52 protein-coding genes and 3 tRNA genes (1 of these 55 only partly in view) are annotated in these 56,586 nt (G+C 70.1%); 44 read left to right on the plus strand and 11 right to left on the minus strand.

Translation table 11 applies throughout. The features are described from left to right. Window positions 1-228: 228 nt before the first annotated feature. The 4 genes from ACFVN5_RS05515 (at window position 229) to ACFVN5_RS05530 (ending at window position 3,213) form a co-directional block, all read left to right on the plus strand. Window positions 229-1,059 (plus strand): DUF4397 domain-containing protein, encoded by an 831-nt coding sequence (locus ACFVN5_RS05515; RefSeq protein ID WP_376953797.1) that lies wholly within the window; start codon window positions 229-231, stop codon window positions 1,057-1,059. A 74-nt stretch (window positions 1,060-1,133) separates the two neighbouring features. Beyond that, window positions 1,134-1,760, plus strand: coding sequence for a class F sortase (locus tag ACFVN5_RS05520; RefSeq protein ID WP_376953798.1), 627 nt, complete (start codon window positions 1,134-1,136; stop codon window positions 1,758-1,760). 111 nt (window positions 1,761-1,871) lie between these two features. After that, window positions 1,872-2,441: an RNA polymerase sigma factor gene (locus ACFVN5_RS05525; RefSeq protein ID WP_376953799.1), complete on the plus strand. Its 570-nt coding sequence runs from the start codon at window positions 1,872-1,874 to the stop codon at window positions 2,439-2,441. After that, the gene (locus ACFVN5_RS05530) at window positions 2,422-3,213 is read left to right on the plus strand and encodes an anti-sigma factor domain-containing protein (protein WP_376953800.1); all 792 of its coding nucleotides are present in this window, start codon (window positions 2,422-2,424) and stop codon (window positions 3,211-3,213) included. Before ACFVN5_RS05525 ends, ACFVN5_RS05530 begins: the two co-directional genes overlap by 20 nt. 62 nt (window positions 3,214-3,275) lie before the next feature. On the opposite strand, the gene ACFVN5_RS05535 is transcribed toward ACFVN5_RS05530, so the two are convergent. Next, window positions 3,276-3,494: a hypothetical protein gene (locus ACFVN5_RS05535; protein WP_376953801.1), complete on the minus strand. Its 219-nt coding sequence runs from the start codon at window positions 3,492-3,494 to the stop codon at window positions 3,276-3,278. Window positions 3,495-3,611: 117 nt separating this feature from the next. On the opposite strand from ACFVN5_RS05535, the gene ACFVN5_RS05540 reads away from it, so the two are divergent. Then, window positions 3,612-4,022, plus strand: coding sequence for a hypothetical protein (locus ACFVN5_RS05540; protein WP_376953802.1), 411 nt, complete (start codon window positions 3,612-3,614; stop codon window positions 4,020-4,022). 58 nt (window positions 4,023-4,080) lie between these two features. On the opposite strand, the gene ACFVN5_RS05545 is transcribed toward ACFVN5_RS05540, so the two are convergent. Together ACFVN5_RS05545 and ACFVN5_RS05550 are read right to left on the minus strand one after the other, a co-directional pair. Further along, a complete protein-coding gene (locus ACFVN5_RS05545; RefSeq protein ID WP_376953803.1) occupies window positions 4,081-4,488 on the minus strand; it encodes a hypothetical protein in 408 nt (135 codons plus the stop codon). 123 nt (window positions 4,489-4,611) lie between these two features. Next, window positions 4,612-5,046 carry an Hsp20/alpha crystallin family protein gene (locus tag ACFVN5_RS05550; protein WP_376953804.1) on the minus strand — a complete coding sequence of 145 codons (435 nt, stop codon included), beginning with the start codon at window positions 5,044-5,046 and terminating at the stop codon, window positions 4,612-4,614. A 298-nt stretch (window positions 5,047-5,344) separates the two neighbouring features. Between ACFVN5_RS05550 and ACFVN5_RS05555 the strand changes: the two genes are divergently transcribed. From ACFVN5_RS05555 to ACFVN5_RS05575, 5 genes are all read left to right on the plus strand, one after another. Beyond that, the gene (locus tag ACFVN5_RS05555) at window positions 5,345-6,178 is read left to right on the plus strand and encodes an alpha/beta fold hydrolase (RefSeq protein ID WP_376954323.1); all 834 of its coding nucleotides are present in this window, start codon (window positions 5,345-5,347) and stop codon (window positions 6,176-6,178) included. Between the two features lie 84 nt (window positions 6,179-6,262). Further along, the gene (locus ACFVN5_RS05560; protein WP_376953806.1) at window positions 6,263-6,613 is read left to right on the plus strand and encodes a cupin domain-containing protein; all 351 of its coding nucleotides are present in this window, start codon (window positions 6,263-6,265) and stop codon (window positions 6,611-6,613) included. A 657-nt stretch (window positions 6,614-7,270) separates the two neighbouring features. Further along, window positions 7,271-9,427, plus strand: coding sequence for a glycosyltransferase (locus ACFVN5_RS05565; RefSeq protein WP_376953808.1), 2,157 nt, complete (start codon window positions 7,271-7,273; stop codon window positions 9,425-9,427). Between the two features lie 86 nt (window positions 9,428-9,513). After that, window positions 9,514-10,719, plus strand: coding sequence for a glycosyltransferase (locus ACFVN5_RS05570; RefSeq protein ID WP_376953809.1), 1,206 nt, complete (start codon window positions 9,514-9,516; stop codon window positions 10,717-10,719). 9 nt (window positions 10,720-10,728) lie between these two features. After that, window positions 10,729-11,448 (plus strand): hypothetical protein, encoded by a 720-nt coding sequence (locus ACFVN5_RS05575; RefSeq protein WP_376953810.1) that lies wholly within the window; start codon window positions 10,729-10,731, stop codon window positions 11,446-11,448. 185 nt (window positions 11,449-11,633) lie between these two features. Here the strand turns inward: ACFVN5_RS05575 and ACFVN5_RS05580 are convergent, their stop codons facing one another. After that, window positions 11,634-12,932 carry a cyanophycinase gene (locus ACFVN5_RS05580; RefSeq protein WP_376953811.1) on the minus strand — a complete coding sequence of 433 codons (1,299 nt, stop codon included), beginning with the start codon at window positions 12,930-12,932 and terminating at the stop codon, window positions 11,634-11,636. A 256-nt stretch (window positions 12,933-13,188) separates the two neighbouring features. On the opposite strand from ACFVN5_RS05580, the gene ACFVN5_RS05585 reads away from it, so the two are divergent. Genes ACFVN5_RS05585 through ACFVN5_RS05605 form a run of 5 tightly spaced genes read left to right on the plus strand, consistent with a single transcriptional unit; the run spans window position 13,189 to window position 18,082 of the window. Then, window positions 13,189-14,127: an ABC transporter substrate-binding protein gene (locus tag ACFVN5_RS05585; protein ID WP_376953812.1), complete on the plus strand. Its 939-nt coding sequence runs from the start codon at window positions 13,189-13,191 to the stop codon at window positions 14,125-14,127. 37 nt (window positions 14,128-14,164) lie between these two features. Beyond that, window positions 14,165-15,157: an amino acid ABC transporter permease gene (locus ACFVN5_RS05590; RefSeq protein ID WP_376953813.1), complete on the plus strand. Its 993-nt coding sequence runs from the start codon at window positions 14,165-14,167 to the stop codon at window positions 15,155-15,157. Further along, entirely contained in the window at window positions 15,154-15,960 is an 807-nt protein-coding gene (locus ACFVN5_RS05595) for an amino acid ABC transporter ATP-binding protein (RefSeq protein ID WP_376953814.1), read from the plus strand. The genes ACFVN5_RS05590 and ACFVN5_RS05595 overlap by 4 nt, the downstream gene beginning before the upstream one ends. Next, window positions 15,960-17,186, plus strand: coding sequence for a M20/M25/M40 family metallo-hydrolase (locus ACFVN5_RS05600; RefSeq protein ID WP_376953815.1), 1,227 nt, complete (start codon window positions 15,960-15,962; stop codon window positions 17,184-17,186). Before ACFVN5_RS05595 ends, ACFVN5_RS05600 begins: the two co-directional genes overlap by 1 nt. Before the next feature lie 20 nt (window positions 17,187-17,206). Next, window positions 17,207-18,082, plus strand: a complete 876-nt coding sequence (locus ACFVN5_RS05605; RefSeq protein WP_376953816.1) for a MurR/RpiR family transcriptional regulator — start codon at window positions 17,207-17,209, stop codon at window positions 18,080-18,082. 102 nt (window positions 18,083-18,184) lie between these two features. Here ACFVN5_RS05605 and ACFVN5_RS05610 read toward each other — a convergent pair whose 3' ends face one another. Then, on the minus strand, window positions 18,185-18,766 hold the full coding sequence (locus ACFVN5_RS05610; protein ID WP_376953817.1) for a TetR/AcrR family transcriptional regulator: 582 nt from the start codon (window positions 18,764-18,766) through the stop codon (window positions 18,185-18,187). 55 nt (window positions 18,767-18,821) lie between these two features. Here ACFVN5_RS05610 and ACFVN5_RS05615 point away from each other — a divergent pair, with 55 nt between their 5' ends. Further along, window positions 18,822-19,787 carry an SDR family NAD(P)-dependent oxidoreductase gene (locus ACFVN5_RS05615; RefSeq protein ID WP_376953818.1) on the plus strand — a complete coding sequence of 322 codons (966 nt, stop codon included), beginning with the start codon at window positions 18,822-18,824 and terminating at the stop codon, window positions 19,785-19,787. 474 nt (window positions 19,788-20,261) lie between these two features. Here ACFVN5_RS05615 and ACFVN5_RS05620 read toward each other — a convergent pair whose 3' ends face one another. Further along, complete coding sequence (locus ACFVN5_RS05620; protein WP_376953820.1) at window positions 20,262-21,269, minus strand: LacI family DNA-binding transcriptional regulator; 1,008 nt, start codon at window positions 21,267-21,269, stop codon at window positions 20,262-20,264. Between the two features lie 143 nt (window positions 21,270-21,412). On the opposite strand from ACFVN5_RS05620, the gene ACFVN5_RS05625 reads away from it, so the two are divergent. The 4 genes from ACFVN5_RS05625 (at window position 21,413) to ACFVN5_RS05640 (ending at window position 30,252) form a co-directional block, all read left to right on the plus strand. Further along, window positions 21,413-22,756, plus strand: coding sequence for an MFS transporter (locus ACFVN5_RS05625; RefSeq protein ID WP_376953821.1), 1,344 nt, complete (start codon window positions 21,413-21,415; stop codon window positions 22,754-22,756). A gap of 49 nt (window positions 22,757-22,805) precedes the next feature. Then, window positions 22,806-27,950 (plus strand): family 78 glycoside hydrolase catalytic domain, encoded by a 5,145-nt coding sequence (locus ACFVN5_RS05630; RefSeq protein WP_376953822.1) that lies wholly within the window; start codon window positions 22,806-22,808, stop codon window positions 27,948-27,950. Next, window positions 27,947-29,194 carry an NAD-dependent epimerase/dehydratase family protein gene (locus tag ACFVN5_RS05635; RefSeq protein ID WP_376953824.1) on the plus strand — a complete coding sequence of 416 codons (1,248 nt, stop codon included), beginning with the start codon at window positions 27,947-27,949 and terminating at the stop codon, window positions 29,192-29,194. Before ACFVN5_RS05630 ends, ACFVN5_RS05635 begins: the two co-directional genes overlap by 4 nt. Before the next feature lie 329 nt (window positions 29,195-29,523). Then, complete coding sequence (locus tag ACFVN5_RS05640) at window positions 29,524-30,252, plus strand: alpha/beta hydrolase (protein ID WP_376953825.1); 729 nt, start codon at window positions 29,524-29,526, stop codon at window positions 30,250-30,252. Window positions 30,253-30,270: 18 nt separating this feature from the next. Here the strand turns inward: ACFVN5_RS05640 and ACFVN5_RS05645 are convergent, their stop codons facing one another. Beyond that, window positions 30,271-31,104 (minus strand): oxidoreductase, encoded by an 834-nt coding sequence (locus ACFVN5_RS05645; RefSeq protein ID WP_376953826.1) that lies wholly within the window; start codon window positions 31,102-31,104, stop codon window positions 30,271-30,273. A gap of 102 nt (window positions 31,105-31,206) precedes the next feature. Here ACFVN5_RS05645 and ACFVN5_RS05650 point away from each other — a divergent pair, with 102 nt between their 5' ends. Continuing rightward, entirely contained in the window at window positions 31,207-31,845 is a 639-nt protein-coding gene (locus ACFVN5_RS05650) for a TetR/AcrR family transcriptional regulator (protein WP_376953827.1), read from the plus strand. A gap of 381 nt (window positions 31,846-32,226) precedes the next feature. Here the strand turns inward: ACFVN5_RS05650 and ACFVN5_RS05655 are convergent. The 3 genes from ACFVN5_RS05655 to ACFVN5_RS05665 form a co-directional block, all read right to left on the minus strand. Next, a tRNA-Phe gene (locus ACFVN5_RS05655) sits at window positions 32,227-32,299 on the minus strand. A gap of 87 nt (window positions 32,300-32,386) precedes the next feature. Beyond that, window positions 32,387-32,460: transfer RNA gene (locus ACFVN5_RS05660), tRNA-Asp, on the minus strand. 33 nt (window positions 32,461-32,493) lie between these two features. Beyond that, window positions 32,494-32,569: transfer RNA gene (locus ACFVN5_RS05665), tRNA-Glu, on the minus strand. A gap of 280 nt (window positions 32,570-32,849) precedes the next feature. On the opposite strand from ACFVN5_RS05665, the gene ACFVN5_RS05670 reads away from it, so the two are divergent. Continuing rightward, window positions 32,850-34,247: a M23 family metallopeptidase gene (locus tag ACFVN5_RS05670; RefSeq protein WP_376953828.1), complete on the plus strand. Its 1,398-nt coding sequence runs from the start codon at window positions 32,850-32,852 to the stop codon at window positions 34,245-34,247. After that, window positions 34,240-35,517, plus strand: a complete 1,278-nt coding sequence (locus ACFVN5_RS05675; RefSeq protein WP_376953829.1) for an NlpC/P60 family protein — start codon at window positions 34,240-34,242, stop codon at window positions 35,515-35,517. The genes ACFVN5_RS05670 and ACFVN5_RS05675 overlap by 8 nt, the downstream gene beginning before the upstream one ends. 197 nt (window positions 35,518-35,714) lie before the next feature. Here the strand turns inward: ACFVN5_RS05675 and ppa are convergent, their stop codons facing one another. Next, a complete protein-coding gene (gene ppa / locus ACFVN5_RS05680; RefSeq protein ID WP_376953830.1) occupies window positions 35,715-36,200 on the minus strand; it encodes an inorganic diphosphatase in 486 nt (161 codons plus the stop codon). 81 nt (window positions 36,201-36,281) lie between these two features. Between ppa and tilS the strand changes: the two genes are divergently transcribed. The 21 genes from tilS to cls form a co-directional block, all read left to right on the plus strand. Continuing rightward, on the plus strand, window positions 36,282-37,367 hold the full coding sequence (tilS, locus tag ACFVN5_RS05685; RefSeq protein WP_376953831.1) for a tRNA lysidine(34) synthetase TilS: 1,086 nt from the start codon (window positions 36,282-36,284) through the stop codon (window positions 37,365-37,367). A gap of 92 nt (window positions 37,368-37,459) precedes the next feature. After that, on the plus strand, window positions 37,460-38,011 hold the full coding sequence (hpt, locus tag ACFVN5_RS05690) for a hypoxanthine phosphoribosyltransferase (protein ID WP_376953833.1): 552 nt from the start codon (window positions 37,460-37,462) through the stop codon (window positions 38,009-38,011). Window positions 38,012-38,039: 28 nt separating this feature from the next. Continuing rightward, on the plus strand, window positions 38,040-39,734 hold the full coding sequence (locus ACFVN5_RS05695; protein WP_376953834.1) for an MFS transporter: 1,695 nt from the start codon (window positions 38,040-38,042) through the stop codon (window positions 39,732-39,734). A 44-nt stretch (window positions 39,735-39,778) separates the two neighbouring features. Next, the gene (locus ACFVN5_RS05700; RefSeq protein ID WP_376953836.1) at window positions 39,779-40,504 is read left to right on the plus strand and encodes a DUF2652 domain-containing protein; all 726 of its coding nucleotides are present in this window, start codon (window positions 39,779-39,781) and stop codon (window positions 40,502-40,504) included. Between the two features lie 107 nt (window positions 40,505-40,611). Further along, the gene (gene ftsH / locus ACFVN5_RS05705; protein ID WP_376953837.1) at window positions 40,612-42,633 is read left to right on the plus strand and encodes an ATP-dependent zinc metalloprotease FtsH; all 2,022 of its coding nucleotides are present in this window, start codon (window positions 40,612-40,614) and stop codon (window positions 42,631-42,633) included. A gap of 25 nt (window positions 42,634-42,658) precedes the next feature. Further along, on the plus strand, window positions 42,659-43,258 hold the full coding sequence (folE, locus tag ACFVN5_RS05710; RefSeq protein WP_376953839.1) for a GTP cyclohydrolase I: 600 nt from the start codon (window positions 42,659-42,661) through the stop codon (window positions 43,256-43,258). 109 nt (window positions 43,259-43,367) lie between these two features. Continuing rightward, on the plus strand, window positions 43,368-44,159 hold the full coding sequence (gene folP / locus ACFVN5_RS05715) for a dihydropteroate synthase (RefSeq protein ID WP_376953841.1): 792 nt from the start codon (window positions 43,368-43,370) through the stop codon (window positions 44,157-44,159). After that, the gene (folB, locus tag ACFVN5_RS05720) at window positions 44,152-44,523 is read left to right on the plus strand and encodes a dihydroneopterin aldolase (RefSeq protein ID WP_376953843.1); all 372 of its coding nucleotides are present in this window, start codon (window positions 44,152-44,154) and stop codon (window positions 44,521-44,523) included. Before folP ends, folB begins: the two co-directional genes overlap by 8 nt. Then, window positions 44,520-45,005 (plus strand): 2-amino-4-hydroxy-6-hydroxymethyldihydropteridine diphosphokinase, encoded by a 486-nt coding sequence (gene folK, locus ACFVN5_RS05725; RefSeq protein WP_376953845.1) that lies wholly within the window; start codon window positions 44,520-44,522, stop codon window positions 45,003-45,005. The genes folB and folK overlap by 4 nt, the downstream gene beginning before the upstream one ends. After that, a complete protein-coding gene (locus ACFVN5_RS05730; protein ID WP_376953847.1) occupies window positions 45,002-45,475 on the plus strand; it encodes a DUF3180 domain-containing protein in 474 nt (157 codons plus the stop codon). Before folK ends, ACFVN5_RS05730 begins: the two co-directional genes overlap by 4 nt. An 85-nt stretch (window positions 45,476-45,560) precedes the next feature. Beyond that, window positions 45,561-46,166: a PH domain-containing protein gene (locus tag ACFVN5_RS05735; protein ID WP_376954325.1), complete on the plus strand. Its 606-nt coding sequence runs from the start codon at window positions 45,561-45,563 to the stop codon at window positions 46,164-46,166. A 16-nt stretch (window positions 46,167-46,182) separates the two neighbouring features. Continuing rightward, window positions 46,183-47,868 carry a PH domain-containing protein gene (locus tag ACFVN5_RS05740; RefSeq protein ID WP_376953848.1) on the plus strand — a complete coding sequence of 562 codons (1,686 nt, stop codon included), beginning with the start codon at window positions 46,183-46,185 and terminating at the stop codon, window positions 47,866-47,868. After that, window positions 47,858-48,616, plus strand: a complete 759-nt coding sequence (locus ACFVN5_RS05745; RefSeq protein ID WP_376953849.1) for a Rossmann-like and DUF2520 domain-containing protein — start codon at window positions 47,858-47,860, stop codon at window positions 48,614-48,616. The genes ACFVN5_RS05740 and ACFVN5_RS05745 overlap by 11 nt, the downstream gene beginning before the upstream one ends. Next, window positions 48,613-49,482, plus strand: coding sequence for a pantoate--beta-alanine ligase (panC, locus tag ACFVN5_RS05750; RefSeq protein ID WP_376953850.1), 870 nt, complete (start codon window positions 48,613-48,615; stop codon window positions 49,480-49,482). The genes ACFVN5_RS05745 and panC overlap by 4 nt, the downstream gene beginning before the upstream one ends. 162 nt (window positions 49,483-49,644) lie before the next feature. Then, window positions 49,645-51,162, plus strand: a complete 1,518-nt coding sequence (gene lysS, locus ACFVN5_RS05755) for a lysine--tRNA ligase (RefSeq protein ID WP_376953851.1) — start codon at window positions 49,645-49,647, stop codon at window positions 51,160-51,162. Between the two features lie 13 nt (window positions 51,163-51,175). Continuing rightward, complete coding sequence (locus ACFVN5_RS05760; protein ID WP_376953852.1) at window positions 51,176-51,325, plus strand: hypothetical protein; 150 nt, start codon at window positions 51,176-51,178, stop codon at window positions 51,323-51,325. Between the two features lie 465 nt (window positions 51,326-51,790). Continuing rightward, complete coding sequence (locus tag ACFVN5_RS05765) at window positions 51,791-52,585, plus strand: DeoR/GlpR family DNA-binding transcription regulator (RefSeq protein ID WP_376953853.1); 795 nt, start codon at window positions 51,791-51,793, stop codon at window positions 52,583-52,585. Then, window positions 52,582-53,568 (plus strand): 1-phosphofructokinase family hexose kinase, encoded by a 987-nt coding sequence (locus ACFVN5_RS05770; protein ID WP_376953854.1) that lies wholly within the window; start codon window positions 52,582-52,584, stop codon window positions 53,566-53,568. The genes ACFVN5_RS05765 and ACFVN5_RS05770 overlap by 4 nt, the downstream gene beginning before the upstream one ends. Before the next feature lie 10 nt (window positions 53,569-53,578). Then, entirely contained in the window at window positions 53,579-55,636 is a 2,058-nt protein-coding gene (locus ACFVN5_RS05775; protein WP_376953855.1) for a fructose-specific PTS transporter subunit EIIC, read from the plus strand. 154 nt (window positions 55,637-55,790) lie between these two features. Then, window positions 55,791-55,967 (plus strand): hypothetical protein, encoded by a 177-nt coding sequence (locus ACFVN5_RS05780; protein WP_376953857.1) that lies wholly within the window; start codon window positions 55,791-55,793, stop codon window positions 55,965-55,967. Window positions 55,968-55,983: 16 nt separating this feature from the next. Next, window positions 55,984-56,586: the start of a cardiolipin synthase gene (gene cls / locus ACFVN5_RS05785; protein WP_376953858.1), read on the plus strand. It continues 873 nt past the right edge of the window; only the first 603 of its 1,476 coding nucleotides appear in the window; it begins with the start codon at window positions 55,984-55,986; its stop codon lies off the right edge, out of view.

The following is a 56,586-nucleotide window of genomic DNA, read 5'->3' on the forward strand; positions in this document are numbered from 1 at the left end:
CCGCTCGTGAGGAAGCGACGGCGACTGCGAGCGCTCTGATGTGCACGCGAGATTCTTCACGACGGATGCCTCCGGTCGAGGTCAGCCGGAGGCGTCCGTCGTCCGGCCACGGTGTCCGCTATCGAGGAATCCGCCTGCCACTGCATCCGATCGCCACCTCCCTGCGGAAGGAGATGGTGAACGGAACTTCGGATGCTCCGCCTAGCGGGGCCGAGACCTGGAGGAATCATGAACACGATCATGGTCGGCATCGGAGCTGGGGCGCTCCTGGCCCTGGGAGCCGCGGTACCGGCGGACGCGGCGGAGGGCACGGCGATGTTGTCGGTGCTCCACGGCGTGCCCGACCTCACCGTCGATGTGTACGTGAACGGCGAACTGACGCTCGACGACTTCGAGCCCGGTGATCTCGCCGGCCCACTCGAGCTGCCGGCCGGCACCTATACCGTTGCGATCACCGCGTCGGATGCCCCCGACGCCTCGCAACCGGCGATCGGGCCCGTCGATCTCCCGCTCGACGCTGGCGGCGACTACACCGCGGTGGCGCATCTCGACGCGGATGGCGATCCGACCGCGACCCTGTACGCCAACGATGTGTCGGGCATCGCCGCAGGCCAGGGGCGACTCACCGTGCGCCACGTGGCAGCAGCGCCTGCCGTCGACGTGCTCGCCGGAGGTCAGCCCGTGATCACGAACCTGAGCAATCCCGACGAGCAGACGCTCGAGCTCGCGCCCGGCACGGTGTCCGCATCCGTCGCCGCGACCGGGACGACCGAGCCGGTCATCGGACCGGCTGATGTGACCGTCAGCGAGGGAACGCTCACGGTCGTCTACGCCTGGGGCAGCCTGGAGGACGACAATCTCGCGCTGGCCGTGCAGACGGTCACCGGCATGCAGTCGGCACCGGACGGGGTCCCGGCCGGCGCTGCGGGCCTGGTCGCGAGCAACGGTCCCGAGCAGCAGCTGCGGCTGTGGTCGGGGATCGCGTTCGCCGTCGTCGCCGCCGCCATGCTGGCCGTGCTGGTCGTCCGCCGCCGCGTGGTCGCGAAGGCGGAGCGCTGAGCCCGATGCGGGGAGCGGATGTCGCGGTCGCACTCATCGGGTGTTCGGCCGCGGCTTCCGCCGTGCTCGTGTTCATGACGGGACCACGATGGACCTCGGCGGAATCGGGGGCTGAGGTGGCATCCGTGGCCGCCGCTGCTGCGGCTCCGGCCTCCCGGGCCGGGACGAGCGCCGGAGACCTGCCCGATGCCGTCACGGACCCGCTCGATGTGCCCAGGCAGTCGGCGGCGTTGGACGCCCAAGGTCCGGCGCCCGCGTCGCCGACGCGGCTCGAGGTCCCGTCGCTCGGCATCGACGTCAGCGTGCAACCGGTCGGCCTCGACGAGCAGGGCCGCATGGCGCTCATCGACGACCCTGCCGTCGCCGCCTGGTATCAGTACGGACCGGCGCCGGCGAGTGCATCCGGGTCCACGGTGATCGCGGCGCATGTCGACTCGCTCACGTACGACGTGTTGCCGTTCGCGCGACTGCGGGACGCGTCGCCCGGCATGGAGATCGTCGTCACGGATGCCGCGGGAGCGCAGCATCGGTATGCCGTGCAGGGCCGCGGCCTGGTCCCGAAGGACGACGCCGACTGGGATGGGGCCTTCGATCGTTCGGGGCCGGCCCGACTCACGCTCGTCACCTGCGGCGGGGAGTTCGACTACGGCGCGCGTCGCTACCTGTCGAACCTCGTCCTCACCGCGACGCCGACCCGATGAGCGGAGGGATGGATCGCTATGCTGACTGCGGGGGCGCGGGCGACCCGGCGCCTGCCAGGCCGAGCGGAAGCGCCCGCTCTTGACGGTCGACGAAGGGGTGGTCGTCTGGCGGTGAGCACGGCCTTCGACGCGATGGACGATCAGGAGTTGGCGTCCGCGTTCGCAGCTGGCGACGAGCGCGCCTTGCGCGAGGCGTACGCTCGTTGGTCGCCGCTGGTCTTCCGCCTCGCGCTCCGCTCGCTCGGTGAACGCGGGGACGCCGAGGACGTGACCCAGCAGGTGTACATTTCGGCGTGGCGGGCCCGTGCGACGTACGACGCCGAGCGGGCGGCGCTGGGTGCGTGGCTCGTCGGGATCACGAAGCACCGCATCGCCGACGCGCATGAGGCGCGGGCCAAGGCGCGACGACTGCAGGACACACTCGCCGCGGAGGCCTTCGCAGCGGGGGATGCGTTGCCCGATGACGGACTCGCGGAACGGGTGATGGTCGCCGAGGAGCTCGAACGCCTCGAACCGGTGCCCCGGAAGGTGATGCAACTGGCGTTCTACGACGACCTCAGCCACTCGGAGATCGCCGAGGCGATGGGACTGCCGATCGGTACCGTGAAAAGCCATGTTCGACGCAGCCTCATCCGATTGCGCAGACGTTGGGAGGTGGACGATGGACCACATCGCGCCTGAAGATCTCGCCGTGCTCGCGCTTGACGGCGAGGAGCCGACCGGTGAGATGCGTGCCCACCTCGATGCGTGCGAGGAGTGCCGCTCCGAGTTCGAGGCGATGCAGCGGACCGTTTCCTTGGGTCGAGGACTGCGCGGGGCGGACCTCGAGGTGCCGCCGCCGTCCGTGTGGAGCGGCATCCATGCAGAGCTCGACCTGGATCCGGCCCTTGCCGGCGATCCGATTCCCGAGCGTAACCGGCCCGACCTCCAGGCCCAGGTGCGTCCGCTCGCGCCGAAGGTCCAGAACGAGCCGTCCGGCGCCGGGACGTCGCGTCATCGAAATCGAGCCTGGTGGCCGATCGCCGTCGCCGCCGCGGTGACCGGCGTGCTCGTTGGCGTCGGTCTGACGTTCGCGTTCGCCCGGCTCGGTGCCGGCGACACCGACTCCGCTTCGCAGGTGCTCGCGACCGCCCAGCTCGACGCGTTCCCCGGATGGAGCGCCTCCGGCACCGCGACGGTCGAAGCGGACTCCGACGGGAATCGCAGCGTCGTCGTCGATCTCGATGCGACGATCCCGCCGGGCGACGTCCGAGAGGTCTGGCTGATCCGGGCGGACGCGTCGGGCCTCGTCAGCCTCGGCCTCCTCGACGGAGACTCCGGTCGATTCTCGATCCCGCAGAACATCGATCTCGACGAGTACACGCTCGTGGATGTCTCGGCCGAACCGGTCGACGGTCAGCCTGCCCACTCGGGTGATTCGATCGTGCGCGGGGAGCTCACCCGCCGGGCATGAGCCGAGGGCCCGGAAGGAAGGTTCCGAGCCCCCGACGACGTGCCGAGTATCGCCTGCGCCGCTCAGCCGGCGCAGATGCCCCTGGCGGTCTCGTTCTTGCCTTGGCCGCCGAGCGCCTTGACCACGTCTCCGACGTTGGTGAACCCGAGGGCGCCTTCGGTGTTGATCGTCTTGTGCACCTGGCCGAAGCAGGCGACGTCGGCGGGTGCGGCGTTGGCGGCGCCGGCCGCACCGAAGGTGGCGAGCGCGGCGATGAAACCGGTGGCGAGGATGCGCTTCATTGGACTTCCCTTCTGTCGGCGGGCGCGAGTACCACCCGCTACCAGTACTTCCACGGCCGGCGCGGGTTCGGATGCACCTCATCGCGAAAACCGTGAGCCCACGCGTACGCTGGGCTCGTGGGTACCTTCTACTACGGTGACTCCGGAACCCCGATCGGCATCGAAGATCGCGCACTCGCACACGTGAAGGTCGCCGTCACGACGAAGCTGCGCCGCGGCGAGAGCTTCACCTTGTCCTGGCGTCACACCGATGACCAGCCCAGGGGTCGCAGCACCGTCTGGCTCCATCCCTCGATCCCGGTCCGCTTCGTGTTCGATGAACCCGAAGCGCCCGAGATCAACCGAGACTGGCTCGAAGAGCTCATGCGCTCCGCGAACAGCACCGGCGGCATCGAACTCGTGCCCGAGCATCTGGATGCCAGCCCCATTCCGGTCCCCCCTGACCAGCCCGTCCAAGTGGGCGTCGATGTTCAGGAGGTCGCGGCGGAAGCTCGCGACACGGGCGCGTCGTCGACAGTCGTCAGGTAGTGATGGGTGAGCGGCGCTCGAGACTTCCTGCATCGGCGCGGGTCGTGGAACGGCTTGATTACCCTGGTCTGGTTCCGTAGATGAACTCCTCGGCATGGGCGACCGCCTTCTTGAACGAGTCGTTACGGAGTGCGATGGAACCTTCGCCACGGGAACTGTCGCTGGCCGGATCTTCGACGTAACCCGTCAGCCCGGGAGGTCGGAGGACCCAGATGCCTCCGTGTGGTGGAAGGTAGAAGATGGCGAACGAGCGAGCGGATGGGTCGTTCTCCCAGACGGGAACGACCGCGACCGCGGCTCCGGTGTCGACGTTGATCCATTGGGCTCGCGGTCGGGGCTGGTCCTTGTCGTACACGCTCGGATCGAGGAACGGTGCCGTGCCGGATCCCCACTTCTGTTCGAACCGCTCATGGAAGATGGGGAAGAGGGTCCGGTCGTAACGCCGCCACACGTCATGAGCTTGCATCTGTCTCATCTCCTCGACGTGATGAGGCCGCGAGTCAGCTGGATGGCGACTCGGGCGAACGGAGAGTGCGAGAGGCCGCTCCGCCGAACGGCGAAGCGGCTCCTCGATCGTGATGGCGGTTGCTCAGCTCGACGACGCCGAGATCTCGCGCTCGGAGTTCGGCGCGCTCTGCACCTCGACCTTGCGGGGCTTCGCGCGCTCGCTCACCGGGATGACGACGCTCAGCACGCCGTTGTCGTAGTGGGCGCTGATCGCGGCGGTGTCGAGCCCGTCGCCGAGTGTGAGCTGGCGAAGGAACGAGCCGCTCGGTCGCTCGTGGGCGAGCCACTGCACGTCGCTGTCGGAGCGCAGCGTGCGCTCCGCCCGGATCGTGAGCAGCTGGCCGTCGACGTCGACGCCGATCGAGCCGGGGTCCACGCCCGGCAGGTCGGCCGAGAGCACGTAGTGGTCGCCGTCGCGGTGCAGGTCGATGGGCATCACGCGAGGCCCCTGCCTCGAGTCGAGCATGCCCGCAGCGAGGCGGTCGAGCTCACGGAACGGGTCCCAGTACATGGCCATGGCTTTCTCCTCCCTGATGTCGGCCGTTCGGCCGGTTCCAAGAGTTGAGTCGATGTCGCTCAACTACGGCCAGATTAGCACTCTCGGGTAGAGAGTGCCAAGAGAAGATCGCGAGCGGATGCCGCGGATCGACGTGTATTCGCTGGCGTACCGGCGGCGAGTGCGACCCGGATCACCCGGCTCGAGGTTTCCGCGCCGTGGTCTGATCCGGTACCTGTGTATCCGCCCGACCCGATTGCGGTTGGGGCATCGAGGAGGGAGCATCGCTCCCATCGCAACGTGGCGGAGGGATTCGAGAATGGGCACGATCACTGTGGGCGCCGAGAATTCGGCACCGATCGATCTGTACTACGAGGATCAGGGCATCGGACGCGCCGTCGTCTTGCTCCATGGCTGGCCATTCGATGGCCGGTCATGGGAGCCGCAGCTGCATCCCCTGCTCGACGCCGGTTACCGGGTGATCAACTACGACCGTCGCGGGTTCGGTCGTTCGAGCGCTCCCATCACCGGATACGACTTCGACACGCTCAGCGCCGACCTCGACACCGTGATGCGGACGCTCGATCTCACGGATGTCTCGCTGGTCGGCTTCTCACTCGGGACGGGGGAGGTCGCACGGTACATCGGACGCTACGGCACTGATCGGGTTCGGAGCATCGTGTTGATCGAGAGCCTGACCCCCACCTTCGCAAAGGGGCCGGACAACCCGCACGGCGTGGACGCCGCGGGCGTCGACGCGACGCAGCAGGCGATTCTCGCCGACCGCTACGCGTGGCTCACGGGCCTGCTCGGCGACATGCTGAACCTCGACGAGTACCTCGGGAAGCGGGTCAGCGACGAGAACGTGCGCGCGATGTGGTCGGCCGGCGTGGACGCGTCGCCGTGGGCGACGTGGGCCTGCCCCCGCACCTGGCTCGAGGACTTCTCGAGCGACATCCAGAAGATCGACGTGCCCGCGTTGCTGCTGCACGGCACCGCCGACCGCATCCTCGACCTCGAAAACCAAGGTCGGCGCGCCCACGCAGCAATGCCCGATGCCGAGTACATCGAGATCGAGGGTGGGCCGCACGTCGGGTGCGTGACGCATGCCGAGGAGATCAACGGTCACCTGTTGCGTTTCCTCGCGACGTGAGTCGCGGCGGGCCGGTGCTGCCGTATGTATGCGGGGGCAGCGGACCGTGGAAACTCGCGAACGACGACGAAGGGAGACGGAACCATGACCGACGACCCACGCGACGAGCTCACGCAGAAGCTGAAGCGAACCGAGGTGCAACGCGCCGCATCCTCGATTCCCGGCCGGGAGATCGTGCAGGTGCTCACCGAGATCCCCGTCGGAGTCTCTTCTGGCTGGCACCACCACCCCGGGGAAGAGGTGGGCTACATCGTGGGCGGCACGGTTCGGATGGAGATCCGCGACGCCACCACGCTCACGCTGAACGCCGGCGACGGCTTCCTCATCCCGCCGGGCGTGGCGCACAACGCGACCGATCTCGGCCCCGAGGTGGGTCACATGCTCTCGACGTACATCGTCGAGATCGGCGAACCCCTCTCGACGCTCGAGCCATGACCGAAGCCCGCGGCACGGAAGGGACCCTCTCCTCGACGCGGACCTGATGCAGTGCAGCTCAGCCGAACCCTCCAGCTCCATGACGAGCTGACGTAGCAGCCCGGCGAGCTTCTCGACCGTGGGCACCGAAGTGGTGGCCGTACTCGTCGATGAGCGCACGTGGGTCCCGATGCTCCGAGGGTGTCTGTGCCGCGCGCCGACTCGGGTGGATCAGCCACGTCGCCGGATTCGAGTCCTTCGCATTCCAATCCCAAGTCGATGCATCCGATGCACTGAACGAGCCGGAAGGAATTGATGAGGGTGTAGCGCGCATGCTGCGGTGCTGCAAGCCTCGACGCGGATCACATTCGGAGGACAGATGTTCGAACGACTCCTCAGTGTCGTCATCCCCTCGTGGGCACACCATTCCAAGGGACGCTCGCCGCATGTTCGATCGGCTCGTGCTCTGCACTACCGACCGCCTCGAGGTTCACATGCTCGAAGTCGGATTCCTTCGAGCTTCCCGCACTTCGCGAGAACCGTCGGATGCGAGATTCACACCGACGATGGATGTCGGCGCCCCAGGTCGGAACCGATACTCGGCCCAAGAGTCGCTGTTCTTCACGGACCTTGCACAAGCGATCGAAGGTTGCAGAGCCTGAGGGGAGGGGAGCAGCTTTGCGAGTACTGACCGCGCTCGATGGCGTGTACCGTGCCAGAACGATCGTGGAGGCACTGCGCCTCGCCGACGACTTGACCGCTGAAGCCGGGCGAGACGCCCGGGCTTCCACCGTTCGACTGCTGTCGCACGTGGTCAGGGGCGATGACGAGCTCACCGCTGTTGCGTGCATGCATGCACTCGGAAGCGTGCACGACGAACAAGCTGGACGTTGGCTCGTCCGGTTCCTCTCCGATGATCGGGCCTTCGTCCGACAGCACGCGGCATGGGCTCTCGGAGCGGGGCAGCCGCGCGCTGACACCATTGGCGCACTGTTCGAGATGACCACGGCCGGCGGATTCTCGGGAATGCTCGCTCAGCAGACCCTCGAGCGGTGGTCGTCCTCAGCCGCCGACCTGGTGGTGCGAGGTGCCATACACGTCCTGGCCCGCACCGACGAGTCCGAGGCGCGCGCACGTGTGGTGGAGACGATGGGCCTGGTTCCAGGACCGATGCCGATCACGCCACTCGCGGATGTGGCGATGGATGCGAGCGAGTCCGACCCCGTTCGGGCCACCGCGGTTTCGGCATTGGGTCAGCGGCCCCCGTATGCTCGGCTCACCAGTCTTGTCAGGTCGTTCACCGCCACAGATGGATCGCTGGCGGAGGTCGCACGTCTCACGCTCATCGACATGCAACCATCGACCGCGATTCCGCTGCCGCACGATGAAGGACTCACGGTGGCGCAGCTTTTCCTGCATGCCGACATCGATTCGTACTTGAGCTCGGCCGGATCCGGTGATAACGGCGGCATCGCCACACTCCTCGTGAGGTTGGGCGATGCGCTCGCCAGTGATTCTGGTACTGGAGTGGGCCGCGTCCTCACCTTGTCGCGCGGCTCGACGAGCGACGGGATCCGAAGCCTCTCGGCACTGAGCACCGGCCGACCGGGGCACTCCTTGGTGCAGGTTCCCCTGTACCGAGTCGCCGAGTCGGTGGCAGAGGCTTGGCCGATGAGGGCCGCGGTGCGGCTGGGGATTCGACGGATCCTGCAGCACGCGGGCAACGTCGATCTGTTGCATCTCCGGATGGCCGACGTCGGCAGCCTGGCCGCCGCGGATGTCGCCCGTGATCTCGGCATACCGTACGTGTTCACATTGGCCCCCGACCCTCACGCGCTGATCGACTCGCTCGAGGGATCCGGCGCCCTCCGCCGTGACAACTTCGGTCGAGTCGATTTCGCCGAGCATTTCTGGTTCCGGGCGCAGTTGGTGCAACGACTCGCGGCCGGAGCCTCGCGGACGGTGCTCTTTCCGCGACCCCGACTGCACGAGGAACTACGTCGACTCGTTGGGATCGATCTCACCGTGACTCCAGCGCGTCACGCAGTCGTGCCGGAGGGAGTCGATATGAAGGCGATCGACCTGGCGATCGCTGACGTGCGAGCACACGCTGAAGGCGGCGAGCCAGTGCCGGCGATCGCCGAGCTGCGTGCGCTCATTGATGAACTGTCTCCGGAGCGCCGTGGTCTCCCCCTCATCGTCAGCCTCGGCCGACTCCATCGGGTCAAGGGGATGGCCACCCTGGTGAGGGCTTGGGCGCGCTCGCCGCTGCAGCGACGCGCGAACCTCCTGATCATCGGAGGGAATCTGGAGCGCCCTTCGTTCGATGAGCGCCAGCAGCTCGAGCTCATCGAACACGTCGTGCCGTCCGCGGAACGATCCGCTGCGGGCCTCCTTCTCCCCGGCCACCGCGCCAACGACATTGCGCTTCGATGGCTCGCCGCAGCGCGGCTGGGGCTTCGTGATCTGGTGGCGCCAGGCGGTGTGTACGCCTGCGCAAGCGTGAAGGAGGAATTCGGCATCGCCGTGCTCGAGGCGATGGGGACGGGACTGCTCGTCGTCACGCCGGACGCCGGTGGCCCGGCCACGTATGTCGAAGACGACGTCACCGGGATCCTCACAGCCACAACCGATGTGCGGCGCCTTCGCGTGGCGCTCGACACAGCGCTGACCCAAGCGGGTGATCCGGACAGCACCGCGCGTTCCGAGCGGTCGCAACGGATGGTCCGCGACCGATTCACCATCGAGCGCATGTCCGAGCTGCTCGGAGCGCTCTACCGTGAGGTCGCGCACGACGAACCTGGACGATTCGAACGACTGGACGTGGCGAAATGACTCTCCTGGTGATCAGTCCCGACTACGCCTCCCACCTCCTTCCCCTCGCCACCTTGGCCACCGCCTGGGGAGACCGAGGAGAACGCGTGGTCATCGCCAGCGGCCCCGCGACCGCCGACATCGTCGAGGATTTCGGCTTCGAGCGGTCCGACCTGCGCCTGGGTCGCGGCTCGAATGCTGGAGTCATCGACCCAGCGGAGCAACCACGCGACGAGGCCGACTCCCTCCGAGGATTCTTCGCGTCGACCGAGGAGGGCGCCATCCCGACGTTGCGATACCAAGCGATCGAGCGGCTCGCGGATCTCATGTGGGAGCCCGAAACTGCTGCCCGCGCCACCCTGCGCATCGTCGACGACATTGCGCCCGACCGGATCCTCGTGGATCACCTCGCATTCAGCGCTCGATTGGGACTCGACTCCGCCGGCGTCGCCTACGGGGACGTCGTGCTGGGACATCCCACCGCCCTGCCGATCGGCGAGGAGATGTACGGGTTTCCACCGGTCTGGCCGTCGGTGTTCCGTCCGACGTCCGGCGATCTCGCGGAACTGCGGTCGCTGTGCGAACTCGTCGCACGTCGCTTCACGTCCGAGTGGAACCGAGTCGGTGCGCGGCTCGGTGGGAGCTTTCGACCGACATCCGATGCGTTCGCTGTTCACGGCCCGCTGGTGCTGCACAACTACCCGGCCGAACTCGTCGACGCCGAACGACGCGAACACTTCTCGACGAAGGGGTTCCTCGGAGCGACCCTCCGGGCCGAACAGGTGGAGCCGGACATCGACGCCTGGATCGGCGACGCGGAACGGTTCGCATACGTCAGCTTCGGCAGTTTCCTGTCGGTCCGGCGCGATGTCCTGCTCCGTATCGTCGACGCCGCGCGATCGCTCGGTCTGCGGCTGGCGATCGCAACGGGATCCACGGATGTCGCGCAGCTCGGGCACCTTCCCGCCGACTGGCTCGTTCGCACCTACCTGCCACAGGTCCGCCTGCTCAGCTCCGCGGCGTTGGCCATCACCCACGGAGGGAACAATTCGGTCACCGAAGCCATAGGCCAGGGAGTTCCGCTCGTGGTGCTGCCGTTCTCATCAGATCAGTTCGCGGGCGCCGCATCCGCCGAGCGCAGCGGTTTCGGCGTCGTACTCGACCCCAACTCCGCGACGGTCGAACAGCTGGGCCGAGGAATCGCCGCCGCCCTAGCGCTGGGGAACGACGCCCGTCTCAGGCTCGAGGCTGTGGCGGCCGGTCAACGGGAAAGACCGGGTCCAGAGCGGGCGTTCGATGCGCTCAGCGCATGAGCCTCGATCATGACTCACGCGATCGTCATTCCCTGGCGGCCCGCGCCATCGCGTCTCGACGCCTTCCAGCGCGTCGTGGCCTGGTACTCGCGCACGCTGCCGGCGTTCCGGGTCGTCACGCTCGATACGGGCGATGACCTGTTCTCGCTCTCACGGATCCGCAACCTCGCCGTGGCCCAAGCGTGCCACGCTGATGACGTGATCGTCATCGGCGACGCGGACACGCTCCCGGAACGCGGGCCCCTCATGGCGGCGATCGCGGCGGCACCGCGAAGTGGGCGCGTACAGCTTCCGTATACGACCTACCGCTGGCTGGGCCCGACGGGGACGGCACAGCACGCGGCCGGCAGAGCGGTTGAGGACTGCGACTACGAACTCGTTCACGACGCGTGCTCCGGCGTATACGTGACCACCCGGAACACTTGGGAATCGCACGGAGGTCAAGACGAGCGCTTCCAAGGCTGGGGTTTCGAGGATTCGGCGTGGTACCTCGCGCATCAGACACTGCTCGGTGCACCGCCGCAACGTCACGAGGGAGCGGTGTACGCCCTGCACCACTCCGTCGAGCTCCGAGACGGGCCTCAATTCGAACGGAACGTGACACTCATGGCGCGGTATAGACGAGCGGCCGGCGATCAGGTTGCAATGAGGCACTTGGTAGATGAGGGACGCCAAATGAGGGCTTCGGGCCCGCCCGGCATGGTGCGCTCGATCGGTCCATTGGGCTGATCGCGCCCGACCGGGCTCAGACGTCCGGAAGATCGTTGACGTGCCCCCTCGTCCCGAGCCTGACCAACGGCCGGCCGCGGCGTTCATGACAGGACGTCTCAAGTGAGTCAGGGCGGGAACCGCTCGGAACGTGATCGGGCGGCGGATGGTACCGTGTTCCATCCGCCGCCCGGTCTCGTCGTCGCTCAGCCCGACGGTGCGACCAGGTCGATGCGCAGGTCGAGTCCTGCGAAGGAGACCGTGCCGTTCGGCGTGGTCCAGGCTCGCGTGCCCGGCTCGCGAGTCAGCGTGGTGCGGAACTGCGGGGACGCCTCGAAGCTCGTCCCGCTTCCAGTACGGGCTCTGGAGGCGACCGTCTCGCGCGCGAGGTCTCGCAGGGAGTAGACCCCGCCCTCGCCTTCGAGCGAGTCCCAGATGTCGGCGCGCTCGGTTACCGGGCCGCCGGTCGGCTTCACGGCCGTGGAGCCGTTGGCCGCGAGCGCGAGGCCGCGCTTGAGGTTCACCTTGTCGCCGGCGGTGGCGTAGCTCCAGCTCACGCCACTCACGCCGCCGTCGGCCTCGCGCGCGTCGCTCACGTCGAGCAGCGAGGCGCCGTGCTCACCGATGACGCGGCCGACGTTCGTCGTGCGATCGAGCACCACGGCCGTGGTCTCGTCGACACCGAGCACGAGGTCATGGCCGGTCACGAGACCGAGCTTCACGGCTCGTCCCTGACGACCCCAAGTGGTGAAGTGGCTGTCGATCTGGACGCCCTCGACGAAGTCGAAGCCACCCGAGGGCACGTAGCCGAGCGCGGCCGGATCGTCGAGGTATCCAGCCGTCGCCCCATCGCGCCACGCCTCGTACGACTCGCCACCAGTGACCATATCCGCGCCCTGCAGGATCGCGAGGCCCGCGCTCACGCCGGCGACGACGCCGCGGTCGGCCGCCGCGCGAAGCGCGGCCAGCACGGCGGTGTCGGTGCACGACGTGAACGCCTCGAGCGGGGCGGGCGCGCAGTCCTGCAGGGTGCGTACGTAGCGCATCTGGTCGCCGCCGCCGAAGAACACGCCCGTGGCATCCTCGATCTCGGCGACGACGGCGGCGTCGTCGGCACGATCGGGGCGGTACTCATCACCCGGGTAGTCGATCGCGGCATCGACCGGCACCGCATACGTTTCGGCGCCGTACTGCCGGAAGAGGGCGGAGTAGTACAGGCCGTTCGCCGCGGCGTTGTTGAGCGTCGGGTCCGCGGCCTGCGCGGGCGTTCGCGCCGAGCGGGCTGCGGCGGTCACGATTGCGATCTTCGCGCGCTCGGGGCCGGCGCCGTCCGGGTCGGCGAGGTCGACGATGGACTGCAGGATCTCGGCGTTCTCGTCGAGGTTGCCGCCGATGAGCACCGCGTGGGGCGCGCGGGTCGGTTCGGCGACCGCCGCCGCGGGAGCGGCGCTGAGGATGATCGCGGCCGCGGTGCAAGCCGAGAGCGTTGCGGGGAGTGTTCGCACGATTGCCTCCTTGGAATGTGCGTTACAGAAATGCCATGAGACAGCGCGATGCTAATGCACGGTACGCCGTTCGGGAAGGGCCCTCGGCGAATCGTGCGAAGATGCGACGGGCACCTCGTGACATGAACCGCTTTCATTACATTTCAAAAACAAACTGGTCATTTCGGAACGGATGTTACATACTCGGTCCAGCACCGATCCCACCGCAGCGATCAGTTAGGACACCCACATGACCACGTCAAGCTCTCCCAGCCGTATGGCATTCAGCGTCGCCGGTCTCACCGGCGTGCTGCTCCTCGCGGGCTGCAGCTCGGTCGGCACCGCCGCCGAGACCGAAGACCCCGCTGCCGGCGTCGAGGTCGCCGGCGTCGAGATCACCGTCGACCAGGCCGCCGCCGACCTCCTCCCGGCCGAGATCGCCGAAGCCGGTACGGTCAAGGTCGCTACTGACGCACCGTACGCACCATTCGAGATGTTCAAAGAAGAGGGTTCTGACGAACTGACCGGCGTCGACGTCGATCTTGGTCACGCGATCGGTGCAAAGCTCGGCATCGACTTCGAGTTCGAGCAGCAGGCGTTCGACGGCATCATTCCCGCGCTCCAGGCCGGCAACTTCGACGTCACCATCACGGCGATGACCTCGAGCGTCGAGCGCATGGAGGTGCTCACGTTCGTCGACTACTCCGCTTCCGGCACCGGCATCCTCACCACCGCCGGTAATCCCGAGGGCATCGAGAATTACCTCGATCTCTGCGGCAGGGAGGTGGCGGTGCAGGCCGCAACGAGCCAGGTCGACCTCGTCGACGACGCCTGGCAGGGCAAGTGCGAGACCGAGGGCCTCGACCCGATCAAGCTGAGCGAGTTCCCGTCCGACGCCGACGCGCAGCTCGCGATCACGAGCGGCAAGGCCGTCGCGTCGCTGCTCACCAAGCCGAGCGCCGGCTATGTCGCCAAGACGACGAACGACGGCGGCACCTTCGAGGTCGTCGAGGACGACGAGGCTCCCAACGGCTACGACGCGACCCTCAACGGCATCGGCGTGCTGAAGGAGAACCAGGATCTCGCCGACGCCATCCAGGCCGCCCTGCAGTCGCTCATCGACGACGGCACCTACGAGGCCATCCTCGACCAGTACGGGGTGACCGGCATCGGCATCGAAGAAGCCACCATCAACGGCGCCGCCGACGCGAAGTGAGCCCGACGGGCACCCTCGAACAGAAAGCACCAACCCCATGACCGCAACGCAGCCGTCATCCATCGCGGCGCCCGAGGGGCCTCGTAGCCCCTCGGGCGCCCGCCCGCGGCCCATCGAGGCCGTGCCCGTGCGCCACCCCGGACGCTGGGTCGCCGCCGTCCTCGTGCTCGTCCTCGGCATGGCGTCCATCGCCTCGATCCTGCAGAACCCCAACCTCGACCTGCCGACGGTCGCGGAGTACCTCTTCAAGCCGCTCACCATCAACGGCGTGCTCATCACCATCTGGCTCACGGTGGCCTCGATGATCGTGGGCGTGTTCGGCGGCATCGTGGTCGCCGTCATGCGCCTCTCGGCCAACCCGGTGCTCTCGGTCGCCGCATGGCTGTTCATCTGGATCTTCCGAGGCACCCCGCTCCTGCTCCAGCTCATCTTCTGGGGCTTCATCGGCGCCTTCATCCCGAAGATCGTGATCGGCATCCCATTCACGTCCGTCGAGTTCTGGTCGTTCACGACGAGCGATCTCATCCCCGCCACCGCTGCGGCGCTGCTCGCCCTCGGCCTCAACGAGATGGCCTACGCAGCCGAGATCGTCCGCGCGGGCATCCAATCGGTCGATCACGGCCAGACCGAGGCAGCGCACTCGCTCGGCATGTCGCCCTCCAAGACGCTCCGACGGGTCGTTCTGCCTCAGGCGATGCGCGTCATCATCCCGCCGATGGGCAATGAGACCATCACGATGCTGAAGAGCACGTCGCTCGTCGCCATCGTCGCCGGCGACGACCTCATGTCCAACATCCGCGAGGCCTACACGCAGAACTACAAGATCATCCCGTTGCTCATCGTCGCGGCGATCTGGTACCTCGCGCTCACCTCGATCCTCTCGATCCCCCAGATGTGGCTCGAGCGCCGCTACGGGCGGGGATTCACCGGCGCTCGCCCGACCATCGGGTCCCGTGTCGCCACGATCACGCAGAGCATCGCGCTGCCGACCCGCCAGGCGCGGAGGTCGAAGAAGGGAGCGGAGTCATGACCGCCACGATCCCGCACGCCGCCCCCGCGGCATCCGTCACGGACCGACCCATGGTCGAGGCCGTCGAGGTGCACAAGCGATTCGGCAACCTCGAAGTGCTGAAGGGCATCACCATGGCCGTCGATCGTGGGCAGGTGGTCTGCCTACTCGGACCCTCCGGCTCCGGCAAGTCGACCTTCCTCCGTTGCATCAACCACCTCGAGCAGATCGACGCCGGCATGATCCGCGTCGCCGGTGAGACGGTCGGCTACCGCGAGAGGAATGGCAGGCTCTACGAGCTCCGCGAGAAGGAGGTCGCAGCGCAGCGCCGCAAGGTCGGCATGGTGTTCCAGCGCTTCAATCTCTTCCCGCACATGACCGCGCTCGAGAACGTCATCGAAGCGCCGACGCAGGTCGCCGGCCGGTCGAAAGCGGATGCGAAGGCCCAGGCCCTGCGGCTCCTCGCCCAGGTCGGACTGGCCGACAAGGCCGAGACCTACCCCGCCCAGCTCTCCGGCGGTCAGCAGCAGCGCGTCGCCATCGCGCGCGCCCTCGCGATGGAGCCTGAGGTCATGCTCTTCGACGAGCCCACTTCGGCGCTCGACCCCGAGCTCGTCGGCGACGTCCTCGACGTCATGCGAGGGCTCGCCGAGAGCGGTATGACGATGATCGTCGTCACGCACGAGATCGGCTTCGCCCGTGAGGTCGCCGACCTGGCGGTGTTCATGGACGGCGGTGTCGTCGTCGAGTCCGGCGACCCCGCGCAGGTGCTCGGTGATCCGCGCGAGGAGCGTACTCGCGCCTTCCTCTCAAAGGTGCTGTAGTGGGGCGGGTCAGTACGGCGACCGACGCGCAGCCGGCGATCGCCTTCCCTCCGACGCCGGCAGAGGTGTTCAGCGCGGCGAACGACCTCGACCAGCGATTCCGGGACGATCTCGCCGCGATCGTCGGCATCGATTCGGGCTCCGACGAACCTGACGGTGTTGCGCGGCTGGCCGACTGGACGGCAGAGGCCCTCCGCGAGGACGGCTTCGACGTCGAGACGATCCCCACGCCCGATCGAGCGGGGCGTCGCTACGGGCCCGTCGTGGTTGGACGCCGCCGCGGAAGCGGCTCTGCGAGGATCGTGCTGTTCGCCCACCTGGACACCGTCTTCCCGGCGGGAACCGCGGCCGACCGGCCGTTCAGGATCGAAGGCGGCATCGCCACCGGCCCAGGTGTCTGCGACGACGGCGCCGGTGTAGCAGCGGCACTCGCAGCATCCCGTGTCCTCGCTAGCCTCCGTTATTCGGGCTTCGGCGAACTCGTGATCGCGTTCACTCCCGATGAGGAAGTCGGCTCCCCGGTGAGCCGCGAGCTCCTCGCCGAGATCCTCGAAGGCGCGGACGCCGCGCTGTGCCTGGAATGCGCGCGCGAGAACGGCGACCTCGTGGGTGCCCGCAAGGGCGTCGCTGATGTCCTCGTGACGGTGCGCGGCCGAGCCGCCCACTCAGGCGTCGAGCCGGAGCGCGGGGTGAATGCGGCCGTCGAGGCCGCGCGACTCGTCCTCGACCTGCAGGCGCTCTCCGACTCCGTCGACGGGCTCACCGTGAACGTGGGCCGGCTCGAGTCCGGCACCCGGGCGAACATCGTTCCGGAAACGGCCCAACTCCACCTCGAGGTGCGATCGGTCGGTCTCACGGAGCTGATCGCCGCGCTCGAGGCGATCGACGAACGATCGCGCCATCCGTTCGTCGACGGTGCGTTCATCGCGGTCGAGCGACTCGACGTGTGTCCGCCCCTCGAGCGGGACGCCACTGACGCGCTGGCCGCGCTCGCTCGCAAGGTCGGTGACGGCCTCGCCTTGGATTTCGAGTTCGCGGCCACGGGGGGTGCCTCCGACGCGAACTTCGTCGCAGCGCTCGGCGTGCCGACGCTCGACGGACTCGGCCCCGTGGGTGGCGGGGACCACGGTCCCGACGAATGGCTCGACCTGACCACTGCTCCCGAACGAACCGCGCTCCTCGCCGGGCTCATCGTCGCGATCGCAGAGGGCGGGCCGATACGGTGAGCACGGTGAGGGAGGTGACGGTGGCATCCGACGAGAAATCCATTCCGATGGCTGAGGCCATCCGGCGGGGTATGGCGGACTGCAGCCCCGCCGAGCGCAAAGTGGCGCGAGTGCTGCTCTCGTCCTACCCGTCTGCGGGATTCGAGACGGTCGCGAAACTGGCAGCCCGAGCCGGCGTGAGTGGGCCGACCGTCCTCCGCTTCGCGAACCGCCTCGGTTACCGCGGCTTCCCCGACTTCCAGCAGGCGCTCCGGGACGACCTCGACGAGCGATCCGCGTCCCCCGTCGATCTCTACGACCGCCGCCGCCCCGACGCTCCGTCGACACCAGCGGCCGGGCTGCAACGCGCCGCATGGATCACGAGTGAAACGCTCGACCGGACGTTCGACGCACTGGTGCCCGGCGAGTTCGACCGTGCCGTCGAGCTGCTGTGCGCGCCGAAGGCGCGCGTGCTCGTGGCCGGCGGCCGATTCAGCGGCCTGCTCGCTACGTTGCTCGCCCAGCACCTGCAGCTGCTCCGCCCCGGCGTCAGCCCACTGCCCGAGTTCGATGCCGGTCGCATCGAAGCGATGGCCGGGCTCAAACGTGGCGACGTCGTGGTCCTCTTCGACTATCGGCGTTACGAGGAGCCGACCCGGCGCTTGGCCATGGTGGCGCGCGAACGCAAGGCATCCGTCGTGCTCTTCACGGATGCCTGGATGTCTCCGATCGCAAGTGAGGCCGATGTGGTGCTCCCCAGCGAGACCGAATCGCCATCGGCGGCATTCGACGCGATGACGCCGGTGCTCGCGATCGTCGAGGCCATGATCGCGGAGTGTGCGGCACGGCTCGGCAGCGCGGCATCCGACCGCATGCGCGACGTCGAGGCTGCCGGACGGGAGCTCGGCCTGTATTGACCATTCCGGGCACGGGACGTCCCTCGCCCTGAGCGGAAGCGCTCTGGCGAGGCAGGAGCCATCACGATGACAGCGCTCAGCGAACCGGGCGAGCGCTGGCGATCACCTCGCGGTCTTGGCGTTGAGGATCGTCCGCAGCGAAGGCAATGCCGCTCGCACCCGATCAACGAGGGGCGTGACCTTCCGTGACCCGTCGGACAGCCACGCACGGAGCTCGCGCCTGAACACCGCGAACCCGATCGCGGCGAGCAGACTCGCATCATCCGCCTCGAACCCGCGCGCGACGAGCGCAGTAGCGATGGCATCCTGCCAGCGCGCCTGCTTCGCCAGCTCGCGCCCGGTGAGCGCGACGTCGGTGTCGATGACAGCCTGCCGCCGGCGAAGGTACTCGCGCGCCGGCTGCATCCGCCCGGCAAGTGCGACCAGAGCATGCTCCATGAGCGTTCCGGCGTCGGTGGGGCCCTTGGGTTCGGCGATCGCCTCGAGTAGGACGGGGAGGAGTCGGTCGTCATCAGCGAAGAGAACCTCCTCCTTGTCCTGAAATTGACGGAAGAAGGTGCGTGCCGTCACACCGGCGCGGCCGGCGATCTGCTCGATCGTGACCGCGGCGTAGCCGTGCTCGGAGAAGAGCTCGATCGCGGCACCCGCGAGGCGGTCGCGAGAGTCGGCGGGCCAGCGGGGCATGAGGCCATCGTAGCGACACCTTGTGTCATGATCTGACATCAGTCATCATGATCCCATGACAGTTCATGACATCACTCGTCCAACGGTCATCCTCACCGGCCCCACCCGGGGCATCGGGTCCGCGATGGTCGATCGACTCGTGGAACACCCGTCCCGTCCGAATCTGGTCCTCCTTGCGAGGGACCCGCAAGCACTCGAGGCGGTCGTGAGCCGCGTCCGCGGCGCAGGCCTGCGCGCCAGCGGAATCCCGCTCGAGCTCGCCGATCTGCGGAGTGTGGATACCGCGCTCGACGCGCTCCGCACGGAGATCGGGCTCGGCGAGGTGGCCTCGCCAGACGCAGTCATGCTGAACGCCGGCGCACAGTTCGGCGACCGAAGGGGCATGAGCGCGCAGGGCATGGAGAAGACGTTCGCCGTCAATGTCGTCGCCCAGCATGCGCTGCTGCGCGGCCTGCTGCCCTTGCTCGCACCGCGCTCGCACACGGTGCTCATGGGTTCGAGCACCCACCGGGGTCGCGCGCAGTCATTCGGCCTGCTCCCGTCCCCGAGGTACGCACCGCCCGCAGAGCTCGCTGAAATCGACCATTCGGAGACTGGCGCCCGTCGACAGGCCGGCGGCCGTGCCTACTCCGACAGCAAGCTCGCCCTCGTCACGCTCTCGCACGCGTGGGCCCGTCGCGCCGCGGCATCGGGCCATCGCCTCAATACGTACGACCCAGGGCTCGTGCCCGGTACCGGGTTGACCCGCACCCTGCCCGATTTCGCGCTCTGGGGATGGGAGCACGTCATGCCCGCCATGGCGCTCCTTCCAAAGGCAACCACGCCGCGTAACACCGCCCGTCACGCGGTCGACCTCCTCCTCGGTGACCGCCACTCGGGCCTGCACGACGGATACGTCGAAATCGGCCGCGTCACCCTAGCGGCTGAACCCACGTTTGACCTCGCCCGACAGGAGGAATTGTTCGCGTGGGTTGAGACACGGTTCCCTGCCCATTCCGAACGCAGCGATGCCGCAGTCTGAGGTATTTCAGCGGGAGTTGCTGTCCCACGAACGACGAAGAAGGGACAGAACCGTGACCGAGGACCAACGCCACGAGCTCACCCGGTAGCCAAGGCGAATCGAAGTCCAACGCGTCGGATCCTCGATCGCCGGGTGGGAGATCGTGCAGGTGCTCAGCGAGATTCCGGTGGGAATCTCCTCCGGCTGGCACGCCAAGAGCAAATCCCGGTCTGGTGATCACTCGGAAACCCAAAGGGCGCTTCGGTTGGGGCAACGTGTGGGGATGTCGGAGATGTCGGCCGTACCGGTGATGGGTCACGGGGAATCGTTGTCACCGTGATCGCCTCAAACGTCAAGAAACGGAACTTCGGTCGTGAGCAGAGTGTGGGCAGGCTCACTCCCGCACTCAGGCGCGCTCGCCGCTCGGGCTGGGTCAACTCGCACTATCGATCAGTTTGACGACAAGTGAGCGCGCCGCTGACGGGCCGCGCGTTCTCAGTCCCGCTCGTTGGGCGGTGCTGTCGATCGGCGCCTCACGAGAGTTGCGCGCAACTCGGGTGCGACGGTCGGCGCTGGGCGCCCTTCGACCGCGCTGAGGGCGAGGTCGGCGAAGAAGCGCCCGAGGCCGACCGTGTCGACGTGGATCGTGGAAAGCGTGGGCTCCAGCATCGCCGCGAGCGGAGTGTCGTCGTGGCCGATGATCGAAAGGTCGATGGGCACCGCGATTCCCATCCGGAGAGCGGCGCCGACGAGCGCGCCGGCGACATCGTCGTTGTAGGCGGCCACGGCTGTCACGCCTTTGTCGCGCCATGCGGCGAGGACGGGCCCGGCCGAGTCGTCGGTGAGTTCGAGGTCCTCTGTGGGCATGGGCTCGAGGCCGAGTGCAGCGGCGGCCTCATCGGCAGCGTGTCGCCGTAGCCGCACGAGGTCGGCCACGCGCGGGTCGGCGGATCCCGCGAACGCGACCGCACGATGTCCGAGGTCGTGAAGGTGGCGGACCTGCAGCACGGGCCCTTCCTCGGTCCATTCCTCCGCGGTGGGGTGGTCGGGATCGGGGATGATCCGGGTGATCCCGCTCGCGCGGATCGAGTCGACCTGCCCAGGCGACCAGGGCGTCATCGACATGACGAGGTCGGGTTGCAGGGTCTCCCAGAGCGGTCGTGCCTGGCCGGTCTGGTGCGGCGTGTACGTGATGAGCGCGTAGCCGGCCTCGTCGAGGGCGAGCGAGGCCTCCTCGATGTTGCGGCGGAGGTTGAAGTCGAGCGGCCAGTCGGGCAGCACCAGCAGCACGATGTGCGTGCGTCCGCTCGCGAGCGCGCGGGCCGCGGTGTGCGGCCGGTAGCCGAGCCGTTCGGCCTCGGCGAGCACGCGCGAACGCGTCGCCGCCGAGATCGTCTGCCCCGGAGTGTCGTTGAGGACGAACCCGACGGTGGCGCGCGAGATGCCGAGGGACCGCGCGATGTCGGCCGCGGTCACCCGTCGCGTGGTCGTCGACTCCGGCATCCGGCACCCCCGTTTTGCGCCGCTACTTGCGCGCGCTAGTTACTCAATGTAGCATCGTCGACACCAGCTAGCACGCGCTAGTGACTTCGCATCCGTATCGGATGCCACGAGCCCCAGCACTGCACAACGACAACGGAGTCCCCATGCACCCCATCGAGCACGACGACGAGCCGATCGTCACCCCGGCACCGTCACCGCTGCCCACCACGACCGTCGACCCTGCGGCGATCGAAGAAGCGCACGCACCCGCGCCGACCCTGCCGAAGGTGAACGCTCGCTACATCTGGTTCATGGTCCTGGCGCAATTCGGCGTCTTCATGGCCTTCATCACCCCGCTCGCGATCTCGCTGTCCATTCGGGTGAACGAACTCGCACCCGGACGTGAGGAGACCCTCGGCTACATCACCGGTGCGGGTGCGCTCTTCGTGATGCTGACCGCGCCGTTCATGGGCGTCTGGAGCGACCGGACCCGAACCCGGATCGGTCGTCGCCGGCCCTTCATGATCGGCGGCATGGTCGTCGGCGTCGTCTCGCTGATCGTGATGGCGCTCGCGCCGAGCATCCTCGTGCTCGGGTTCGGCTGGGTGCTCGCACAATGGGGCTGGGGCACCGTGCTCGGCAACCTGCAGATCTCGACGGCAGACCGGCTGCCCGAGGAACAGCGCGGCAAGGTCGCCGGCCTCACCGGCTTCGCCACCCAGGTCGCACCGGTCATCGGTGTCATCCTCACAGTCGGCGTGACCGGGAACGCCCTACTGCTGTTCCTCCTGCCCGGGATCGTCGGTGTCGTGCTGGTCACGCTGTTCATCACCCTGGTCCACGAAGACGACAGCCGCGACCTCCCGAAGGAGACTCTCACCCTCGGAGGCCTGCTCCGCAAGTACCTCTACAACCCCAAGCGCTACCCCGACTTCTCCTGGAACTGGTTGGGACGCTTCCTCTTCTACTTCGGCCTCACCCTGAACACGACGTTCACGGCGTTCTTCTTCGCTAACCGACTCGGCGTCGAGGTGACTGAGGTTGCGGGCATCATCGCCACTCTCGGCGGAGTCGGCGTGCTCGCCGTGACCGCAGGCGCCCTCGGTGGTGGCTTCCTCTCCGACCGCTTCCGCCGTCGCAAGGTGTTCGTCGTCGCCGGCGGCGCGCTCATGGCAAGCGGCATGGTGTTGATGGCCGTTTCCACCGACCTGCCCGGGCTCATCGCGGGATCGCTCATCGTCTCGACCGGGATCGGACTGTTCTCCGCGGTGGACCAGGCGCTCCTGCTCGACGTCCTCCCCGAGAAGGCGACCGACGCCGGACGCTTCATGGGCATCACGGGCTTCGCCACATCCATCCCCCAGTCGGTCGCGCCGCTGGTGGCCTCGTCCATCCTGCTCGTCGGGGTCACCGGCGACGAGAAGAACTACTCGCTCCTGTTCTTCATCGCCGCCGGGCTCGTCCTGCTCGGCGGGCTCGTGATCCTCCGCATCCGTTCGGCGCGCTGAACCCCGATCGACGGCGGCTTGGCTGCCGCCCAGACCAGAAGGAACCCCTGTGAGCATCACCATCACGCCCGTCCGCTTCGAGCACCATCGCGAGGCGCTCGGCATCGGCGAACGCGAACCCCGGCTCAGCTGGATCGTCTCGTCAGCAGCCGCCGGCTGGCGCCAGGCCCGGTACGAGCTCCAGATCCGGGCAGAGGATACCGCGCCGACGACGTACCCCGTCGACTCGCCCGATTCCGTGCTCGTGCCGTGGCCCGCCCCGCCGCTCACGTCGCGCGAGCGTCGCGACGTGCGCGTGCGCGTGATCGGCATGAACGGAACGTCCTCCGACTGGAGCGACTGGGCGACCGTCGAGACGGGACTGCTCGATCCGTCCGACTGGGCCGCCGTCATGGTCGGCCCCGCCGCCGAGGGCGTCTTCGCCCGCGAGGCGGCGCCGCTCGTGCGCGTCGCGTTCGAGGTGACGGATGTCGCGATCCGCCGAGCGCGCCTCTACCTCACCTCGCACGGTCTCGTGCAAGCCGAGCTCAACGGCGCCCGCGTCGGCGACCACGAGCTCACGCCCGGCTGGACCGCGTACGAGGACCGGCTGCGTTATGCCACATTCGACGCCATCGATCTTCTGCGACCCGGAGCGAACGTGCTCGGGGCGTGGCTCGGTGACGGGTGGTGGCGGGGACGACTCGGCTGGGAAGCCGGCCGTCGTGAGGTGTACGGTTCGGAGCTCGGAGTGCTCGCGCAGCTCGAGATCGAGTACGCCGACGGCACCCGTCAGGCCGTGGCATCCGGGCCCGACTGGACGGTCGGCCGGAGCCCGATCGTCTCAGCCGACCTCTACGAGGGCGAGGCATTCGACGCGGGCCGCCAGGACCTGGCCTGGTCGACGGATCGCTTCGACGCGACCGGCTGGGAACCGGCGTCGCAACGCGAGCTCGACCTTTCGACGCTCGTCGCGCCCGATGGCCCGCCCGTCCGGGTGACCGAGGCCCTTCCGGTTCGCGAGGTGCTCACGAGCCCGTCGGGGAAGCTCATCGTCGACTTCGGCCAGAATCTCGTCGGGCGGCTGCGCATCACCGTCCGAGGCGGTGCCGGGGATACCGTGACCCTGCGGCACGCCGAGGTACTCGAGCACGGCGAACTCGCGACCGCACCTTTGCGCACCGCGACGGCGACCGACTCGTACACGCTCCGAGGCGACGCCGAGGAGACCTGGGCGCCGCGGTTCACGTTCCACGGCTTCCGGTATGCCGAGATCACGGGATGGCCGGGGGAGTTCGACCCCGCCGACGTGGTCGCCGAGGTGCTCGGCAGCGATCTCGAGCGCACCGGCCGGTTCGCGGCATCCGACCCGCTCGTCGACCGGCTTCACGAGAACGTCGTATGGGGCATGCGCGGCAACTTCGTCGACGTGCCCACCGACTGCCCGCAGCGCGACGAGCGACTGGGCTGGACCGGCGACCTGCAGGTGTTCGCGCCGACCGCGTCCTTCCTGTTCGACGCGTCCGGTTTCCTCGTCTCGTGGCTGCGCGATCTCGAAGCCGAACAACGGCGGCTCGGCGGCGTGCCCATGGTCGTCCCGGCGGCGACGCCTGGGGCAGCAGGGCCGCAGGCCGGGTGGGCGGATGCCGCGACGGTCGTACCGTGGACGATCTATGAGCGCTTCGGCGACGTGGACGTGCTCCGCCGCCAGTTCGACAGCATGGCCGCGTGGGTCGACCAGGTCGCCGGGCTCGCCGGCGAGGACCGACTCTGGACCGGCGGCCATCAGTTCGGCGACTGGCTCGACCCGACCGCGCCGGCCGACCGTCCCGACATGACGATGACGTTCACCGAGATCGTCGCGACCGCCTACTTCGCCCGATCGAGCCGGATCGTCGCGGACGCCGCCGTGCTGCTCGGCCGCGCCGACGACGCCGACCGCTACGCCGCACTCGCCGACGAGGTGCGCGCGGCCTTCCACCGCGAGTACGTCTCGGGCTCCGGCCGGCTGCTGTCGGATTCGGTGACGTCGTACGCGCTCGCACTCCAGTTCGACCTGCTCGACGGCGCAGACGAGCGCCGACGCGCGGCCGACCGTCTTGCCGTGCTCGTTCGCGAGAATGGCTACCGCATCGCGACCGGCTTCCTCGGCACCCCGCTTGTCATGGACGCGCTCAGTGCCAACGGCCACGCGGACGCCGCGTACAAGCTCCTCCTGCAGACGGAGAACCCGTCATGGCTGTACGCCGTGAAGCAGGGCGCGACGACCATCTGGGAACGTTGGGACTCCCTGCTCCCAGACAGCACCGTCAACCCGAGCGGCATGACGTCGTTCAACCACTATGCGTTCGGCTGCGTCGCGGACTGGATGCAGCGCGTGGTCGCCGGCCTCGCACCCGCTGCTCCGGGCTACCAGCGCCTCCGCGTGGCGCCGCAGCCGCCCCGGCGCGGGCTGACATCGGCATCCGCAGTGCTCGAGACACCCTACGGCCGGGCGTCCTCGGAGTGGGAGATCACCGCTGGCCTGCTCACGGTGCGCGTGGCTGTGCCCGTGGGCGTGATCGCCGACGTGCTGCTCCCCTCCGGGACGGCGCACGAGGGCCTCGAGCATGGCGAGCACGAGTGGACGGAGCCGTTCGAGGTCGACGACCTCGAGCGTCCGGTGTACACGGTCGACACCCGGCTCGGCGACCTCGTCGAGGACGCCGAGGCGATGCGCGTGGTCACCGGTGCGGTGGTGAAGGCGATCCCCGCCGCAGCGAACCACATGCAGGCGGGACTCCGCGGCCAGGACGCCGTCACCCCGCGCCAGATCGCGGACATGATGCCCGATCCCGTTGCCGTGCTGGCGGACTTCGTACGCGGCTTCGCGGCGCTGGCGGCCGGCGAAGGGATCCCGGAGGACCTCCTCGGCGTCGCCTCCGCGTCTGACGACCGAGGAGACGCACCCGACGACGCCGACCTCGAGGCCAAAGCCGCGCTGCTCAGTGGACGTGACTTCTGGTCGACCCGTGAGGGCGACGGCATCCGCTCGATCGTCATGGTCGACGGCCCGCACGGCGTGCGCCGCCAAGCCGGAACCGCCGACAACCTCGGCTTCCACCAGAGCCTGCCGGCGACGTGCTTCCCGCCCGGCGTCGGCCTCGCCTCGAGCTGGGACCCGGCATTGGTGCGCGAGGTCGGCGCTGCGCTCGCCCGCGAGGCGCGCGCCCTCGACGTCGACGTGATCCTCGGCCCGGCGATCAACATCAAGCGGTCCCCGCTCGGTGGCCGTACCTTCGAGTACTTCTCCGAGGACCCGCTGCTGACCGGCGCACTCGCCGTCGAGTACGTGCACGGCGTTCAGGGCGAGGGTGTGGGCACCTCGGTGAAGCACTTCGCGGTGAACAGCCAGGAGACCGATCGCATGCGCGTCAGCGCCGAGGTCGACGAGCGCACGCTCCGCGAGATCTACCTGCCCGCATTCGAGCGGGTCGTCACGGAGGCGGCGCCGACGTCGGTGATGAGCGCCTACAACGCGATCAACGACGTGTTCTGCTCCGAGAACCGGTGGCTGCTCACTGACCTGCTGCGCGAGGAATGGGGCTTCGACGGGCTCGTCGTCTCGGACTGGGGCGCGATCAAGGACCGGGTCGAGGCGCTCGCTGCCGGTCTGGACCTCGAAATGCCCGGCACCGACGGCGACGGCACCGAGGCGATCGTCCGCGCGGTGCGCGAGGGCCGGCTCGACCGTTCGGTCGTCGAGACGAGCGTCGAGCGCCTGCGAAGGCTCGCCGATCGCACCGCCTCGACGGCGAGCGGGAGAGTGACAGCCGCCTCGCCCGCAGGTTTCGATGCGGACGCCCACCACGCGCTCGCGCGCCGGGCCGCAGCCTCCTCGGTCGTCCTCCTGCGGAACGAGCGCGATGCACTGCCGCTCCGCGCCGACGAGCGGATCGCAGTGATCGGCGAGTTCGCAGTCGAGCCCCAGTTCCAGGGCGGCGGAAGCTCGCACGTGAACCCGACCCGAGTCGACATCACCCTCGACGAACTGCGGCACGCGATGGGCGAGGACCGGGTCGTCTATGCCGCCGGCTACGCCAAGGATGCCGACAGCGAGACCGCCGGCACGCTGCTGGCCGAGGCACGCACCGCCGCGGCATCCGCCCACGTCGCTGTCGTCTTCGCGGGACTGTACGAAGTCGACCAGTCGGAAGGCTTCGACCGTGAGCACCTCGACCTGCCCGCCGCACAGCTCGCCGTGATCGACGCTGTCGCGTCGGTGGCGGCCCGCACGGTCGTCGTCCTCTCGAACGGCGGCGTCGTGACCCTCGAGCCGTGGCACGATCGCGTCGATGCGATCGTCGAGGGCTGGGCCCTCGGCCAAGGCGTGGGCGGGGCACTCGCGGACGTGCTCACCGGCGCAGTCAACCCATCGGGCCGACTCGCCGAGACGATCCCGCTCGCACTCGCCGACACCCCGTCCTTCCTCAACTTCCCTGGCGAGCACGAGGTCGTGCGCCACGGCGAGGGCGTCTTCGTCGGCTACCGCTACTACACCTCGACCCGGCGGGCGGTGCGCTACCCGTTCGGCCACGGTCTCAGCTACACCACCTTCGAGGTGCAGAAGTTCGAGGTCGAGGCGACGGGCGTCGACACCGCCCTGGCGCGCGTAACCGTGCGAAACACGGGTGACCGGGCAGGCGCCCACGTCGTTCAGCTGTATGTCGCGCCCGCGCCATCCGCCGTACGTCGTCCGGTGCGAGAGCTCGGCGCGTTCGCGAAGGTGCATCTCGATCCGGGCGAGCAGGAGACCGTCGAGCTCGCGCTCGACCGCCGCGCGTTCGCATTCTGGGACGTGACCGGGGCGCGCTGGTGGGTCCAGCCGGGCACCTACCGCGTCGCGCTCGCCGCGTCGGCCGGCGACCTCATCGACACCCGCGACCTGACCCTCGACGGCGACGTCGACCGTCCCGCTCCGCTCAGCCTCGAATCCAGCGTCAAGGAGTGGTTCGGCCACCCGGTCGTCGGCCCGGCGCTTATGCAGGGCATGATGGCGAACGCCACGCCCGAGCAGCAGGCCGCCGCGGAGGCCAATGCCAACGCCCTGAAGATGGTCGAGTCCATGCCGATGGGCCAGTTCGCCCGCTTCCCCGGCGTCGAGATCCCCGATCAGGTCCTCGAGCAGCTCATCGCACTGAGCCTGGCCGACGCGACGCCGGAGCCCGTCGGATGAGGCGGGTACTTCTCACCGGAGCCACCGGGAATTGGGGTCGCGCCACGCTCCGCGAGCTGCGCGAGCGCGGCGACCGGATCCACGTGATCGCGCTCGTCATGCCCACCGACCGCGACCGTGAGGCCATCGCCGAGTTCGCCGACATGGAGAACCTCGAGGTGGTCTGGGGCGACCTGACCGACGCCGCCACCGTCATCGCATGCGTGCAACGCGTCGACATCGTCCTGCACGTCGGAGCGGTCGTCTCCCCGCTCGCCGACGAGCAGCCCGAACTCGCCCACCGCGTCAACGTCGGGAGCATGCGGAACCTCATCGAGGCCGTCCGCGCTCTTCCCGCCCCCGCGAGCGTCGCGGTCGTGGGCATCGGATCGGTGGCGCAGACCGGCAGCCGCAATCCGCCCCACCACTGGGGCAGGGTCGGCGACCCGGTTCGGGTGTCCCGGTTCGACGAATACGGCCAGAGCAAGGTGACTGCGGAGCGACTCCTCGTGGACTCGGGTCTGCCGAAGTGGGTGCAGCGGCGCCAGACCGGCATCCTCCACCCGGGCATGCTCGAGATCCGCGATCCGATCATGACGCACTCGCCATTCGGGGCGGTCATGGAATGGGTCTCCGCCGAGGACTCGGCCCGGCTGCTCGCGAACCTCTGCGAGCCGGACGTTCCCGACACGGTCTGGGGTGGCATCTACAACATCGGCGGCGGCGACGGGTGGCGTCTCACGAACTGGGAGCTGCAGACCGCGATCGGTCACGCGATGGGCGTGCGCGACATCCGCCGCTGGTACGACCGCAACTGGTTCGCGACGGGAAACTTCCACGGCCAGTGGTACACCGACAGCGACCGGCTCGAACAGGTCGTCCCGTTCAGGCAGGACTCCTTCGAAGCTGTCCTGGACCGGGCGATGGCCGCCGCGCCCTCCTGTTCGATCGGCCGGGCGAGTGCCCGGCTGGATCGTGAAGCACCTGATCATGAAGCCACTCACCCGACAGCCCCGCGGAACGATGCACGCCATCCGAACCGGCAACACCCCGGAGATTTCAGCGCATTTCGGCTCACTCGAGCAGTGGCGAGCGATCGGGACGTGGTCGACGTTCCATCCACCCTCCCCGTCGAAGCGTCCCACACTCCTGGATCACGGCTACGACGAGTCGAAGCACCCAGCCGAATGGGGCCGCCTCGACTACCTCGAAGCGGCGACCTTCCGCGGCGGCCACCTGCGGAGCACCGAAGTGGTCCGCGGTGATGTCGGCACACCGCTCGTCTGGGCGTGCGCATTCGGGCATGCCTTCGCTGCCAGCCCCCGCCTCGTCCTCACCGCCGGACACTGGTGCCCGACCTGCGTATCGGACCCGGCCGGTTACGTCCGTCAAGCCGAGCGCAACCAGTTCCTCGCGCAGATCATCGCCGCCTGAAAGCCAACCCATGTCCGTCCGTGCTCTCGCCCTCGATCGGCTCATCCACCGCCTCAACCGTCACAACGTCCGCACGGTCCCCGAGGAGATCGAGCACCGCCGCTCCCACGGCAGTCCCCAGCCCGCTCCGGTCCCTTCCGCGATCGCGAGGCGGTTCGCCGTGGAGATCAGCACCGTCCAGGGCTGCAAAGTCGTCACGCTCCGCCACCGCTCTCCCGGCCACCGCCGCGCCTTCGTGTTCCTGCCAGGCGGCGGGTACGCGAACCCGATCACCGCTTCCCATTGGCGCCCCGTTTCACGACTGAGCCGGGCCGCGGGAGTGGACGCCGTCGTTCCGCTGTACCGGGTCAGTCCCGAGGGTACGGCCGAACAGGCGCTCGCTCTTCTGGAAGAGGTCCTGGCCGACCTCATCGCCGAGCGCGGGGAAGAGGTCCTCCTCGGTGGCGACTCAGCCGGTGCCGGTCTTGCCCTCGCTACGGCCCAGCGGCACCCGCACGGGGTCCGGGCCGTGGTACTGCTCAACCCCTGGCTCGACGCCGCCCTCGCTCACCCGGCAACGAGTGCGGTCGCGCCATGGGATGTGATCCTCGACCTCCGGGACCTTCGTCAATGGGCGGCAGTCTGGGCCGATGGGCTACCGACAACCGACGCGATGGTCAGCCCCATGAACGGGCCCTGCATGGGCCTGCCACCGGTGCACATCCTCACCGGCGGACGCGACGCGTTCCTCCCGGACGCGTTCGAGCTCCACCGTAGACTCGTTGTCGCCGGGAACAGCGGGACGCTGATGTACTCGCCTGACGGAAACCACGCGGATGGACTCATCAGCCCAGCGACACCGGAGGGTCGGAACGCCCACGATGCCGTCGTGCGCTGGCTTCAGACCTGATCACCCAGCAGCTCGGCATCAGATGCGGGGCAGCCCCGTCGCTCGGCTGATCATGCTGTCGAAGGCGCGGTCCGAGAGCATGCCGCGGGCGGCGATGAGCGGCTTCGCGCCGAACCCGACCGCGTAGCGAGTCCTGGGACGGCGGGCGGTGACGCCCTTGCCGACCGCGTCGGCGATCACCGACGGCGGCGAGTTGCGGTTCGTGTTGGCCTGGGAGCGCAGTGACTTCGCGACCGCGTCCGCCTGCGCCTTGTACGCACCGGTCCCGGAGGTCTCTTCGAGGTGGGTGGCCGCGATCCCGCCCCACTCGGTGGCGATCCCGCCCGGCTCGATCACGACGACGTCGATCCCGAATGGGGCGACCTCCAGCCGCAGGCAATCGGAGAGCGCCTCGAGCGCGAACTTCGTGCCGTGGTACCACCCGCCAAGCGGGGTGTGCAGCTTGCCGCCCATGGAGCTGATGTTCACGATCGTCCCCGATCGCTGCTTGCGCATGTGCGGGAGCGCGAGCTGGGCGAGACGGATGGCGCCGAACACGTTCACCTCGAACTGGCGGCGTGCCTCGTCGATGTCCACATCCTCGAGCGCACCGTAGGAGCCGTAGCCGGCGTTGTTGACGAGCACGTCGATCCGGCCGCTCTCGGCGATGATCTTGTCGATCCCGGCCTGCATCGACGCGTCGTCGGTGACGTCCATCGCCAGGATGTGGATCCCGTCGGCCGCGAGCTTCTGCAAGCGGTCCGTGCGCCGCGCCGCGCCGTAGACGATGAAGCCGAGGCTCTGCAGCTCGCGGGCGGTGGCCTCGCCGATTCCTGAGGAAGCGCCGGTGACGAGGGCTACTTTGTTGGTCATTGTGTCTCTCTCGATGTAAAGTGAATCACGGTTCACAAACATCATGAACCGACACTCACTTTAAGTCAAGTGAGAGATCGACTCTCTATTAACGGGGTGGCCATGTCAGTCATCAGGCCCATGCGGGCGGACGCGGTTCGGAATCGTCGCAAGATCCTCGACGCCGCCAACGCGCAGATCACCGCCCGCGGGCCCGAGGTCGGCATGGACGAGATCGCCCAGGCCGCCGGCGTCGCGGTCGGAACGCTGTACCGCCACTTCCCGACCAAGACCGACCTCGTCGCGGCCGTCGTCGCCGAATACGTTCTCGTGGTCGCCGACGATGCACAAGAATCCCTCGCCCGTGCGCGCGCAGGATCCTCACGCGCCGCCGACGAGGTCATCGGATTCCTCACTCGTGTCGCCGAGTCATCCGCCGACCACCACGCCGTGAAAGCCGCAGCGCAGGGCCTCGGCGTCGAGGGACACGGCGACAAGTCCGACGAGTCCCGGGCCAGCGCCGCCCTCGCCGAGCTCATCACGATCGGGCAAGCCGATGGCGACATCCGCGCCGAGGTCACCGTGGACGACATCTACCTGCTCATGGCTACCGCGCCCACCGATCAGCCCGCGCCCGTCCGGCAGCGATGGCTCGACCTCATCCTCCCCGGCATCACCACGCCGTCGGGCTGGGGGCGCGTTGGTAGAGAAGCTGCTGCTGAGCCAGTGGGGCGTGCGGCGAGGAAGAGCCCGGCGTGGTAATTGCGCGTTGTCTTGCATGAGCGCGAGGCGACCCTCGCCATCGACCGTACTGGCATGAGCCTGAGAGGCACGGGTTCGCGAGCCCGACGCCCATCGACTCGATGATCACTTGGACTCATCGGCCCAGCGATACCGGAGGGTCGGAAGGATCACCCACCGGGCTGATTTCGATCACATCCGACCGTTCCGGGCGGGCTCCGCGCCCACCGCGCTCCTCACCGACGTCGCTTCGGATCACCATGATCGCGAGTTCCCCCCGAAGCAGCGCCGAGAGGCCCGCGCGCGTGCGGGCAATTGTGGGCAAACGATGCGAATGCATGCGATTCTTTGATCACGTGCAGACAAGAAAACCCCCGGACCTTCGTCCGGGGGTTTTCGATGTGGCTCCGACCGGCATCGATCCGGTGACCTTTCGATTTTCAGTCGAACGCTCTACCAACTGAGCTACAGAGCCTCGTGGCATCCGCCCGACGAATCGGAACAGGTGCCTCGATAAGGAGAAAGCCCCTTCTCTCGAAAGGGAAAGGGCTTGTCGCCTGAGCGACCCTGACGGGACTTGAACCCGCGACCTCCGCCGTGACAGGGCGGCACGCTAACCAACTGCGCCACAGGGCCTCGTAAAGAAGCTGTTCAATTGTAATGCCTTCGTGGTGACCCCAACGGGATTCGAACCCGTGCTGCCGCCGTGAAAGGGCGGTGTCCTAGGCCACTAAACGATGGGGCCGGGTGGCCTTGCTTGAGGGGCATGACCGCCGACAGCCAAGCATACGTGCCAACGCGCGCGAGCGCAAAACGAGGCCGGCGGATGCCGCGAAGACGCCGATTCCCGGCCGTGGCGCGCGCCCCGCGGCATCCGCCACGCGCGCCCGAAATACCCGGAAACCGCCACGCACGCGCCTAGCGTGAAGGCTGCCACTGCCCGTACGGGCAGCCGATCACCGACCCACGAAAAGCCGAGAGACGCGAGGAGCGCGGGGCGAACGAGCCCGCGTGGACGGGGAACCATGGACCGCACCACCATCCGCATGCCGATCGCCCGAGACCGCACGACCTCGCCACGGGGCATCCGTCGCCGGCTCGGCCGACCGGCGTCGAGCGCGCCCGGCACGCCCGGTACGTCCGGCACGTCGACCGCTTCGACGTCGCCTCGCGCGAGCATGCGGCTGCACCGTCGCGTGCGGCACGTGATGGCGGGCGTCTCGATCGCGGCGCTCACGCTCGTGGGGGCGATCGCCGTGCCGACGAGTGCGCAGGCGGCGACGTATCCGACGTGGGACGAACTGCAGGCGGCGAAGGCCAACACCGCAGCGGGCGCGGCCGCCGTCACGCAGATCACGGGACTCATCGCCCAGCTCGAGACGAACGTCGAGGTCACTCGCGCCGAGGCCGAGCGCCGCACCGATGAGCTCATCGTGGCGCAGCAGAAGTTCGACGATGCGGCCGCGCGCGCCGACCAGATCCAGGCGCAGGCCGACGCGTCGGCGGCCGAGGCGGCCGCCGCCGAGCGGAACGCCGGGCAGGTGGCCGCTCAGCTCTACCGCGCGGGCACGGGCGACGTGGGCGTGAGCCTCTTCCTCGACGCCGGGAACTCCGCCGCGACCGACGCGCTGCTCGCGAAGCTCGGCAGCATGGAGAAGATGGTCGAGCGAACGTCCGCCGTCTACAACACGGCGAAGGAGAAGCAGAACGCCGCACGCTCGCTCTCCGACCAGGCCGCTGTGGCCCGCGGCGAACGCGAGAAGCTCCGGATCGCCGCCGAGGAGGCGCTCGCCGTGGCGCAGGCCGCGCAGGCGGCGGCGGAGGCCGCACTCGCCGAGTCGCAAGCGAAGAAGATCGAGCTCGAGCAGCAGCTGAAGTTCCTGCAGGACACCGAGGCGGCGACCGCGGCCGCGTACCAGGAGGGCGAGCGCATCCGCAAGGAGGAGGAGGAGCGCCGTCGGCAGGAGGCGCTGAAGAACGGTGCACCTGGCGCCGTCGCATCCTCAGGCTGGGCGAAGCCGGCTGCGGGAGGCATCACCGGCACGTTCGGTCCGCGATCCTCGATCTGCTCGGGCGGCGGATGCTCCGGCAGCTTCCACTACGCCGTCGACCTGGGCACCGGATGCTCCGCGCCCATCTACGCGGCGAACAGCGGCGTCGTGCGCTTCGCCGGCTGGTCGGGCACCTACGGCAACTACGTGCAGATCGACCACGGCGGCGGCGTCTGGACCGGCTACGCCCACATCCGCCCGGGCGGCACGTTCGTTGGCACCGGCCAATGGGTCGAGGCCGGACAGAACATCGCCTCGAGCGGCACGACCGGCGCGTCGACCGGATGCCACCTCCACTTCGAGGTCTTCGTCGGCGGCAGCCGCATCAACCCGATTCCGTTCATGGCGGACCGGGGAGTGCGCCTTGGCTGAGCACCGCACGCGTCCGATCTCGCGGGTGAAGCCCGCGACCGTCTTCTCGACCGTGGCGGTCGGCGCAGTGACCGCGTCGGTGGTCGCGGCGGGCGGCCCGGCGATGGCCGAGCCCGACTACCCCTCGTGGAGCGAGATCGAGCAGGCCAAGCAGAACGAGCAGACGAAGCAGGCCGAGATCGATCGGGTCGGTGAGCTGCTCGTCGGCCTCCAGCAGGCGGCGGATGCCGCGGCGATCGCGTCCATGCAGGCCGACGAGGCCTGGCGCATCGCCGTCGACCAGCGCGACCGGGCCGCCGGGCGCGAGCGCACGTTGCAGCAGCAGGCCGACGAGGCGGACGCCGTCGCCGAGATCTCGAAGATGCGCGCCGGCTTGATCGCCGCTCACCTCGCCAAGACCGCCGGCAACGACCTCACGACCGAGCTCGTGTTCTCAGGCGATGACGCGCGCGAGCTGCTGCGGCAGCTCGGCATGGCGTCGAAGCTCGGGGAGCAGTCGAACGAGGTCTACGAGCAGGCGCTCGCCGACCGCAACACGGCCGACTCGCTCCGCGAGCAGGCAGCGGATGCCGCCGCGGAACGCGAACGGCTCGCGGGCCTCGCCGAGCAGCGCGCCGACGAGGCTCGCGAGGCCGCCGACCGAGCCAACACCGCCGTCGCGGTCCAGGAGCAGAAGTCCGCGGAGCTGTACGCGCAGCTCGCCAGCCTCAAGGACACCACCGCCGAGCTCGAGCGCGAGCGGGCCGAGGGCGAGGCGGCAGCGGCGGCTGCGGCGGCCGCGGCGGCCGCGGCGGCGGCTGCAGCAGCGGCGGCGCAGCCCGCAGCACCCGCTCCGGCTCCGGCTCCGGGCGCGTCGACTGGTGGAGCGGCATCCGGCGCGGTCCCGTCGGCGCCGAACGCCGGCGCGGTCGAGACCGCGATCGCATTCGCCCGCGCGCAGCTGGGGGAGCCCTACGTGCTGGGCGGCGCCGGCCCCAACGTGTGGGACTGCTCGGGCCTCACGAAGATGGCGTACGCGAACGCCGGCATCTACATCGGCACGCACTCCGCCACGAACCAGTACTCCACGCTCGCGGGGCGCGGCCTCGCCGTGCCGGTGTCGCAGGCGCAGCGCGGCGACCTGCTCTTCTGGGGATCGGGCGGCGACTACTACCACGTCGCGATCTACCTCGGCGGCGGCCGCATCCTCGAGGCGCCGCGCGAGGGCGTCCCGGTGCGCGAGTACTTCATCTGGGGCTCGCCCTCGGCGGCGGCCCGCCCGGCGGGCTGACCCTCCCTCCCCAAGCTCGCGCACGCGAATTCAGGAAGAACCGCGTCCCGTGCGGCGTGGCGACCGACGACGCGCCGGCTGAGGGGCGGAAGTTCTTGCATTCGCGCCGGTGCGGTGCCGCATGAGGTGGTGCGCGCGCGGACACGACGAAGGGGCGAGCCGAATCGGCTCGCCCCTTCGTGCAGCTCAGGCCCGGTTCAGTGACCCGGGTAGGCCTCGATCGCCTTCTGGATGAGCGACTCGGCCTCCGCGGCATCCGCCCAGCCCTCGGTCTTGACCCACTTGCCGGGCTCGAGGTCCTTGTAGTGCTCGAAGAAGTGCTCGATCTCCTTGCGCGTGAACTCGGGGATGTCGTTCACGTCCTGGATGGAGTCCCAGCGCGGGTCGCCCGCGGGCACCGCGATGACCTTCGCGTCGCCGCCGCCGTCGTCGGTCATGTGGAACACGCCGACCGGGCGCACCTTGACGCCGACGCCCGGGAACAGCGGGTACTGCGTGAGCACGAGCACGTCGAGCGGGTCGCCGTCGTCGCCGAGCGTGTTCTCGAAGAAGCCGTAGTCGGTCGGGTACACGAACGTCGTGTAGAGCACGCGGTCGAGGAACACGCGACCGGTCTCGTGGTCGACCTCGTACTTGTTGCGGCTCCCCTTCGGGATCTCGATGACGGCGGCGTACTCGCCCATGCTGGTTCTCCTTGTCTGGCGGAAGCTTCGGCCGTGCAGGCCCGCGGCAGGACGGCGGGATCGGCGCAATAAGGTTACTTGATGGCTCCTGAGGACCCTTCGGCGCGGCGTCCGCGCCTGACTCCGCCGATCGCCGACGTGCGTCGGGCGGTGCGCAGCGTCCTCGCGTCGTTCCCTGAGCCCGTCGAAGGGAACGGCCACATCGGCCCTTCGACGGGCTCAGGGCCCGAGGCACCCCTCGTGCTCGTCGCGCTCTCGGGCGGCGCCGACTCGCTCGCCCTCGCCGCGGCCGCCGTATTCGAGGCGCCGCGCGCCGGCCTCCGTGCGGGCGCGGTGATCGTCGACCACGGGCTGCAGGATGCCTCCGCCGCCGTCGCCGAGACGGCCGCCGACGCCGCCCGGGCCCTCGGGCTCGATCCGGTGCTCGTGCGGCGGGTCGAGGTGGCGGGCGACGGCGGCCCCGAGGCATCCGCTCGTGCCGCCCGCTACGCCGCCCTCGACGCGGCCGCCGACGAGGCCGGAGCCGCGCTCGTGCTGCTCGGCCACACGCTCGACGACCAGGCCGAGACCGTGCTGCTCGGGCTCGCGAGGGGCTCGGGCGCCGCGAGCCTCGCGGGCATGGCGCCGCAGTCCGGACGCTACGCGCGCCCGTTGCTCGGGATCCGCCGGGCGACCACGCGGCAGGCGTGCCTCGACGCCGGACTCGAGCCGTGGGACGACCCGCACAACCTCGATCCCGCGTACACGCGCGTGCGCGTGCGCGAACGCGTGCTGCCCGTGCTCGAGGCGGAGCTGGGACCCGGCGTCGCCGAAGCGCTCGCCCGCACGGCCGAGCAGCTGCGCGAGGACGAGCAGGCGTTCACGAGCCAGATCGACGAGTTCATCGAGGAGCTCTGCGAACCCGCCGAGGCGGGCATCGCCGTGTCGGCTGCGGCGCTCGCCGCGAACCCCGCCGCGCTGCGGCAGCGGATCATCCGGCACGTCGTCGCGAGCGAGTTCGGCGTCTCGCTCACGCGCACGCAGACCCTCGAGGTGGCCCGACTCGTCACCGACTGGCACGGGCAGGGCCCGATCGACCTGCCCGGGGGCATCCGCGCGACCCGCGCCGGCAGCCGGATCGTGTTCAGCACGACCGGATCGACCGAGGTGCTGCCGCACGACCACTGAGTCGTGCGCGCAGTCGTGCCGGGCCCTCTGGCCACGAGGCCCACGGCGCTAGGCTCTGAGCATCCGTTCGCCCACGACACCAGGGAGCAGGCATGGACGCGCGCGAGATCGACGGCGACCTGACCGAGGTGCTCGTCACCGAAGACGAGATCCGTGCGAAGCTCGCCGAGCTCGCCCGCCGCATCGAGGCCGATTACGAGGGCCGCGACCTGCTGCTCGTCGGCGTGCTGAAGGGCGCGGTCATGGTGATGGCCGACCTGGCGCGCGAGCTGCGCCCGCACGTCGAGATGGACTGGATGGCGGTCTCGTCGTACGGCGCCGGCACGCAGTCCAGCGGCGTCGTGCGCATCAACAAGGACCTCGACACCGACCTCACCGGGCGTCACGTGCTCATCGTCGAGGACATCATCGACTCGGGCCTCACGCTCAGCTGGCTGCTCGGCAACCTCGAGTCGCGCGGCGCCGAGTCGGTCGAGATCTGCGCACTGCTGCGCAAGCCGGATGCCGCGAAGGTCGAGGTGACCGTCAAGTACCTCGGCTTCGACATCCCGAACCAGTTCGTCGTCGGCTACGGGCTCGACTACGCCGAGCGGTACCGGAACCTGCGCGACGTCGCGATCCTCGCCCCGCACGTGTACAGCTGAGGCGCGGGACCGGGTCGGGGAGCGATCCATGGGTGACGGACGGGGCCGGAGCCGCCTGCGGGATGCAGCCGGCGCGTTCACGAGCAACGCCCTGAACCCCAACCTGCGCCGTGCGCAGCTGAGCTTCCTCGGCGCATGGACCGCCGAGTGGGCGTTCACGGTCGCACTCGGCATCGTCGCCTACCGCGACGGCGGCGCGGTCGCGGTCGGACTCGTCGGCCTGCTCCGGATGGTGCCGTCCGCGATCTGCGCGCCGCTCCTGTCGCCCATCGCCGACCGCGGGCGCCGGGAGCGCGTGCTCGTGCTCGTGTCGACGGTGCGCGGACTCGCGACGGCGGCCGCGGCCGTGGTCGCCGCGATCGCGGGTCCCGCCGCGATCGTGTACGCGCTGGCGATCGTGTCCACGATCGCGGCCACGCTCTTCCGGCCGGCGCACTCCGCGCTGCTGCCGTCGCTGTGCCGCACGGGCTACGAGCTCGCGAGCGCCAACATGGTGCGCGGGCTCCTCGACTCGGCCGCCACGCTCGTCGGGCCGCTGCTCGCCGCGATCCTGCTGCAGTTCACGGACGTGTCGGTCGTGTTCGCCGTCGCCGCGGCCGCGTCGCTGTGGGCGGCCGCGCTGCTGGCGCGGGTGCGCTACGACGCCCCACCGCGACCGGCGGCCCAGCGCCGGGACCTGCTGCGGGAGGCGGCCGAGGGCGTCAAGGCCGTCGCGCGCAACCGCGACCTCGCCATCATCATCGGACTCGCCGGTGCGCAGGCGTTCACCCGCGGCGCGCTGACCGTGTTCTCGGTGGTCGTCGCGATCGAGCTGCTCGGCACCGGGGAGCCGGGCGCCGGCGCGCTCATGACCGCCGTCGGCGTGGGCGCCGTCGTCGCGTCGCTCGTCGCATCGTTGCTCGTCGGGACCAAGCGACTCGGGGCCTGGTTCGCGGTGGGCGTCGCGCTCTGGGGACTCCCGCTCGCGCTCGTCGGCGTGTTCCCGCAGCAGGCGGCGGCGCTCGTCTTCCTGTCCTTCATCGGGGTCGGCAACGCGCTCATCGACCTCGCCGGATTCACGCTGCTCGGCCGGCTGGCGCCCGACGAGGTGCTCGCTCGTGTCTTCGGCGTGCTCGAGAGCTTCGTCGCCGTGTTCATCGGGATCGGCGCCGTGGCCACCTCGGGGCTGATCGCCTGGATCGGACTGCAGCCGGCACTCATCGCCGTCGGCCTGGTCTGCCCGGTGCTCGCGGTGGTCGCGTGGCGGCGCCTGCACGGCCTGGACCGGGCGGTCGGCGCGCTCGACGCCGGCGTCTCGCTGCTCCAGCGCGTGCCCATGCTCGCGCCGCTCCCGCTGCCCTCGATCGAGCAGCTCGCGCGCGGGCTCGAGCCGGCGGAGGTGCCCGCGGGCGCGACGGTGTTCTCCCAGGGCGACGTCGGCGACCGCTACTACGTGATCGAGTCGGGCGAGGCCGACGTCGTGGGCGGCGGCCGCGTCGTCGCGACGCTCGGCCCGGGCGAGGGCTTCGGCGAGATCGCGCTGCTTCGTCGCACGCCGCGCACCGCCACCGTGGTCGCGTCGAGCCCCCTCGAACTGCGGATGCTCCGGTCCGACCAGTTCCTCCCCGTCGTGCTCGGCTACACCCCGAGCGCGCGCGAGGCGGAGCTGGCCGTCGACGCGGAGCTCGAGCGGTACTCACCCGAGCCCGACGAGGCATCCGGCGACCCATCGCCCCCGGCCTGACGACGACCTGTTGAGATGCGAACCCAGAGATGCGAAGGTGAGGCATGGATTCGGGGCGGGCGGTCCTGCTGATCGCCGACATCGGCGGCTACACCGAGTACATGAGCACGCACCGGATGAGCCTGGCCCACGCCGAGGTCAACACGGCGCGCATGCTCGAGAAGATGATCGACGCCGCCCCGGGCTTCGACCTCATCGAGATCGAGGGCGACGCGGCCTTCCTGTCCCGGCAGGCTGAGAACGGCGATGCCGAGACGGCGATCGCCGCGATCCTCGACGCAGCCGTCGCCATGCATCGCGCCTTCCACGAGGAACGGCAGTACGTCGCCGCGAACCTCTGCCCGTGCACCGGGTGCAAGGGGGCCGCAGACCTCAAGCTCAAGTTCGTGGCCCACGTCGGCGACGTCGCCACCCAGACGATCCGCGACCGCATCAAGCTCGTCGGGATCGACGTCATCCTCGTGCACCGCCTGCTGAAGAACCCCGTCGGCATCCCCGAGTACGTCCTGCTCTCCGAGGACCTCTACCGCACCGGCGCCGACTCGGTGCGCCAGCCCGTGCAGGAGGTCGCGCCCGACCTCGAGGGCTTCGGCACCGTGCGCGCGTACTTCGTCGACGTCGGCGACCTCGAGGATCCGCTGCCGCCGCTGCCACCGCCCGGGTGGCCGGGCCGCCTCTCGCGCACCGCGGTCGCCGCCGGCAAGGGGCTGCCGGCGATGATCGGCCTGCGGCGCACGCGGTACGAGGCATCCGATCGGCCCGACTCCTAGGCCCTGCGCGCGTTCAGCGGATGCGTTCATGGTCCGCTTCATGCGCTGCGCGCTTTCAGCGAACAGAGAGCCGGTGCCCAGCACCACCGGGGTAGCCTTGCAGGACCATGAACATGAAGAAGATCCTGCGCGGGCCGATCATCTACATCCTGCTCGCGATCGTCGCCGTGTGGATCGGATCGAGCCTCATCACCGCCTCGGGGTTCCGCGAGGTGTCGACCCAGAAGGGCCTCGAGCTCCTGAAGGACGACAAGGTCTCGTCGGTCAAGATCGTCGACGGCGAGAACCGCGTGGACCTCACCCTGAAGCAGGCCGACGACGAGCTCGGCAAGCAGGTGCAGTTCTACTACGTCACGCCTCGTGGTGAAGACGTGGTCAACGCCGTCGACACGGCGAACCCGTCCGACGGCTTCAACGACGAGGTGCCGCAGCCGAACTGGTTCCTGTCGATGCTCGGCATCCTGCTGCCGCTGGTGCTCATCGGCCTCTTCTTCTGGATCATGCTCTCGGGCATGCAGGGCGGCGGCAACCGCGTCATGCAGTTCGGCAAGTCGAAGGCCAAGCTCGTCACGAAGGAGAGCCCGAAGGTCACGTTCGACGACGTGGCGGGCGCCGACGAGGCGATCGAGGAGCTCCAGGAGATCAAGGAGTTCCTGAAGGAGCCGGCGAAGTTCCAGGCCGTCGGGGCGCGCATCCCCAAGGGCGTGCTGCTCTACGGCCCTCCCGGAACGGGCAAGACGCTCCTCGCCCGGGCGGTCGCGGGTGAGGCGGGCGTCCCCTTCTACTCCATCTCGGGTTCCGACTTCGTCGAGATGTTCGTGGGCGTCGGCGCGAGCCGCGTGCGCGACCTCTTCGACCAGGCCAAGCAGAACGCGCCGGCCATCATCTTCGTCGACGAGATCGACGCCGTCGGCCGGCACCGCGGCGCGGGCCTCGGCGGCGGCCACGACGAGCGCGAGCAGACGCTCAACCAGCTGCTCGTCGAGATGGACGGCTTCGACCCCAAGACCAACGTCATCCTGATCGCGGCGACGAACCGCCCCGACATCCTCGACCCGGCCCTGCTGCGCCCGGGCCGCTTCGACCGCCAGATCGGCGTCGACGCGCCCGACCTCAAGGGCCGCCAGCGGATCCTCGAGGTGCACTCGAAGGGCAAGCCGCTCGCGAAGGGCGTCGACCTCGAGGTGCTCGCGCGCAAGACGCCGGGCTTCACGGGCGCCGACCTCGCGAACGTGCTCAACGAGGCCGCCCTGCTCACGGCGCGCTCGAACGCGCAGCTCATCGACAACCGCGCCCTCGACGAGGCCGTCGACCGCGTGATCGCCGGCCCGCAGCGCCGCACCCGCGTGATGAAGAACAAGGAGAAGCTGATCACGGCCTACCACGAGGGCGGACACGCGCTCGCGGCGGCGGCGATGAACTACACCGACCCCGTCACGAAGATCACGATCCTGCCGCGCGGCCGGGCCCTCGGCTACACGATGGTGCTCCCGCTGGAAGACAAGTACTCGATCACCCGCAACGAGCTGCTCGACCAGCTCACCTACGCGATGGGCGGTCGCGTCGCCGAGGAGATCGTGTTCCACGACCCGTCGACCGGCGCGTCGAACGACATCGAGAAGGCCACGGCCACCGCGCGCAAGATGGTCACCGAGTACGGCATGTCGGCGAACGTCGGTGCCGTGAAGCTCGGCCAGTCGCAGGGCGAGGTCTTCCTCGGCCGCGACATGGGCCACCAGCGCGACTACTCCGAGGAGATCGCCGAGAAGGTCGACGGCGAGGTGCGCATGCTCATCGAGCAGGCGCACGACGAGGCGTGGCAGGTGCTCAACGACAACCGCGACATCCTCGACAAGCTGGCGGCCGAGCTGCTCGAGCACGAGACGCTCGACCACAACCAGATCGCCGAGATCTTCAAGGACGTGAAGCGGCTCCCCGAGCGCCCGCTCTGGCTGTCGAGCGACCGTCGCCCCGTCTCCGACCGCCCGCCGATCACCTTCCCCGCCGAGGAGAAGATGCCGATCGACCAGGGCGCCGTCGACGGCGGCGTCGACTCGGGCCAGACGCCGGTCGAGGAGCCGGCCGGGGCGCGCGCGCCGCGGTCGAACCCGCGACCCGCGACGGCCTAACCGACCGACCCGAAGAGGGGGTGCCATGGCCGGTGTGGACACCGGGCGCATCGAGCGCGCCGTGCACGAGATCCTGCTCGCGATCGGCGAGGACCCCGAGCGTCCGGGGCTCGAGCGCACGCCGCAGCGGGTCGCCGAGGCCTACGCTGACTTCTTCGGCGGCCTCGCGGTCGACCCGCTGACGCACCTGGCCGACACCGTGCCGCTCGGCGACACCGAGGCGGGCGTGCCCGCGACGTCCGACGCGGTCGTGCTGCGCGACATCGCCTTCCGCTCGGTGTGCGAGCACCACCTGCTGCCCTTCGTCGGCACCGCGCACGTCGCGTACCTGCCACGCGACCGCGTCGTCGGGCTCGGCCGCATCCCAGCGGTCATCGAGACGCTCGCCGCACGTCCGCAGCTGCAGGAGCGGCTCGCCGAGGAGATCGCCGACACGCTCGAGGCCGGCCTCGATCCCAAGGGCGTGCTCGTGGTGCTCGACGCGCAGCACCGCTGCGTCACCACCCGCGGCTCCCGGCAGGAGCGCAGCTCGACCATCACCATCGCGAGCCGGGGCGCGCTGGGCGAGCCGGCCGCGCGCGCCGAGATCATCGCGCTGATCGGGACGATTCGCGATGAGCGGTGATCGAGTAGCGCCGGCCGGAGGCCGACGCGTATCGAGATCCGGCGAGGAGGGCCACGATACGCGTCCGGCTTCGCCGGGCGTTACTCGACCACCGGGCACCACCCTGATCATGGGCGTCGTGAACGTCACGCCCGACTCCTTCAGCGACGGCGGGCTGTGGTTCGACGCCGATGCCGCCATCGCGCACGGGATCGAGCTCGTGGCCGACGGCGCCGACGTGCTCGACGTCGGCGGCGAGTCCACGCGTCCGGGCGCCGCGCGCGTCGAGCCCGAGGAGGAGCTGCGCCGGGTCGTCCCCGTCGTGCGCGAACTCGCCGGTCGTGGCATCCGGGTCAGCGTCGACACCATGCGTGCGGCGACCGCCCTGGCCGCCGTCGAGGCGGGCGCCGAGATCATCAACGACGTCTCGGCCGGGCTCGCGGATGCCGCGATGGCGCCGATCGTGGCCGAGACGGGCGTGCACTACGTCGCGATGCACTGGCGCGGGCACTCCGACCGCATGGACGCGCTCGCCGAGTACGGCGACGTGGCCGCGGAGGTGCGCGACGAGCTCGCGGCGCGCGTCGACGCGCTCGGCGACGCCGGCGTCGCGCGCGAGCGCATCATCCTCGACCCGGGGCTCGGCTTCGCGAAGCGCGGCGGGCAGAACTGGGAGCTGCTCGGCAAGCTCGACGTGCTCGGCGAGCTGGGGCTGCCGATCCTCGTCGGCGCCTCCCGCAAGCGCTTCATCGGAGCGCTGCTGCCCGACGATGCGCCGATGGAGGATCGCGACCTGCCCACGGCGGTCGTGAGCGCCCTCTCGGCGCAGGCCGGCGCCTGGGGCGTGCGCGTCCACGACGTGCGGGGCACGCGCCGCGCGCTCGACGTCCTCGGGGCGTGGCAGAGTGGACGACGTGGCTAGGACCCCCGACCGCATCACCCTCACCGGCGTGCGCGTCCGCGCGCACCACGGCGTCTTCGACTTCGAGCGCGAGCAGGGCCAGGAGTTCGTGATCGACGTGGCCGTCGCGGTCGACCTCGCGGGCGCGGCATCCGGCGACGACCTCGGCCGCACCGTGCACTACGGCGAGCTCGCCGAGGCGGTGGCCGACGCGGTGCGTCGCGACCCGGTCGACCTCATCGAGACCGTGGCCGAGCGCGTCGCCGCCGTTGCGCTCGCGTACCCCGCGGTCGAGGAGGTGGAGGTCACGGTGCACAAGCCCGAGGCGCCCATCTCCGTGCCGTTCGACGACGTCGCCGTCACGATCGTGCGGAGCCGCGCATGACCCGCGCCGTCATCGCGTTCGGGGCGAACCTCGGCGAACGCGAGGCCACGATCGACGCCGTCGTGCGCGGCCTCGCCGAGACGCCGGGCGTCGAGCTGGTGGCCGTCTCGCCCGTCTACGAGACGCCCGCGATCAAGGACTCCGGCGTCGACCACGACGCGCCCGGCTACCTCAACGGCGTGGTCGTCGTCGAGACCCCGCTCGACGCGCACGCGCTGCTCGACGTGCTGCAGGGCCTCGAGCACGAGCACGGCCGCATGCGCACCGAGCACTGGGGCGACCGCACGCTCGACCTCGACCTCATCGACTTCGGCGGCGTGGTGTCGTCCGACGAGCGGCTCGAGCTGCCGCACCCGCGCGCGTGGCAGCGCGCCTTCGTGCTGCAGCCCTGGCTCGACGTCGACCCAGATGCGGTGATCCCCGGGCGCGGTCCCGTCGCCGAGCTGCGCGCCGCGGCGCACGACGAGGTGGTGCGGAGATGAAGCGCACGCATGCCTCGACCGTCATCGCGTTCGTGCTCGCCGGCGCGGTCGGCGGCTACCTCATCGACCTCGCCATCGTGTCGGGCGGCGGCAACGCGATCGTCCCGCCGCTCTCGCTGCCGATCACGCTCGTCGGCGTCGCGGCGCTCGTCGTCGCCTTCGCCTGGCCGATCCGCCGTGCGGTCAAGGGCAAGGCCACGAAGCACCTCGACCCGTTCCGCGCGATGCGCACGGCCGTGCTCGCGAAGGCGTGCAGCCTCAGCGGCTCGCTGGTGCTCGGGTTCGGCATCGGCATCACGCTGTTCCTGCTCACGCGCAGCGTCGTGCCGCCGGCCGACACGATCTGGCTCGCGCTCGCCACCGCGATCGGCGCCGGATTGCTGCTCGCCGCCGGCCTCATCGCCGAGGCCTTCTGCACCCTCCCGCCCGACGACACCGAACCCGAGAAGGAAGAGCACGCGCATGCCTGAGATCCGCGACGACGCGGGCCGCTTCGAGCCGGGCGAGGGCGCGGTGCCGGGTCCCGACGCCGAGCCCGAGACGTCGACGGCGCAGGTGGCGGATGCCGCATCCGCGCCCGTCTTCGCGTCGGATGTCGCGGCGGCCGCGGCTGCGTCGCCCGCAGCGCCCGTGCCCGCGCCCGCATTGCCGTCGGCACTCGAGCCCCCGGCCGCGCCGGTCGCCCCGACCGCCCCCGAGGACACCGGCTGGCTCCGCGTCTCCCCGAAGTACGTCGTGGTCGAGGTCGTCGGCTCGCTCATCGGCATGGTCGTCTTCGTCGGCGGCCTGCTCGTCGCCTATGCCCTCTGGGGCATGTGGTGGGCACTGTGGGGCGCGATCGTGGTCGGCGTCATCTCGCTCATCGGCATCGCCCTCGAGCCCCGCCGCGTGCGCTCGATCGGCTACCGCCTGCGTGAGGACGACCTCGTCTTCAAGCGCGGCATCATGTTCCAGCGTCAGGTCGCCGTGCCCTATGGGCGCATGCAGCTCGTCGACATCACGCGCGGTCCGGTGGCCAGGGCGCTCGGACTCGCCGACCTCAAGTTCGTGACGGCCGCGGCGGCCACGGCGGTGACCGTGCCCGGCCTCCCGATGGAGGAGGCCGACCGGCTGCGCGACGAGCTCGTGGCGCTCGCCGAGACCCGCCGGGCCGGGCTGTGAGGGCGGGGAGCGCATCGTGACCGCACCCGTCCGGCCCCAGCCGGTGACGAACCTCGCCGACGGCGAGTGGCACCGGCTGCATCCGGCGAGCCCGCTGCTGCGCGGCGGCCTCGTGTTCATCGCCGTGCTCGGCTTCATCATCGCGAACCTGCGCGAGCGGCTCGTCGACATGTTCATCGTGATCTTCGCGCCCGACCTCGGCGACGACTTCGAGGGCGAGTTCGAGCGCTGGCAGGGCGACTGGGCGAACGACCCGATCGGCGGCATCGTCAACCGCGGCCTCGTGGGCTGGGCGATCGCGGGTGTCGCCGTCGTGATCGTCCTCGTCATCATCGGCTTCTGGCTGTCGTGGCGCATGCACACGTTCCGCGTCACGAACGAGGCGGTCGAGGTGCGCAGCGGCCTCCTGTTCCGGTCGCACCGCAGCGCCCGGCTCGACCGCATCCAGGGCATCAACGTGAACCGACCGGTGTTCGCCCGCCTCTTCGGCACCGCGAAGCTCGAGATCTCGGTCGCGGGCCAGTCGGGCAACGTGCAGCTCTCGTACCTCGGCTCCGCGCTCGCCGACGGCCTCCGCGCCGACGTGCTGCGGCTCGCGTCAGGCGCACGCGCCGAGAAGGCGGCCGCGCAGGCCGCGAAGGCGACGGATGCCCCGGGCACGATCGATGCCGCGGCCGCGCTGGGTGCGCCCGTGGCACCCGCACCCCCGGCCAACGGCCGCAGCGCGGTGTCGGCCGTGATCGGCCACCGCGTCGACGAGTTCCTCGCGCCAGAGCTCGACCCGAACCTCGCGCCGCCCGAGTCGGTGGTGCACCTGCCGTTCGGCCGCGTGATCGGCTCGACGCTGCTCGGCGGCTCGACGGTCTGGGCGATCATCCTCGTCGCGATCATCGTGATCGGCGTCTCGACGGGTCAGCTCTGGGTGCTCTTCTCGTTCGTGCCCGCAGCGATCGGTCTCGTCAGCTACCTCTGGTCGCGCATCACGAAGTCGCTGCGGTACTCGATCGCCGGCACGCCCGACGGCGTGCGCATCGGCCACGGACTGCTCTCGACGGGCAACCAGACGATCCCGCCGGGGCGCATCCACGCGATCGAGGCGCAGCAGTGGATCCTCTGGCGGCCGTTCGGCTGGTGGTCGATCCGCATCAACGTCGCCGGACAGTCCGTCAGCGCGGGCAACGACGCTGCTCAGCGCACGCTCGTGCTCCCCGTCGGCACCGTCGCCGACGTGCACCGCGTGCTCGCCCTGCTCCTGCCCGACGCCGCGGCATCCGTCGACGCGTTCGTCGACGCCGGCCTCATCGGACGCGACGGCGACGGGTTCTCCCGCACGCCCCGCCGTGCCGCCTGGCTGCGGCCGTTCTCGTGGCGGCGCATCGGCTGGAACGTGGTCGACGGCGTCGCGCTCATCCGCCGCGGCTGGCTGCTGCGCAGCCTCACCCTCGCGCCGCTCGCGCGCATGCAGTCGGTGGCCATCCACGTCGGTCCCGTGAAGCGGATGCTGCGGCTCGCCGCCGTGCGCATCCACACGGTCGCCGGGCCCGTGTACGCGACGCTCCCGGTCGCCGACCGCGAGAACGCCGACGGGCTGTTCGAGCGGCTCGCCGCCGAGGCCGTGGATCGCGCCGCGCGCGACACCTCCCACCACTGGGGCGCCGCCGGCGCCGTGACCGCGCGACCGGAGTCCGCCGATGCCCGCTGAACGATCCGGCCGACTCGGCGTCGGAGCGATCGGCGCCGGACGCGTGGGCGCCGTGCTCACCGCCGCGCTCGCCGGCGCCGGCCACGCCGTCACCGGCATCGCGGCCGTCTCCGAAGCGAGTCGCGAACGCGCCGCGGCGATGCTGCCCGCGGTGCCCGTCCTGCCGATCCCCGAGATCGTCGAGCGCAGCGAGCTCGTGCTGCTCGCGGTGCCCGAGCGCGAGCTCGAGGGACTCGTGTCGGGGCTTGCCGACGCCGGCGTCTGGCAGCCAGGCCAGCTCGTGCTGCACACCGCCGCGCGCTTCGGCACCGGCGTGCTCGATCCGGCGCGCCGTGCGGGCGCGATCCCGCTCGCGGTGCACCCCGCGATGGCGTTCACGGGCACGAGCATCGACCTCGCGCGTCTCGCCGGCACGTGGTTCGCCGTCACGGCGCCTGCGCCGGTGCTGCCCATCGGGCAGGCGCTCGTCGTCGAGATGGGCGGGGAGCCGTTCGTCGTGGCCGAGGCCGACCGCCCGGCCTACGCGGAGGCCATCGACACGGCGGCATCCTTCTCGAGCGCCATCGTCGACCAGGCGAGCGGACTGCTCGACGGCATCGGCGTCCCGCGCCCCGGCGCCGTGCTCGCTCCGCTCGTGCGGAGCGCCGTCGAGAACGCGCTCTCGCGGCACGACCCCGGGCCGTACCTCGACGGGACCGGTACGATCGACGAGGCCGGCACCGACCGGCCACTGGGAGGTGGCTCGTGACCGAGGCGGCTTCGGGCATCCGCACGGTGCCCACGATCGCGGAGCTCCGCGAGCTCGTCGCCCGGCGACGTGCAGCGGGTGCGCGCGTCGCGCTCGTGCCCACCATGGGCGCCCTCCACGACGGCCACTTCGCGCTCGTGCGACGCGCCCGCGAGCTCGCCGACCTCGTCGTCGTCTCGATCTTCGTGAATCCGCTGCAGTTCGGCGCCGGCGAGGACCTCGACCGCTACCCGCGCACCTTCGACGCCGACCTCGCGGCGCTCGACGCGCTCGGCGTCGACGCGGTCTTCGCCCCCGCCGTCGACGAGATGTACCCGAACGGGCGCGGCGGCACGACGGTGCAGGCCGGGCCGGTGGGCTCGCAGTACGAGGGCGCATCGCGCCCCGGGCACTTCGACGGCGTGCTCACCGTCGTCGCCAAGCTCTTCAACATCGCGCAGCCCGACGTCGCCCTGTTCGGCCAGAAGGACGCCCAGCAGGTGTTCCTCGTCACGCGCATGGTCGCCGAGCTCGACATGCCGCTGCGCGTCGAGGTCGTGCCGACCGTGCGCGAGCACGACGGACTTGCCCTCTCGAGCCGCAACCGCTACCTCGACGAGACCCAGCGGCAGGCCGCCCTCGTACTGGCCGAGTCGCTGCGGGCCGCGGATGCCGCGGCATTCGACGGCCCCTCTGAGCTGCTCGCCGAGGGCGTGGCGGCGTTCGGCGACCACGACGGCGTGAACCTCGACTACCTCGTCGTCGTCGATCCCGACACGTTCCTGCCCGTCGGCGAGGACTACCGCGGGCGGGCCCTCGTGCTCGTCGCCGCGATCGTCGGCTCGACGCGCCTCATCGACAACGCGTTCGTCGAGGTGGGCGGCTGAAGCCCGTCCCATCGGTCGTCGAGGAGCGCCGCCCACAGGGCGACGCGTATCGAGACGCGGCGACGACGGCATGAGACGCGTGACGACCCGCGGACCCATGAAGCGTGCAGCGACGGCTGAGTAGGCTTGGGCACGCACATTTCCGCGAACCGAGAGTGAACGATGGCCGAAACCACCACGGAAGCCGCAGCCGAGCCCACCGCCGAGGAGATCTCGGAGCAGAAGGCCGTGCGGCTCGCCAAGCGCGAGCGGCTCATCGCGGCATCCGACGACCTCGGACTCGGCGCGTACCCGGTGCGCCTGCCGATCACGGCGACCATCCCCGAGGTGCGCGACCGCTTCGTCGGCCTCGGCGTCGACGAGGCGAGCGGGCAGCAGGTCGGCCTCGCCGGCCGCATCGTCTACTCGCGCAACACCGGCAAGCTCTGCTTCGCGACCCTGCAGTCGGGCGACGGCAGCCGCATCCAGGCGATGGTGTCGCTCGCCGAGGTGGGCGAGGAGTCCCTCGCCGACTGGAAGGAGCTCGTCGACCTCGGCGACCACGTGTTCGTGTCGGGCGAGGTCATCACGAGCCGCCGCGGCGAGCTGTCGATCATGGTGAAGGACTGGCGCATCGCGTCGAAGGCGATCCTGCCGCTGCCGAACCTGCACAACGAGCTCTCCGAGGAGACCCGCGTGCGCAGCCGCTACCTCGACCTGATCGCGCGCGAGCGGGCCCGCCGCAACGTCGTCGACCGCGCCAAGGTGAACGCGAGCCTGCGCCGCACGTTCGACGCGCTCGGCTTCATCGAGGTCGAGACCCCCATGCTCCAGGTCATGCACGGTGGGGCATCCGCTCGCCCGTTCGTGACCCGCTCGAACGCGTTCGACACCGAGCTGTACCTGCGCATCGCGCCCGAGCTCTACCTCAAGCGCGCCGTCGTCGGCGGCATCGAGCGCGTGTACGAGATCAACCGCAACTTCCGCAACGAGGGCGCCGACTCCACCCACAGCCCCGAGTTCGCGATGCTCGAGGCCTACGAGGCCTACGGCGACTACAACACCATGGCGTCGCTCACCCAGCAGCTGATCCAGGATGCCGCGGTGGCCACGAGCGGCTCGCACGTCGTGACCTGGGCCGACGGCACCGAGTTCGACCTCGGCGGCGAGTGGGACCGCATCTCGATGTACGGCACGCTGTCGGAGGCGGTGGGGGAGGAGATCACCGCCGAGACCCCGATGTCGCGGCTCACGGAGCTCGCCGACGCCGAGGGCATCGAGATCGACCACCCGCTGCCCGGCAAGTACGTCGAGGAGCTGTGGGAGCACCACGTGAAGGGCTCCCTCGAGCGGCCGACGTTCGTCATGGACTTCCCGCTCGACACGTCGCCGCTGGTCCGCGCGCACCGGTCGATCCCCGGCGTCGTCGAGAAGTGGGACCTCTACGTGCGCGGCTTCGAGCTCGCCACGGGATACTCCGAGCTCGTCGACCCCGTCGTGCAGCGCGAGCGCTTCGTCGAGCAGGCGAAGCTCGCCGCGGGCGGCGACCCCGAGGCGATGCGCCTCGACGAGGAGTTCCTGCGGGCGCTCGAGTACGGCATGCCGCCGTCGGGCGGCATGGGCATGGGCATCGACCGCCTCCTCATGGCGGTCACCGGGCTCGGCATCCGCGAGACCATCCTCTTCCCCCTCGTCAAGTGAACGGATGCCGCGCATGAACGACTACCTCCCCAAGAAGGAACTCGAGCCCGACCCCGACCCGAGGCGCCCGTCGAACGCACGCATCGCGATCTGGATCGTCGTCGGCGCCATCGGCCTCTACCTGGTCGGTTCGGGCATCTGGGCCATCGTCACGGGCGGCTGACCCTCTCCGCGGGTTGAGGAGGCCCGCCAGGGCCGTCTCGAAACCCGTCCACGTGATGCGCCCGCGGGTTGAGGAGGCCCGCCAGGGCCGTCTCGAAACCCACTCGTTCAAACACGCGACCTCCCGAAGGCCCGATCCCGCGCGGATCGGGCCTTTGTCGTCGCTCGGCCACGGACGAGCACTCCTGCCGCCGGCCGCGAATGCAGGAAGAACTCTCCGACACGCTGCCTCGTGGCCGGCGACGCGCGGGACCGGCGCGGGTTCTTCCTGCAGTCGGCCCAGTTACGGGCGTCTGGAGCACGGCGCGAGCCGTCGCTGAAGGCCGACCCGCGTCATCCGGCTGAACAGAAATCTTCGAATGTGTTGCTTTCTGTTGGTTTGTGTGTGAATATTGCTCATAACACGTCGACGGCGACCCGATCGGCGGCGGAACCACAGGCAGACGCAGACCGGAGGACGGGCCGCATGTACGCGACGGAGCGACACCAGCAGATCGCCGACACGCTCGAGGTCGTCGGCCGCGTCTCCGTCGCGGGCCTCGCACGCGACTTCGGCGTCACGACCGAGACGATCCGCCGCGACCTCGATGCCCTCGAGGAGGCCGGCCGCCTCCGCCGAGTCCACGGCGGCGCGGTCCCCGCCGAGCAGTCGACCCTCGCCGAGACGTCGCTCGCCGAGCGCCTCGGCCGGAACGCCGCCGCGAAGGACGCGATCGCCAGGGCGGCGCTCGCCCTCATCCCCCCGACGTTCCGCGGTTCGGTGCTGATCGACTCCGGCAGCACCACGGGCCGGCTCGCCGAGCTCCTCGAGGAATGGGAGCCCGACGTGCCCGGCGCGACGCTCGACGTCTCCACGAACTCGATCCCGCTCGCCGCTCGCCTGCACAGCGCCGGCAACCCGCACCTCCAGCTGCGCAGCCTCGGCGGCGCGGTGCGCGGCATCACTGGCGCCGCCGTCGGCCCGACCACGATCGCCCAGCTCAGCGACATCCGCCCCGACCTCGCCTTCGTCGGCGCCAACGGCGTGAGCGCCGCGTTCGGTCTCTCGACGCCCGACGAGACCGAGGCCGCCGCGAAGGCCGCCATGGTGCACGCCGCCCGTCGCGTCGTCGTGCTCGCCGACTCGTCGAAGCTCGACGCCGAGTCCCTCGTGCGGTTCGCGTGCCTCGACGAGATCGACACGCTGATCACGGATGCCTCGGCGCCGCCCGCCCTCGCCGAGTCCCTCGCCGACGCCGACGTGCAGGTGGTGCTCGCATGATCGTCACGCTGACGGCCAACCCGTCGCTCGACCGCACCGTGGAGCTCGCCGAGGCGCTGGAGCCGGGCGCCGTGCAGCGCGCCACCAGCACGCGCCAGGACCCGGGCGGCAAGGGGGTCAACGTCACGCGGGCGCTGCGCGCATCGGGCGTCGACTCGATCGCCGTGCTGCCGGCCGGCGCGGGCGACGCATTCCTCGCCGCCCTCGACGCCGAGGGCGTGCCCCACCGCGCGGTGCCCATCGACGGGGCCGTGCGCACGAACCTCACCATCGTGGATGCCGCGGGCGTGACCACCAAGGTCAACGAGCCCGGCCCCGAGCTCGACGCCGACGCGCAGGAACGACTCGTCGAGGCGACCGCCGCGGCATCCGTCGGCGCCGACTGGCTGGTGCTCGCCGGCTCGCTCCCGCCCGGGGCACCCGACGACTTCTACGTGCGCGTCGTCGCGGCCGCCCGCGCGGCGGCCGACCGCAGCGGCGCTCCAGCACCGCGCATCGCGGTGGACACCTCGGGCGCCGCACTCGCCGCGCTCGTCGAGTCCGGCGTCGGCGTCGACCTCATCAAGCCCAACGCCGAGGAACTCGCCGAGCTCACCGACTCCTCGGACGAGGCCGCCCTCGAGTCCGGCCCCGAGGAGGCCATCGACCTCGCGCGCTCGATCCCCGTGGAGCGGGTCCGCGCGAGCCTCGTCACCCTCGGCGCCGAGGGCGCCGCCCTCGTGACCGAGGACCACGCCTGGTTCGCGCGGGCCCCCCGCGTCGTGCCGCGGAGCACCGTGGGGGCGGGCGACTGCTCGCTCGCGGGCTTCCTCGTCGCCGCCGTGGAGGGTGCGTCGCCCGCCGACGCGCTCGCCCGCGCCGTGGCCTCCGGCGCCGCCGCCGTCGCCCTCCCGGGCAGCGCGGTGCCCACCCGAGACCAGGTCGACCCGGCCCGGGTCGTCGTCACCGAGGTCGCCGCCCAGCCGGTCGGCGACCACCAGTAAGGAGAACCCCATGTCCGACATCATCGAACCGGGCCTGGTCGTGCTGGATGCCGACCTCGGGCCCGAGAAGTCCGGCGTGATCCGCGCGCTGGCCGCCCGGGTCGCCGAGAGCGGCCGCGCCACCGACGCCGAGGCCCTCTTCGCCGACGCGTGGAAGCGCGAGGAGCAGGCGCCCACCGGTCTCCCCGGCGGGATGGCCATCCCGCACGCGAAGTCGCCCGCGGTGAAGCAGGCCAGCCTCGCGGTCGCCCGCCTCGCGCGCCCCGTCGAGTTCGACGAGGGCGAGGACGCCGACCTCGTGTTCCTCATCGCGGCGCCCGACACCGCCGCGCAGGACCACCTCGCGCTCCTCAGCACGCTCGCCCGCTCGCTCATGAAGGAGGACTTCGTCGCCTCCCTGCGCAGCGCCGCCACGCCCGACGAGGTCGTCGGCATCGTGCAGGGTGCGCTCCGGGGCGACGACGAGCCGGCAGCGGATGCCGCGCCGGCCGCAGCTGCGGCAGCGACCACGGTCGCGGCGTCATCGGATGCCGGACCGACCGACGCCGGGGCATCCGATCGCCGTTCGATCGTGGCGGTGACCGCGTGCCCGACCGGCATCGCCCACACCTACATGGCCGCCGACGCGCTCGCCGCCGCGGCCGAGCGAGCGGGCGTCGAGTACCACGTCGAGACGCAGGGCTCCTCGGGCGCGAAGCCGCTCGACCCCGCCGTCATCGCCGCGGCCGACGCCGTCATCTTCGCGGTCGACGTCGACGTGCGCGACAAGGCGCGGTTCGCGGGCAAGCCGGTCGTACAGGTGCCCGTCAAGCGCGGCATCGACGAGCCCGACGCGCTCGTGGCGCAGGCGCTCGCCGCGGCATCCGACCCGAACGCCCCGCGCGTGCCCTCGGGCGGAGCGCCGACCGGCGCGACCACCGCCGTCGGCGGAGCGTCATTCGGCGCCAACCTCAAGCGGTGGCTCCTCACGGGCGTCAGCTACATGATCCCGTTCGTCGCGGCGGGCGGCCTGCTCATCGCGCTGGCCTTCCTGATCGGCGGCTACCAGGTCGGCGACAACGCCGCCGACGTGGTCCTCAACAACGCGCTGTGGAACCTGCCGCCGGGCGGCCTCTCCGAATACCTCGGATCGGTGCTGATCATCATCGGCTCCGCGTCCATGGCGTTCCTCGTGCCGGCGCTCGCCGGCTACATCGCCTATGCGATGGCGGATCGGCCGGGCATCGCACCCGGCTTCGTGGCCGGATCGGTGGCGCTCGTCCTGAACGCGGGATTCCTCGGCGGCCTCGTCGGCGGCCTGCTCGCCGGTGCCGCGGCCATGTGGCTCGGTCGGCTCCGCCCGCCGCGCTGGCTCGCGGGCCTCATGCCCGTGGTCATCATCCCGCTACTCGCGTCGCTGTTCTCATCGGGTCTGCTGCTGCTCATCCTCGGCGCTCCGATCGCGACGCTGATGGCCGGGCTCACCGACTGGCTGAACTCCCTCACGGGCGTCAGCGCGATCGCGCTCGGGGCCATCCTCGGCCTGATGATGGGCTTCGACCTCGGTGGTCCGGTCAACAAGGTGGCCTACGCGTTCGCGGTGACCGGTCTGGCCGCGGGGTCCGTCGAGAACCAGGCGCCCTGGATGATCATGGCCGCCGTCATGGCGGCGGGCATGGTGCCGCCGCTCGGCATGGCGCTCGCGTCGACGGTGCTCGCTCGCAACATGTTCACCGAGCCCGAGCGCGAGAACGGCGTCGCCGCGTGGCTGCTCGGCCTGTCGTTCATCTCCGAGGGTGCGATCCCGTTCGCGGCCGCCGACCCGCTCCGCGTGATCGCCTCGTCGATGGTCGGCGGTGCGACGGCCGGCGCCATCTGCATGGCGGCGGGGGTCACCTCGCAGGCGCCCCACGGCGGCATCTTCGTGTTCTTCGCGATCGGCAACTTCGGGATGTTCCTCGTCGCGATCCTCGCCGGCACGATCGTGATGGGCTTCCTCGTCGTCGCGCTGAAGCGCTGGGCGCGTCGGGCCCCGGTCGCGGTCGAGGAGGCCGCGCCGGTTCCCGCCACGGCGGTCGCCGCGGCCTGATCCCGAACCGCTCGCACGTCTCGGAACCCGTCCCCGCGTGGGGGCGGGTTCCGAGACGCGTTGGGCTCCGCCGGGCGCTCCACAACCCCGGAAGAGGCCTGTCGCGGCATCCGGTCGCACGAACCCGAGGAAACCCCCGTATCCTTGAAGGGCTATGGACGAATTCTGGGCGAATGCGATCTGGTCGCTGGCGCCGACCGTGCTCATCGGGCTGATCTTCTGGTTCGTGATGCGCGCGATCATCCGCGCCGACCGCGGCGAGCGCAAGGCGTACGCCCGCATCGAAGCCGAGGAGCGAGCCAAGCTCGGGCGCGAGCACCCGGCCGGCTGACGGAACGCCACGCCGGATGACGATCGACATCTCAGCGCCCGAGTTCGCGGCGTTCGTGGCCGGCGCGATCATCTTCGTCGACATCGTCATCCGCATCATCGCGGTCATCGTCGTGCCGCGGAACCGCCGCCCCACCGCGGGCATGGCGTGGCTGCTCGCCATCTTCTTCTTCCCGGTGCTCGGCGGCCTGGTCTTCCTGCTCATCGGCAATCCCAAGCTGCCCAAGCGGCGGCGTGAGAAGCAGGCGGAGGTCGACGAGTACATCCGCGAGTCCACGCACGGTGTCGAGCGCATCAGCGACAGCCGCACGTGGCCGACGTGGTTCGACGGCGTCGTGCGCCTCAACCGAACGCTGGGCGCCATGCCGCTCATCGGCTCGAACAGCGCCGGCCTGATCGGCGACTACCAGGGCTCGCTCGACGCGATGACCGAGGCGATCGAGCGGGCCCAGCGCTACGTCCACGTGGAGTTCTACATCTTCGCGTACGACCACACAACGGCCCGGTTCTTCGAAGCGCTCGGCGACGCCGTGGCCCGGGGCGTGGAGGTGCGCGTGCTCCTCGACCACATCGCCTCGATCCGGGTGAAGGGCTACCGCAAGACGCTCAAGCGCCTCGAC

It is taken from the genome of Agromyces sp. NPDC057865, assembly GCF_042796995.1.
GTDB lineage: Bacteria > Actinomycetota > Actinomycetes > Actinomycetales > Microbacteriaceae > Agromyces.

Excerpts from the sequence above, each read along its gene's own strand:
- folP (WP_376953841.1), top strand. The coding sequence starts at position 43,368 with ATGGGCGTCGTGAACGTCACGCCCGACTCCTTCAGCGACGGCGGGCTG.
- ACFVN5_RS05535 (WP_376953801.1), bottom strand. The coding sequence starts at position 3,494 with ATGAAGCGCATCCTCGCCACCGGTTTCATCGCCGCGCTCGCCACCTTC.
- ACFVN5_RS05635 (WP_376953824.1), top strand. The coding sequence starts at position 27,947 with ATGAGGCGGGTACTTCTCACCGGAGCCACCGGGAATTGGGGTCGCGCC.
- ACFVN5_RS05515 (WP_376953797.1), top strand. The coding sequence starts at position 229 with ATGAACACGATCATGGTCGGCATCGGAGCTGGGGCGCTCCTGGCCCTG.
- ACFVN5_RS05775 (WP_376953855.1), top strand. The coding sequence starts at position 53,579 with ATGTCCGACATCATCGAACCGGGCCTGGTCGTGCTGGATGCCGACCTC.
- ACFVN5_RS05610 (WP_376953817.1), bottom strand. The coding sequence starts at position 18,766 with ATGCCCCGCTGGCCCGCCGACTCTCGCGACCGCCTCGCGGGTGCCGCG.
- ACFVN5_RS05620 (WP_376953820.1), bottom strand. The coding sequence starts at position 21,269 with ATGCCGGAGTCGACGACCACGCGACGGGTGACCGCGGCCGACATCGCG.
- ppa (WP_376953830.1), bottom strand. The coding sequence starts at position 36,200 with ATGGGCGAGTACGCCGCCGTCATCGAGATCCCGAAGGGGAGCCGCAAC.
- ACFVN5_RS05560 (WP_376953806.1), top strand. The coding sequence starts at position 6,263 with ATGACCGACGACCCACGCGACGAGCTCACGCAGAAGCTGAAGCGAACC.
- ACFVN5_RS05530 (WP_376953800.1), top strand. The coding sequence starts at position 2,422 with ATGGACCACATCGCGCCTGAAGATCTCGCCGTGCTCGCGCTTGACGGC.
- ACFVN5_RS05625 (WP_376953821.1), top strand. The coding sequence starts at position 21,413 with ATGCACCCCATCGAGCACGACGACGAGCCGATCGTCACCCCGGCACCG.
- ACFVN5_RS05645 (WP_376953826.1), bottom strand. The coding sequence starts at position 31,104 with ATGACCAACAAAGTAGCCCTCGTCACCGGCGCTTCCTCAGGAATCGGC.
- lysS (WP_376953851.1), top strand. The coding sequence starts at position 49,645 with ATGGCCGAAACCACCACGGAAGCCGCAGCCGAGCCCACCGCCGAGGAG.
- ACFVN5_RS05615 (WP_376953818.1), top strand. The coding sequence starts at position 18,822 with ATGACAGTTCATGACATCACTCGTCCAACGGTCATCCTCACCGGCCCC.
- ACFVN5_RS05700 (WP_376953836.1), top strand. The coding sequence starts at position 39,779 with ATGGATTCGGGGCGGGCGGTCCTGCTGATCGCCGACATCGGCGGCTAC.
- ACFVN5_RS05770 (WP_376953854.1), top strand. The coding sequence starts at position 52,582 with ATGATCGTCACGCTGACGGCCAACCCGTCGCTCGACCGCACCGTGGAG.
- ACFVN5_RS05695 (WP_376953834.1), top strand. The coding sequence starts at position 38,040 with ATGGGTGACGGACGGGGCCGGAGCCGCCTGCGGGATGCAGCCGGCGCG.
- ACFVN5_RS05745 (WP_376953849.1), top strand. The coding sequence starts at position 47,858 with ATGCCCGCTGAACGATCCGGCCGACTCGGCGTCGGAGCGATCGGCGCC.
- ACFVN5_RS05585 (WP_376953812.1), top strand. The coding sequence starts at position 13,189 with ATGGCATTCAGCGTCGCCGGTCTCACCGGCGTGCTGCTCCTCGCGGGC.
- ACFVN5_RS05670 (WP_376953828.1), top strand. The coding sequence starts at position 32,850 with ATGGACCGCACCACCATCCGCATGCCGATCGCCCGAGACCGCACGACC.
- ACFVN5_RS05765 (WP_376953853.1), top strand. The coding sequence starts at position 51,791 with ATGTACGCGACGGAGCGACACCAGCAGATCGCCGACACGCTCGAGGTC.
- ACFVN5_RS05650 (WP_376953827.1), top strand. The coding sequence starts at position 31,207 with ATGTCAGTCATCAGGCCCATGCGGGCGGACGCGGTTCGGAATCGTCGC.
- ACFVN5_RS05760 (WP_376953852.1), top strand. The coding sequence starts at position 51,176 with ATGAACGACTACCTCCCCAAGAAGGAACTCGAGCCCGACCCCGACCCG.
- folK (WP_376953845.1), top strand. The coding sequence starts at position 44,520 with ATGACCCGCGCCGTCATCGCGTTCGGGGCGAACCTCGGCGAACGCGAG.
- tilS (WP_376953831.1), top strand. The coding sequence starts at position 36,282 with ATGGCTCCTGAGGACCCTTCGGCGCGGCGTCCGCGCCTGACTCCGCCG.
- ACFVN5_RS05555 (WP_376954323.1), top strand. The coding sequence starts at position 5,345 with ATGGGCACGATCACTGTGGGCGCCGAGAATTCGGCACCGATCGATCTG.
- ACFVN5_RS05575 (WP_376953810.1), top strand. The coding sequence starts at position 10,729 with ATGACTCACGCGATCGTCATTCCCTGGCGGCCCGCGCCATCGCGTCTC.
- ACFVN5_RS05590 (WP_376953813.1), top strand. The coding sequence starts at position 14,165 with ATGACCGCAACGCAGCCGTCATCCATCGCGGCGCCCGAGGGGCCTCGT.
- ftsH (WP_376953837.1), top strand. The coding sequence starts at position 40,612 with ATGAACATGAAGAAGATCCTGCGCGGGCCGATCATCTACATCCTGCTC.
- ACFVN5_RS05545 (WP_376953803.1), bottom strand. The coding sequence starts at position 4,488 with ATGCAAGCTCATGACGTGTGGCGGCGTTACGACCGGACCCTCTTCCCC.
- hpt (WP_376953833.1), top strand. The coding sequence starts at position 37,460 with ATGGACGCGCGCGAGATCGACGGCGACCTGACCGAGGTGCTCGTCACC.
- ACFVN5_RS05730 (WP_376953847.1), top strand. The coding sequence starts at position 45,002 with ATGAAGCGCACGCATGCCTCGACCGTCATCGCGTTCGTGCTCGCCGGC.
- ACFVN5_RS05595 (WP_376953814.1), top strand. The coding sequence starts at position 15,154 with ATGACCGCCACGATCCCGCACGCCGCCCCCGCGGCATCCGTCACGGAC.
- ACFVN5_RS05520 (WP_376953798.1), top strand. The coding sequence starts at position 1,134 with ATGACGGGACCACGATGGACCTCGGCGGAATCGGGGGCTGAGGTGGCA.
- ACFVN5_RS05780 (WP_376953857.1), top strand. The coding sequence starts at position 55,791 with ATGGACGAATTCTGGGCGAATGCGATCTGGTCGCTGGCGCCGACCGTG.
- ACFVN5_RS05550 (WP_376953804.1), bottom strand. The coding sequence starts at position 5,046 with ATGGCCATGTACTGGGACCCGTTCCGTGAGCTCGACCGCCTCGCTGCG.
- folE (WP_376953839.1), top strand. The coding sequence starts at position 42,659 with ATGGCCGGTGTGGACACCGGGCGCATCGAGCGCGCCGTGCACGAGATC.